This is a genomic window from Sphingobacterium sp. UBA5996 (assembly GCF_002429765.1).
In the GTDB taxonomy this organism is placed as follows: Bacteria; Bacteroidota; Bacteroidia; order Sphingobacteriales; family Sphingobacteriaceae; genus Sphingobacterium.
Genome location: NZ_DJAS01000021.1, coordinates 230686 through 288356, shown reverse-complemented (window position 1 = coordinate 288356; position 57671 = coordinate 230686). Strand labels below are relative to the sequence as shown.

Annotated in this window: 52 protein-coding genes and 1 tRNA gene (2 of these 53 only partly in view); 34 read left to right on the top strand and 19 right to left on the bottom strand. The window is 40.2% G+C overall.

All coding sequences use genetic code 11. The features are described from left to right. From nadE to B3E00_RS16170, 3 genes are all read left to right on the top strand, one after another. A protein-coding gene (gene nadE / locus B3E00_RS16180; protein WP_293881042.1) for an NAD(+) synthase crosses the window boundary here: on the top strand, positions 1–646 show its 3' portion. It extends 137 nt beyond the left edge of the window; only the last 646 of its 783 coding nucleotides appear in the window; the start codon falls outside the window, past its left edge; its stop codon occupies positions 644–646. Positions 647–752: 106 nt separating this feature from the next. Further along, positions 753–1667, top strand: coding sequence for a hypothetical protein (locus B3E00_RS16175; protein ID WP_293881040.1), 915 nt, complete (start codon positions 753–755; stop codon positions 1665–1667). Between the two features lie 3 nt (positions 1668–1670). After that, complete coding sequence (locus B3E00_RS16170; RefSeq protein WP_293939315.1) at positions 1671–2375, top strand: NUDIX hydrolase; 705 nt, start codon at positions 1671–1673, stop codon at positions 2373–2375. A gap of 144 nt (positions 2376–2519) precedes the next feature. Here the strand turns inward: B3E00_RS16170 and B3E00_RS16165 are convergent, their stop codons facing one another. Continuing rightward, complete coding sequence (locus B3E00_RS16165) at positions 2520–3080, bottom strand: hypothetical protein (protein WP_293881036.1); 561 nt, start codon at positions 3078–3080, stop codon at positions 2520–2522. 224 nt (positions 3081–3304) lie between these two features. Between B3E00_RS16165 and B3E00_RS16160 the strand changes: the two genes are divergently transcribed. After that, on the top strand, positions 3305–5779 hold the full coding sequence (locus B3E00_RS16160; RefSeq protein WP_293939313.1) for an SEL1-like repeat protein: 2475 nt from the start codon (positions 3305–3307) through the stop codon (positions 5777–5779). A gap of 106 nt (positions 5780–5885) precedes the next feature. Beyond that, a complete protein-coding gene (locus B3E00_RS16155; protein WP_209575743.1) occupies positions 5886–6113 on the top strand; it encodes a hypothetical protein in 228 nt (75 codons plus the stop codon). A 75-nt stretch (positions 6114–6188) separates the two neighbouring features. Here the strand turns inward: B3E00_RS16155 and B3E00_RS16150 are convergent, their stop codons facing one another. Next, positions 6189–6719 (bottom strand): YfiT family bacillithiol transferase, encoded by a 531-nt coding sequence (locus tag B3E00_RS16150; RefSeq protein ID WP_293881030.1) that lies wholly within the window; start codon positions 6717–6719, stop codon positions 6189–6191. 196 nt (positions 6720–6915) lie between these two features. On the opposite strand from B3E00_RS16150, the gene B3E00_RS16145 reads away from it, so the two are divergent. Next, on the top strand, positions 6916–7581 hold the full coding sequence (locus tag B3E00_RS16145) for a DUF2625 domain-containing protein (RefSeq protein WP_293881028.1): 666 nt from the start codon (positions 6916–6918) through the stop codon (positions 7579–7581). 185 nt (positions 7582–7766) lie between these two features. Here the strand turns inward: B3E00_RS16145 and B3E00_RS16140 are convergent, their stop codons facing one another. Continuing rightward, positions 7767–9077: an NYN domain-containing protein gene (locus B3E00_RS16140; RefSeq protein WP_293881026.1), complete on the bottom strand. Its 1311-nt coding sequence runs from the start codon at positions 9075–9077 to the stop codon at positions 7767–7769. A gap of 392 nt (positions 9078–9469) precedes the next feature. Then, positions 9470–11329, bottom strand: coding sequence for a CocE/NonD family hydrolase (locus B3E00_RS16135; protein WP_293939311.1), 1860 nt, complete (start codon positions 11327–11329; stop codon positions 9470–9472). Between the two features lie 507 nt (positions 11330–11836). On the opposite strand from B3E00_RS16135, the gene B3E00_RS16130 reads away from it, so the two are divergent. The 6 genes from B3E00_RS16130 to B3E00_RS16105 all read left to right on the top strand — a co-directional run bounded on the left by B3E00_RS16130 (position 11837) and on the right by B3E00_RS16105 (position 17578). Beyond that, on the top strand, positions 11837–13165 hold the full coding sequence (locus B3E00_RS16130; RefSeq protein WP_046675789.1) for an inositol-3-phosphate synthase: 1329 nt from the start codon (positions 11837–11839) through the stop codon (positions 13163–13165). A 167-nt stretch (positions 13166–13332) separates the two neighbouring features. Next, on the top strand, positions 13333–14058 hold the full coding sequence (locus B3E00_RS16125; protein WP_293881020.1) for a nucleotidyltransferase family protein: 726 nt from the start codon (positions 13333–13335) through the stop codon (positions 14056–14058). Between the two features lie 13 nt (positions 14059–14071). Next, a complete protein-coding gene (locus B3E00_RS16120) occupies positions 14072–14956 on the top strand; it encodes a hypothetical protein (protein WP_293939310.1) in 885 nt (294 codons plus the stop codon). Further along, complete coding sequence (locus B3E00_RS16115; RefSeq protein WP_293939308.1) at positions 14937–15890, top strand: CDP-alcohol phosphatidyltransferase family protein; 954 nt, start codon at positions 14937–14939, stop codon at positions 15888–15890. Before B3E00_RS16120 ends, B3E00_RS16115 begins: the two co-directional genes overlap by 20 nt. After that, the gene (locus B3E00_RS16110; protein WP_209575729.1) at positions 15880–16869 is read left to right on the top strand and encodes a lysylphosphatidylglycerol synthase transmembrane domain-containing protein; all 990 of its coding nucleotides are present in this window, start codon (positions 15880–15882) and stop codon (positions 16867–16869) included. The genes B3E00_RS16115 and B3E00_RS16110 overlap by 11 nt, the downstream gene beginning before the upstream one ends. A 1-nt stretch (position 16870) precedes the next feature. Beyond that, complete coding sequence (locus B3E00_RS16105; protein ID WP_293881012.1) at positions 16871–17578, top strand: HAD family hydrolase; 708 nt, start codon at positions 16871–16873, stop codon at positions 17576–17578. Here the strand turns inward: B3E00_RS16105 and B3E00_RS16100 are convergent. From B3E00_RS16100 to B3E00_RS16070, 7 genes are all read right to left on the bottom strand, one after another. Further along, positions 17561–18451: a helix-turn-helix domain-containing protein gene (locus tag B3E00_RS16100; RefSeq protein WP_293881010.1), complete on the bottom strand. Its 891-nt coding sequence runs from the start codon at positions 18449–18451 to the stop codon at positions 17561–17563. The genes B3E00_RS16105 and B3E00_RS16100 overlap by 18 nt on opposite strands. 2 nt (positions 18452–18453) lie before the next feature. Beyond that, on the bottom strand, positions 18454–19134 hold the full coding sequence (locus tag B3E00_RS16095) for a M15 family metallopeptidase (protein ID WP_293881008.1): 681 nt from the start codon (positions 19132–19134) through the stop codon (positions 18454–18456). 118 nt (positions 19135–19252) lie between these two features. After that, positions 19253–21322: a polyphosphate kinase 1 gene (gene ppk1 / locus B3E00_RS16090; RefSeq protein ID WP_209575721.1), complete on the bottom strand. Its 2070-nt coding sequence runs from the start codon at positions 21320–21322 to the stop codon at positions 19253–19255. A gap of 150 nt (positions 21323–21472) precedes the next feature. Further along, positions 21473–21850: a hypothetical protein gene (locus tag B3E00_RS16085; protein ID WP_209575719.1), complete on the bottom strand. Its 378-nt coding sequence runs from the start codon at positions 21848–21850 to the stop codon at positions 21473–21475. Between the two features lie 10 nt (positions 21851–21860). Beyond that, positions 21861–22439 (bottom strand): DJ-1/PfpI family protein, encoded by a 579-nt coding sequence (locus B3E00_RS16080; protein WP_293881002.1) that lies wholly within the window; start codon positions 22437–22439, stop codon positions 21861–21863. A 77-nt stretch (positions 22440–22516) separates the two neighbouring features. Further along, positions 22517–23080, bottom strand: coding sequence for an NADPH-dependent FMN reductase (locus B3E00_RS16075; RefSeq protein ID WP_209575714.1), 564 nt, complete (start codon positions 23078–23080; stop codon positions 22517–22519). Between the two features lie 129 nt (positions 23081–23209). Beyond that, positions 23210–24157 (bottom strand): 1-aminocyclopropane-1-carboxylate deaminase/D-cysteine desulfhydrase, encoded by a 948-nt coding sequence (locus B3E00_RS16070; RefSeq protein WP_293880999.1) that lies wholly within the window; start codon positions 24155–24157, stop codon positions 23210–23212. An 18-nt stretch (positions 24158–24175) separates the two neighbouring features. Between B3E00_RS16070 and B3E00_RS16065 the strand changes: the two genes are divergently transcribed. Beyond that, entirely contained in the window at positions 24176–25222 is a 1047-nt protein-coding gene (locus B3E00_RS16065; protein ID WP_293880997.1) for an RluA family pseudouridine synthase, read from the top strand. A gap of 19 nt (positions 25223–25241) precedes the next feature. Beyond that, entirely contained in the window at positions 25242–26108 is an 867-nt protein-coding gene (locus B3E00_RS16060) for an aminotransferase class IV (RefSeq protein WP_293880995.1), read from the top strand. A 51-nt stretch (positions 26109–26159) separates the two neighbouring features. On the opposite strand, the gene B3E00_RS16055 is transcribed toward B3E00_RS16060, so the two are convergent. Then, positions 26160–26735: an NADPH-dependent FMN reductase gene (locus B3E00_RS16055; protein WP_293888258.1), complete on the bottom strand. Its 576-nt coding sequence runs from the start codon at positions 26733–26735 to the stop codon at positions 26160–26162. 217 nt (positions 26736–26952) lie between these two features. Here B3E00_RS16055 and B3E00_RS16050 point away from each other — a divergent pair, with 217 nt between their 5' ends. Next, entirely contained in the window at positions 26953–27465 is a 513-nt protein-coding gene (locus B3E00_RS16050) for a hypothetical protein (protein WP_293880991.1), read from the top strand. A 212-nt stretch (positions 27466–27677) separates the two neighbouring features. Further along, a complete protein-coding gene (locus B3E00_RS16045) occupies positions 27678–28628 on the top strand; it encodes a polysaccharide deacetylase family protein (protein WP_293888259.1) in 951 nt (316 codons plus the stop codon). A 100-nt stretch (positions 28629–28728) separates the two neighbouring features. Here the strand turns inward: B3E00_RS16045 and B3E00_RS16040 are convergent, their stop codons facing one another. Next, positions 28729–29310, bottom strand: a complete 582-nt coding sequence (locus B3E00_RS16040) for a PhnA domain-containing protein (RefSeq protein WP_209575703.1) — start codon at positions 29308–29310, stop codon at positions 28729–28731. A 280-nt stretch (positions 29311–29590) separates the two neighbouring features. Here B3E00_RS16040 and ypfJ point away from each other — a divergent pair, with 280 nt between their 5' ends. Next, complete coding sequence (ypfJ, locus tag B3E00_RS16035; RefSeq protein WP_293939306.1) at positions 29591–30460, top strand: KPN_02809 family neutral zinc metallopeptidase; 870 nt, start codon at positions 29591–29593, stop codon at positions 30458–30460. Positions 30461–30572: 112 nt separating this feature from the next. Here the strand turns inward: ypfJ and B3E00_RS16030 are convergent, their stop codons facing one another. Continuing rightward, entirely contained in the window at positions 30573–31553 is a 981-nt protein-coding gene (locus tag B3E00_RS16030; RefSeq protein WP_293939304.1) for an acyl transferase, read from the bottom strand. A gap of 268 nt (positions 31554–31821) precedes the next feature. After that, the gene (gene fabG, locus B3E00_RS16025) at positions 31822–32565 is read right to left on the bottom strand and encodes a 3-oxoacyl-[acyl-carrier-protein] reductase (RefSeq protein ID WP_293888266.1); all 744 of its coding nucleotides are present in this window, start codon (positions 32563–32565) and stop codon (positions 31822–31824) included. 467 nt (positions 32566–33032) lie between these two features. Here fabG and B3E00_RS16020 point away from each other — a divergent pair, with 467 nt between their 5' ends. The 3 genes from B3E00_RS16020 (at position 33033) to B3E00_RS16010 (ending at position 36430) form a co-directional block, all read left to right on the top strand. Beyond that, complete coding sequence (locus B3E00_RS16020) at positions 33033–34532, top strand: malate:quinone oxidoreductase (RefSeq protein ID WP_209575696.1); 1500 nt, start codon at positions 33033–33035, stop codon at positions 34530–34532. A gap of 214 nt (positions 34533–34746) precedes the next feature. Then, entirely contained in the window at positions 34747–35364 is a 618-nt protein-coding gene (gene pnuC / locus B3E00_RS16015) for a nicotinamide riboside transporter PnuC (RefSeq protein WP_293880979.1), read from the top strand. After that, complete coding sequence (locus B3E00_RS16010; protein WP_293939302.1) at positions 35351–36430, top strand: acyl-CoA dehydrogenase; 1080 nt, start codon at positions 35351–35353, stop codon at positions 36428–36430. The genes pnuC and B3E00_RS16010 overlap by 14 nt, the downstream gene beginning before the upstream one ends. Before the next feature lie 424 nt (positions 36431–36854). On the opposite strand, the gene B3E00_RS16005 is transcribed toward B3E00_RS16010, so the two are convergent. Further along, positions 36855–36926, bottom strand: a tRNA-Arg gene (locus B3E00_RS16005). Between the two features lie 206 nt (positions 36927–37132). Further along, on the bottom strand, positions 37133–38035 hold the full coding sequence (xerD, locus tag B3E00_RS16000; protein WP_293939300.1) for a site-specific tyrosine recombinase XerD: 903 nt from the start codon (positions 38033–38035) through the stop codon (positions 37133–37135). 240 nt (positions 38036–38275) lie between these two features. Here xerD and B3E00_RS15995 point away from each other — a divergent pair, with 240 nt between their 5' ends. After that, positions 38276–41131 carry a M16 family metallopeptidase gene (locus B3E00_RS15995; RefSeq protein ID WP_293888270.1) on the top strand — a complete coding sequence of 952 codons (2856 nt, stop codon included), beginning with the start codon at positions 38276–38278 and terminating at the stop codon, positions 41129–41131. A 66-nt stretch (positions 41132–41197) separates the two neighbouring features. Here the strand turns inward: B3E00_RS15995 and B3E00_RS15990 are convergent, their stop codons facing one another. Next, positions 41198–42058, bottom strand: a complete 861-nt coding sequence (locus B3E00_RS15990) for a sigma-70 family RNA polymerase sigma factor (protein ID WP_293939299.1) — start codon at positions 42056–42058, stop codon at positions 41198–41200. A 389-nt stretch (positions 42059–42447) separates the two neighbouring features. On the opposite strand from B3E00_RS15990, the gene B3E00_RS15985 reads away from it, so the two are divergent. After that, on the top strand, positions 42448–42660 hold the full coding sequence (locus tag B3E00_RS15985) for a helix-turn-helix domain-containing protein (RefSeq protein ID WP_209575684.1): 213 nt from the start codon (positions 42448–42450) through the stop codon (positions 42658–42660). A 5-nt stretch (positions 42661–42665) separates the two neighbouring features. Here B3E00_RS15985 and fmt read toward each other — a convergent pair whose 3' ends face one another. Next, positions 42666–43583, bottom strand: coding sequence for a methionyl-tRNA formyltransferase (fmt, locus tag B3E00_RS15980; RefSeq protein ID WP_293939342.1), 918 nt, complete (start codon positions 43581–43583; stop codon positions 42666–42668). Positions 43584–43726: 143 nt separating this feature from the next. Between fmt and B3E00_RS15975 the strand changes: the two genes are divergently transcribed. The 12 genes from B3E00_RS15975 to B3E00_RS15920 all read left to right on the top strand — a co-directional run. After that, positions 43727–44944, top strand: coding sequence for an ABC transporter permease (locus B3E00_RS15975; protein WP_293880968.1), 1218 nt, complete (start codon positions 43727–43729; stop codon positions 44942–44944). A 115-nt stretch (positions 44945–45059) separates the two neighbouring features. Beyond that, positions 45060–47183 (top strand): cation:proton antiporter, encoded by a 2124-nt coding sequence (locus B3E00_RS15970; protein ID WP_293880966.1) that lies wholly within the window; start codon positions 45060–45062, stop codon positions 47181–47183. Between the two features lie 26 nt (positions 47184–47209). After that, positions 47210–48472 carry an NADP-dependent isocitrate dehydrogenase gene (icd, locus tag B3E00_RS15965; protein WP_293939297.1) on the top strand — a complete coding sequence of 421 codons (1263 nt, stop codon included), beginning with the start codon at positions 47210–47212 and terminating at the stop codon, positions 48470–48472. A gap of 55 nt (positions 48473–48527) precedes the next feature. Further along, the gene (locus B3E00_RS15960) at positions 48528–48785 is read left to right on the top strand and encodes a hypothetical protein (protein ID WP_209575674.1); all 258 of its coding nucleotides are present in this window, start codon (positions 48528–48530) and stop codon (positions 48783–48785) included. 187 nt (positions 48786–48972) lie between these two features. Beyond that, positions 48973–50043, top strand: a complete 1071-nt coding sequence (gene serC, locus B3E00_RS15955; RefSeq protein WP_293939295.1) for a 3-phosphoserine/phosphohydroxythreonine transaminase — start codon at positions 48973–48975, stop codon at positions 50041–50043. Between the two features lie 141 nt (positions 50044–50184). After that, positions 50185–51132, top strand: a complete 948-nt coding sequence (locus tag B3E00_RS15950) for a D-2-hydroxyacid dehydrogenase (RefSeq protein ID WP_293880958.1) — start codon at positions 50185–50187, stop codon at positions 51130–51132. Between the two features lie 124 nt (positions 51133–51256). Continuing rightward, entirely contained in the window at positions 51257–52570 is a 1314-nt protein-coding gene (locus tag B3E00_RS15945) for an aspartate kinase (RefSeq protein WP_209575668.1), read from the top strand. 13 nt (positions 52571–52583) lie between these two features. Beyond that, complete coding sequence (gene lysA / locus B3E00_RS15940) at positions 52584–53744, top strand: diaminopimelate decarboxylase (protein WP_293888276.1); 1161 nt, start codon at positions 52584–52586, stop codon at positions 53742–53744. A 140-nt stretch (positions 53745–53884) separates the two neighbouring features. Further along, entirely contained in the window at positions 53885–54637 is a 753-nt protein-coding gene (locus tag B3E00_RS15935; RefSeq protein WP_293939293.1) for a prolipoprotein diacylglyceryl transferase, read from the top strand. 5 nt (positions 54638–54642) lie between these two features. Further along, entirely contained in the window at positions 54643–54882 is a 240-nt protein-coding gene (locus B3E00_RS15930; protein WP_046675824.1) for a hypothetical protein, read from the top strand. Positions 54883–54893: 11 nt separating this feature from the next. Then, positions 54894–56297 carry a radical SAM protein gene (locus tag B3E00_RS15925; protein ID WP_293939292.1) on the top strand — a complete coding sequence of 468 codons (1404 nt, stop codon included), beginning with the start codon at positions 54894–54896 and terminating at the stop codon, positions 56295–56297. A gap of 120 nt (positions 56298–56417) precedes the next feature. Beyond that, positions 56418–57671, top strand: the 5' portion of a protein-coding gene (locus tag B3E00_RS15920) for a mechanosensitive ion channel domain-containing protein (RefSeq protein WP_293939290.1). 1080 nt of this gene lie beyond the right edge of the window; 1254 of the gene's 2334 nt are visible here — the first part of the coding sequence; it begins with the start codon at positions 56418–56420; the stop codon falls past the right edge of the window.

Sequence of the window (57671 nt, the reverse complement as noted above, 5' to 3'; positions counted from 1 at the left end):
TATCGACTGCAGTGTTGTGGCTTGTTTATGCCGCCTTGCTCAAGTGGATGTACACTTGGTTATGATGCCCTATGGCAGCGATATGAATACTAGTAAAAGCCATCAGCATGCGATGGAGCTTATTCAGAAGTTTGATTTTCCCTATCATGTATTTGATATTCAGCCCGCGGTTGATGCCCTGACGATTCAGCGCGAAGGGTTTATAACGGAAGCCTCAGCAGCAAACAGAGCCTTGAGTATAGCGAATATCCGTCCACGTGTGCGGATGACCTATTTGTATCAATTTGCGCAGCTAGGAAGTAGATTTGTCATCGGTACAGGTAATATGGCCGAAGCTACCGTGGGTTATTTTACAAAATGGGGCGATGGTGCCTACGATCTGAATCCGCTGGCAATGGTCACTAAACAGGAAGTGTATACATTAGCAAAATACTTGGGCGTACCGGAATCTATTCAGTATAAAAGTCCGTCTGCTGGTCTTTGGGAAGGGCAGACAGATGAAGAGGAATTGGGGATGACTTATGCGCAAATTGATGGGTTTATTCTTAGCGGCACATCGGGCGACCTTACGATAGACGAACGTATTCGTAAGCGTATTGAGCAATCTGCACATAAGTTTGCTGCGATACCTACTTTTAAGGGGTAGTTTTAAATGTTTAAGTAAACTAGCGCAAGCGCGCTCAGGTTGATCGGACCGCAAGGACGATTAGCGTTTTAACGCAATAAATACGGACTTAAAGAAAATGAATAGCATGAAAACACCATTTGATCAGATTGTCGATGTGCAGCATATTGCCAGCGGCAAAAGCGATAATGTACCGGCAATGCTGGCCTTGGCACATGAGGAAAAGGTCGAGCCTGCAGCTTTGGATGCGAAACGAACACTGCTTTTGGCAATAGATGTTCAGAACGATTTTATGGAATCTATTGGGAGCCTCGCCGTCAAGGGTTCCAAAGGAGATGTTCACCGTCTAACACAGTGGATGTACCGCAATTTGGGTTCCCTGACACAAGTGATGTGCAGCCTTGATTGTCATTCGATGATGCAGATTTTCCATGCCGACTGGTGGGTGGATGCGGAAGGAAATCATCCGGAGCCATTTACCATCATTCGCTATGCCGATGTCCGCTACGGTATCTGGCGCGCTACCGATGGCTGCCATACAGCATTAGCGCTCGATTATCTCCAGCAGCTGGAATCTGCGGGTAAAAAACAATTGTGTATCTGGCCATACCATTGTTTGGAGGGAACCTGGGGTGCACAGCTTGAGAGTCAATTTACGAATATGCTCTATTTCCATAGTGCTGTGCGCAAGGTAAAACCGATCTTGGTTTACAAAGGACAGGATCCGTATACGGAGATGTATGGTATTATCAAAGCCGAGTATGATGACAATAAATTCGTAAACCATGCTGTACTTGAAGCAATACGGGCATACGATGCTATTTATATTGCGGGGGAGGCATCAAGCCACTGCGTATTGGCTTCGGCGGTACAGATTTTGGAATATTTTGAACATGATCGGTCAATTACCTCCCGTATTACTTTATTAACAGACTGTATGTCGCCGATCGGCGGATTCGAAGAGCAAACGCTACTGCAGTTTGACGCACTTAAAGAAAAATATGGGATACAGCTCAAACTGTCAACCGAAGTAAATTTGTAGCTCATGGAAAGTTCAATAGAAAAATACACCTATGTATATCCCAGACCGGCTGTCACAGTGGATTGTGTCATCTTTGGCTTTGATAAAAGCCAGCTCAAGGTATTATTGATAAAACGGGCAATAGAACCTTTCTTGGGAAAATGGGCATTTCCTGGCGGTTTTATCCAGGAAGATGAAACAGCCGAAGACTGTGCGCTTCGTAAGCTGCGCGAGGAGGCGGGTCTCCAGGATATTTTCCTTGAACAGCTATATACGTTTTCAGACTTAGCTCGTGATCCGCGTGGAAGAGTGATCAGCATTGCTTATTATGCACTTGTCAAGCCTGAAGCATATATGTTGCAAGCGGGTGTAGATATTGAAGCGGTTAGGTGGTTCGGCATTGATGAAAATAAAGATCTCGCTTTTGATCATATGCAGATCTTGAATACCGCAATCCAAAGACTCAAGGGGAAAATACGTTATCAGCCGATCGGTTTTGAACTTTTGCCCGAGCAGTTTACGTTGCCCGATTTGCACAATTTGTATGAAACCGTTCTGCAGCGCTCAATCGACCGCGGTAATTTTCGGAAAAAAATCCTCAGTATGGGGTTATTAATCGACCACAGCGATAAGCAAAAAGATCGGCGTGCTAGGGCCGCGAAGATCTATAGTTTTGACAGGGTAAAATATAAACAACTTACTGAATCGGGTTTTTATTTTGAAATATAAGTTTAACCATTGGAGCCAGACAGGCGGTCGTCAATGAACGACTGCCTGTCTGTTTTAACCCAGGCTGAATCTTTTGATATCTTTAATAAAGGCTCCGTGCAGATTTCATATCATCCCGCAATTGTCAGGTGAAGTCGGGTTAGGCTAACCCTGAAAATCGCCACAATCATGGACTTCAAACTGATCGATCAAAGCTTTCTGTGTGTAGTGTTTTGCGATACGTTTATTCTTTAGCAAAAGAGCATCCCCCTTTATTTGCAATTCGAAAATAGGTTCTTTCTCTACTCGCTTGAAGATAAATTCATTGTGTTGAGTCTTTAGGATTAAGCCCGCCTCGCTGCTGGTATAGGTGAAGTCCTTAATCTGGTAGATTTCATTCGAATCACAGACGTTGACCAAATGAAGCTGCTCTTTACTGATCTTGATTTCTGCAAGATCACAGGCATAACATATTCCCGAGAATTCGATCCCATATTTTTTAAAACTATTTTTGCTTTCCGGCCGAAGAACGGTAATGGGATAGAGCTGCCTGAAAAGCGTAAGGTCATCAACGGATAGCGAGGTTTGGTCTTGTTGTTTGTGTATGGAGTCTATGCTGGGAGCCCTGCTAAATACAACAGTAGATTTTTTAACCTCATTCTTTTGTTGGCAGTTAAAAAGCAATGCCACGCAGGGCAGAAAAATAATCTTTCGTATTAATTTCATTGTCGTTTCTTTTAGTAATGATTGTCGTTGCTGATAAACATATGGATTGACATGTAGTTTTCATTGTTCAATCTCGATACATTTTTTTTAAATAGAGACCGAAAAAAATCCCTATTTTCCGCTATTCGAAAAAACTGATAAATGCGGTATTTTTATCACATTCGCACGAGTCATAGGATGATTTAAATCAATGCGACAAAGACGAAAAATAGAAAAATTAACGCATGGCACATCGCATTTATATTTATAATGTAAATCTCAAGACCAAAGAAACATATCCTTTTTATCTGGCCGAATGGAATTACGAAATTCCTATCCTCATGCGGCCGTTATTTTCCGCCAATATTCGGTCTAAAGGTAGCCAGCTTTTTGCAAATAAGGAAGATGGAATCGCTAGGCTTCGCTATTTTTATGCGTTGTTGGCCGATAGGTATCAACTGCATTATAAAAAAAAATATTATGAGCCTGTGAACCGAATGTTTGAATTTTTGGGAGGCTTACCTTTCGATACATTTCAGATCGATGGGCGGGATGTGTTTAGCATGAACGCGGAGAAAGATACCCTGCAGGCTAAAGCATGGGCCGAAGAAATCAGCATGCAAGCCTTATTGTATGAACAAGCTGTCGATGAACAATCCTTAGATCCGCTGGGCTCGCTGTTGGAAACTTCTGGCTATGCTTCTTTTTTGGATGCTCTTCAAACCGATTGGATTGATTACGGATTGGGATTATGGTCGGAAGAGCTTTTGCGGGACAAAGGAGCTGAGGTTTTTGAAGCAGAGGGAAAGCAAGGATTAAGAAATGCGAAAGGTGATCTCCTGATTCCGGCAATATATGATGAAATATTCGAATTTAATGAACAGGGGATCGCTGTAGTTGAAGCAAATGGACGATTTGGCTACATCCATGCGAGCGGCGCTGAACTGGTATCCTGTCAATATAGTGATGCTTTTGACGCCCGGTCTATCCATGGAAACAACTATGCAGAAGTGGAAGTGGCAGGAAAACGTGGCGTACTACATATTGATAGCAAACAGCTGAGCATACCTGCCTTATACGATGAGCTCGACTGGATCGCCTACGGTTTTTTAAATGCGAGACAAGGGGAGAGCAACATTCTCCTTTCAGTTGAAGGACGATTGATTATTTCAGATCCTGTGCCCGAGTCGTTTATGTATGACTATAACAAGCTGTTCTATAGCCGACAAAAAGGAACGATAAAAAAGAAGTATTATCTTATGGACGGTCAGTATTTGGGGACTTTTTTGGAAGGTAGCCTGGAGCCATTGGCCAATCGGTATTTTTGGATTAAACCCAATAAGCTACAGCCAAAAATTTCTGTCATTCAACCCAATGGTAATATGTTGGATGAGGGAATTGACCGGATTATTGTGTTAGAAGGCTACCGAAGTATCGCGTATCTCAAAAATAAGAAATGGCAGCTTTATTCGCTTGAACATGGGATATTCCGATTGATGGATAATCTGATAGAAAACGTCGCAGTAGATAGTATACAGCAGTACCGTAAAGATATTTTTGTCTTAAGCTGCTCCAAGACACAGGGGATTTATGATGCGCATCGCGGAAAATGGTTACTTGAACCTGCTGATGTCTATCAGAAAATCGAACATTGCTTTTTGGATTTTATGCGCATACACTGCCCACAGGGAATGCGCTATTTCGATACGAAGCTTAAATTTTGTAGTGAGCCTTATGATTATATCTGTTCGCCTTTTCACTATCCAGCGCCCGATGCAGTCTCAGGCGAACTTTTATTGCTTTTTAAGGGTGAGCGGATGTTTTATCTCGACCTAAACCGAAATGTGATAGAAATACCGGAGACAGCATTCGGATATTTATATACAGAGCGCTATCATCTACAGGGACGCGATCAAAACTATTTTGTACAGTTTTATCAAGCCTGGACGAAACGCAAGGGGGATGGGTATGAACAGTATTTCGATAATGACACATTAATGGAAAAGGGGAAGAGGCTTGATGCTGAAGGAAAATTCTCCGAAGCTATTCGCTTGCTCACAATCGGAGCCGGTCGCGGTAGTGCAGACTGTCAGTATTTACTTGGAAATATATATACAGATGCAGACTACGAGGGGATAGATATCGAAAAGGGAAAGTCCTTCTATGAACAGGCAATGGCGCAGGATCATGCTCAAGCATGGAATAACTGGGCGTTTCTTTATGCGACAGCACATGGGGTTGAACTCGATATTTCGAAAGCTTTAAAAGGATATAGGCAAGCTGTTGCACTTGGAGAAGCTCAAGCTATGAGCAACTTAGGGAATTGGTATTACGAGGGTGTCTACGTGGAGCAAGACCATAGCGTAGCCTTGGATTACTTTAAGCAAGCGGAAAAGGCGGGTATTTTCAATGATGCGCAAATGGCAGAAATCTATTATCAAAGACACGATTACACGAACTTATTGCGTTATTTGAAGAGAGATAAGGCAAATCAGTTTGCGGCTATTTATCATGGAATTTTGTATGAGGAAGGACTGGGCGTTAAACAAAGCTTACCCAAAGCCATCCGTTACTATGAGCAGGCCAATCAAGGGAGCGTGTATGTCTATGCTGTCAATCGTTTGCTGCAGCTGTATGCTGCGCATGGAGTTGCAGCAAATGCTGAAAAATATGAGTTTTGGTTACATTTTGCTAAAGAAAATGCTGTGGAAATTGAATAATAGCACGAGCATTATGATCGCATGGAAAACGACTCATTACAAATACCGCTATCGCACGGATAAGAGAAGTGTCTTTAATAAATTAGTTAAACATAATTAGTAAATCATGTTGTCATCAGCAAATATAGATTTCAGCGGCATTCTAATCGATTTGATCACGATTGTTTTTTTTGGATTTGGAACAGTTTACACGCTCGCGCTGGGGATTATTCACATTGTAAGGAAAAAGACGCGAACTGTAGGTTATTATTTGCTGTCGTTTCTGCTGTCGGGCCTTATTGGGCTGGCTATTGCAGGATTGATGGCCTTTCTGTGGGTATTGTCACTTCAATAAAGCGTGATGGCGTCGTTGGCTTTATTGCCATGATCTTTTATCGATGAAATGATCATTGCGATAAAGCCAACGCTATTAATAGTTTTTGGCATTGGCAATGTGCATAAGGTGATGGTTACAATGCCAGGCATATAAGCCAATGTTTACCTTTAAAGAGATCAACCTTTTGGTAGCCGGATGAATAAATCCTCTTTCTAGCTGTTCATCGGTTAGACTTTTGAGCAGAATCCCCCAACGTTCATGTAGGCCTTCAAGTAATTTTACCGAACTTTCTATGGGAATATTCTTAGCGTCTGGAAGTTCGGCCCACAATTTTTCTTCATATAATTTGATGGTGGGATCTTCTTCTGTCAAGGCCAATTTGAATCGAATAAAGCTGTTCATATGGCTGTCGGCACAGTGATGAACAACCTGACGAATGGTCCACCCTTCGGGCCGGTAGCGTTTCTCCAGCATATCGTCCGTTAGGTCCCCGACTTCGGACTTTAATCTAGCCGGAAAATCTGTAATTGTTTTAATCCAGTCATTCAATAGCGTATGGTCGATAACATCTGATATGGCGAAGCGACCGATAGGGTATCTGAGTTTTTCTAATTCATGTTGCATAGCCTAAAATTAATTAAAATAAACGCTAGATTCCTAATATTTATAGCTATGGCTTAGTAAATATTTTCTGGTATTTGCACTTATGCTCGTGTAATTTGGATGCGATAAAGAATTGTGGTAATTTCGGCAAAATTGATTAGGACATGGAAGTTCCATTCGGGTGGTGGGCGATTGACCATGCAATAAAAAGCAAAAAATGAAAAGTCTAAAAGAATTGATAGATACAGGTAATTCTGGATGGAAGCTCGTGCAGAGTTGGATGAACGAAGCGACAAATTCATATGAAGTGCTTACCCGCGATCCAAAGAGAGCTGATGAAGAACTTCTGCGGGCGCAGATCACCACGAAATCTCCCATGGGAGCCATTATCCACCAGACTGGTGGCATTTTAATCGATGGAGGCTGGCTACGAATTTTAGGTTCAGGTTCGCCAAAACTGAACCGCGGAATAATGGAATGGAATAAAGGGAAGAGCTTTGTTAAGGAAGGTGAAAAAGGTGGCTTTTTACTCATAGCTGACGACGTTTTGGGTGGTTACTTTGCGATCAACGCAGGGGCTCTAGGCGATAGTATTGGACAGGTTTACTATTTTGCGCAAGATACTTTACAATGGGAAAGCTTGGAGTGTGGCTATTCGGACTTTATCTTTTGGGCATTAAAAGGGGATGTCGCACAGTTCTATGAAACGTTCAAATGGAAAGACTGGAACGACGATGTGAAATCCCTCAATGGTAATCAGGTATTTTCGTTTTACCCGTTTTTATGGACGGATGAAGCGCGGGACTTTCGAAAAGTGGACCGTAAGCCTGTGGCTATTGACGAGAACTACCACTTTACCATGGAATTTGCGGGCGGACGTTAATCCGTTACGTTGTGAATAGCAGGGATTAAGCCGTTTAATGCCATTGCGCTATCAATTCGAAAGCAGTCGAAGATCGTATTCCAGAAGATCGTATTCCATTTGTTGGGGCCCACTACAATTTAATTAGTCGATAAAACAAACCGTATTGTCTTATCGACTAAAAAATCTGCTTGAGTAACACCAATCTATATAGATTTGTTTTGAAGGCTAAAGCTTACTTCGTTCAGCCTAACAATTTGTATTTGGATCCCCTCAGCGAGAGCAAGTTGGGTTGCAGCTTCCTTTCCTAATTTAAGGACGTGAAAGCCTCTGCCCCGATAGGTGAAATTACATTCATATTCACCAGCGTTGATCATAATCCTTAATTTTTGGGATTTGGTTGGAAACAAAGGTTTAAATTCCTTTGTGATCCGGATCTGTGTCTTTTTAACATCATCCGCCGTGATCTTATTGCCTTCCGAGGGGAATAGCATACTGCTGGACAAATCGCCCGATGTTGGAGTAGTGACTTCTTTTTTCTGTTCCGGCGCCGCAGGACTTTGCACAGTCTCTTTTGGCGTTATTTCAGCAGGTATTTTATCCTGCCGTTTCCCAGGCCTTCCTTTTTTTCTACCGTTTTGATTCGCTGGTTTGTCTGTATGTTCCGTTGTAGTCGTACTGTTCGAAACTATTTTAGGTTCACTATCCAGCGGCGGTGTAGGCGTCACAGCGGACAAAGGACGCTTAATGATGTTACGGATATAATAGTGTTTTATACGCGATTTGTCCGTGTTCCTTTCCTCAATTTCAAAATCTTCCTTATACGCTTTGAAAAGGTGGGACATCTTGTCGTAACCGTAATTGCGCGCATCAAAGTCAGGCTTTCTTTTATTAAAAAGACTTCCAATCTCTCCCAAGAATGCCCAGCCATTTTCATCCGCTGTATCATCCACAGTGTCTTTCAAAAGTTCTAGGGTTTCCTCATCCAGTACTGCTATGCTTGTTACATTTTCAACAGGATTTGGTTTAGGCTGATTTTGCTGCTTTTTCTTCGCTACCGTTTCTTTCTTTTGATTTTTTTCAAATATTTCGACGTAGATGAATTTGTCACAGGAGGCGATGAAAGGCTTAGGAGTCTTTTTTTCACCAATACCGATAACAAGTTTACCCGACTCCCGTAAACGTGTGGCTAAACGGGTGAAGTCACTATCGCTTGAAACGATACAAAATCCGTCCACTCTGTCCGAGTGCAGAATATCCATGGCGTCAATAATTAAAGCCGAATCGGTCGAATTTTTGCCTTGTGTATAACTGTATTGTTGGATTGGAGTAATAGCATGGGTAAGAAGTTTGTCCTTCCATTTTTCAACGTAAGGATTGGTCCAGTCTCCGTAGATGCGCTTGATGGTTGGAATTCCATACCTTTTAACTTCATTCAAAATCTCTTCGATCTTTCGATAAGATACATTGTCCGCATCGATTAGTATTGCGATTTGCAAATCCCCATGTTCTGCCATATATTTCGATTATATTTTCACTATTAAAATTTCTTATTTATACATCTGAGGGCTTTCATCCCAATATATCCGTTAAAAATACAGTATTGTTAAACAACTTCTCTAATTTTTTGAGAATTAATTTAAGCACTATTCTTTTAGAACAGGCGATCAGCAAATTTTGTTTTGTAATAAGCGTTGTTGAAAAAGGGTTGATAGAACATTAGAGTAATAAAAAAAAGGTTTTCAAACGGGGAGAATGAAAACCTTAAATAACCAATTATAAACCTAAATTATGATGATACAAAGATAGTGTAAATGTTACACCTCTGCAAATCTTATTTCATTTTTTTTTAATTACCCTTGATACTTGTAGCTAAAGAGCTACGGATAAGCAGTGTTATTCTGAGTCATTAATCCTTCAGCCTATCAAATTCAATGTATGTTGCATTATTCACATCATGAAAGATCCGTTGGGTAGCTTTCTGAAAATCAGCTTTGGTAGCGGTATATGGTGGTAAGAATACCTGTGGATTTCGTTCTGCTAGGGGAAACCAGGAGTTTTGTACCTGAACCATTATCCGATGCCCTTTTTTGAAGGTATGGGCCACATCTGGCATTTCAAAATTGACCTTTTCGACCATTCCTGGCGTTAGTGCCTCTGCTTTTTCAAAACCGTTGCGATATTTTCCCGCCATAATTTCTCCGCGAACCATCATTTGGTATCCGGCCATTGTTTTTCCTTGATAGCTCGGTGCATCATTCGGATAAACATCAATCAGTTTAACGACATAGTCTGCATCTGTGCTCGTTGAGGACACTTTAAGATGGTTTTTGATGGGACCTACAATTGTAATATCCTCAGTCAATGGATCTGTTTGATACACCATTACGTCCGGACGGCTGGCTGCAAAACGTTGGTCGTCAACCATATATTCCCGTGTTCGGTTTTGAATTAAGCCACCTTGATGTGGAACGGGTTTATTGGGGTCAGTTACATATTCATCCCACGAATCTGTACGTTGCACTTTGTCAAATGCAAGTTTTCCCTGAGGGTGGAAGTAGAGTTTTTTTGTCTCTACATTTTTCGGAGGCCATTGTTCAAAATGTTTCCATTCGTTGGTGCCCGATACAAAAATAGTAGCTTCGGAAGGAGTGAAACTCCCTTCATCTTTCAGGTAATATTTGAAAAATGGTTGCTCAAATTGTTCCTGATACGTAATGCTGGTTTTTTTATCAAATTGAATATCGCCCAGAAAGCTGCCGTCTGATCGTACCCAGCCGCCATGATACCAAGGGCCAGCCACCAAAATCGAATTGTTTTTTTTACTTTTATCTTCAATCGATTGATAGGTCTTAAATGTTCCATAGGCATCTTCAGCATCGAAGAAGCCCCCGACAACCATCACTGCTGGTTTCACCTCCTTTAAAGCGTTGGTAATTACACGCGATTTCCAAAAATCGTCGTAATCGGGATGTTTAAACAGGTCATTCCAGAATTGAACAGAATCGCCAAAATATTTTTCTTTGAGTTCTCGCGCTGTTCCAGCTTCTAAAAAGAAGTTGTATTTATCAGCTTCTTTGATCTGAATTTTGCTTTTAAACTGATCTGGGGTAATGGGCTTGGGCCGCGGGACGCCAAAGGTTGACATAAAGGTAAACGCATCCTGCAAAAACAGTACGCCGTTATGATGGAAGTCATCGCCGATGTACCAATCTGTTACCGGAGCCTGGGGCGAGACTGCTTTTAAGCTTGGATGTGTTTTGACAAGCCCTACAGTAGAATAGAAGCCCGGGTAGGAGATTCCGTAAAGCCCCGCGTTACCATTGTAGTTTTTAAGATTCTTCCGCAACCATTCCAGTGCATCGTAGGTGTCTGTACTTTCATCAATTGCTTTTTTATCTTTGCTGTATGTAGTTGGACGTATATCCTCAAAATCGCCTTCACTCATCCACTTACCGCGCACATCCTGATAGACGAAAATATAACCGTCACGCATCATTGCCGGAAAGTTTCCTAGACTTTTCTTATATTCATTTTGCCCATAGGGAGAAACAGTATAAGGCGTTCTGTTGAGCAAAACTGGATACTTCTTGGATTTATCTTTTGGACTATAGATCGCAGTAAACAATTTTTTTCCATCTCTCATTGGTATTGTTACTTCAGTTTTTTCATAAAAATCTCTAACGTAAGCAGAGTCGGCAGCTGTTTGAGCATGTAAATGGCTGGCACATAAAAACGTTAAGGTGAGGTACGAAATCGTATTTTTCATTCAGATAATTATTTGTTCGGTGCTTACTCGGTGTAACCGTATTTCACACTCCATTTGTTACTAATAATGTTGTGGAATTATTGCGGGTATTAGATTTTAAAACTAAAGGTAGTGCTAGTAACGCCATTTTCCAATTTTATTGTCATATTTGTGAGAAATAGAAAAGGAAAAATTGACCATTTTTTTAGAAATAAAAACTTTTTTTGTTTTGAATTTGGATTAGATTTCGAATGTTGATATATTGAGTAGGATTAGTGGAAGGTTATTTTTCGATTGACACGTATAGCTAAAATCATTAAATCTCAGCGAGATGGTGTGATTTAATACGAATAATAATTGTTTTTCAGGTTATTTATTTCGGTTTCAAATCGCATTATTATCGATACTTTTCACGATTTTTATAAATATAATGCCAAGTGGTATGAATTATGTTTTTTTAAGCTAATTTTAAGAATTATTTTATCATAATACATCAATTAAATAACAATTTAAGTATATAGAATTAATATGGGACAACAAGTGAAAGATGCCAATGGGAAATTGGGTATTCTTATTCCGGGATTAGGTGCTGTGGCTACAACATTGATCGCTGGTGTGGCATCTATAAACAAAGGTTTTTCAAAACCAATCGGATCTGTTTCTCAATTGAGCAGAATTCGTCTGGGTAAACGCACTGAGAACAGAAATCCATTAATTAAAGATTTCGTCCCTTTAGCAAAATTGGAAGATGTAGTTTTTGGCGGATGGGACGTATATGAAGATAACGTATACGAGGCTGCGTCAAAAGCACAGGTATTGGAGCAAGGTCAATTGGATGCTGTTAAAGCTGAATTGGAGGCTATCCAACCAATGAAGGCTGTGTTTGATCGTAATTTTGTTAAAAATTTAGATGGAACACACATCAAATCTGAAAAAACTCGTCGTGAATTGGCAGATGCCGTACAACGAGATATTCGTGAATTTAAAGAGAAAAATGGATTAGACCGCGTCGTATTGGTATGGTGTGGCTCTACAGAACGTTATATTGAAACGAACGAAGCTTTTTCAACATTAGCTAAATTGGAAGAGGCTTTGGATAATGACGATCAGCGCATTCCGCCAAGCATGATTTATTGTTATGCGGCTTTAAAAGAAGGTGCTCCTTATGTCAATGGTGCACCAAATTTAACGTGTGATGTTCCGGCAATCGTTGAGCTAGCTCACGAAAACGGGGTAGCTATTGCAGGTAAAGACTTTAAAACAGGTCAAACATTAATGAAAACAATCGTAGCACCAGGTCTTCAGGCAAGAGCTTTAGGTGTTGAAGGTTGGTTCTCGACCAACATCTTGGGCAACCGCGATGGATTGGTATTAGATGACCCTGAAAATTTCAAAACAAAAGAAGTCTCTAAATTATCGGTATTGGAAGAAATTTTAGATGCGAAAAAGAATCCGGAGTTGTACGGTGACCTTTATCACAAAGTGCGCATCAATTATTATCCTCCTCATGGTGATAATAAAGAGTCTTGGGACAACATTGATATCTTCGGTTGGTTGGGCTACAAAATGCAGATTAAGATCAATTTCTTGTGCCGTGATTCAATTTTAGCAGCTCCAGTTGCGTTGGATTTAGCACTTTTTATCGATTTGGCTCAACGTGCAGGTATGTCAGGTATTCAAGAGTGGTTGTCATTTTACTTGAAATCGCCTCAAACGGCTCCAGGTTTACCTCCAGAACATGATATCTTCAAACAATTGATGAAATTGCAAAATACCTTGCGTCACATTATGGGTGAAGATTTAATCACGCACTTGGGATTGGATTATTACCAAGAGCTCGTAGATAGCATTCAATAAGCGACCTTAATAAGATGGGGGAAACAATTGTTAAAGACAGTTTTTCCCCTTTTTCTTCAACACCATTGATGCGGTTGAAGACTTGATATAACCCTCTGTAGGCTTTTGTGTTTATCAACGCTGAGCGAGTGACGGGGGTTTTGCTTTTTTTAATAAATGATTTTATTTTGCAATTAGAAGAGATGGAATTTGCTATCATAGCAGCGGGAGAAGGTTCTCGATTGCGAAAGGAGGGATTCAATTTACCGAAACCCTTGCTACCATTACATGGAGTTCCATTAATTGAACGATTGATTCGCATATTTGCCAAAGAAGGAGCACAAAAGGTTCATGTCATCATCAATAAACAATCTCCGGAATTGAAATTGTTTTTGGAAAAAACGACTTTTGAGTTACCTATTGTGCTGCTAGAGGAAGATACTGAAAGTTCCTTGCACAGTTTTGCTTTGCTTGTTAAAAACAATCCTGATTGGTCTTCCTGTTGTCTTACGACAACCGATACGGTCTTTAAGCCACATGAATTTCATGCCTATTTAGATGATTTTCATCACCATAAAAATGCAGATGCTTTTATGGCTGTTACCCCTTTTATTGATGACGAGAGCCCTTTGTATGTCAATACCAACCAACAACTTGAGGTGGAAGCTTTCTTAGATAGAGCGACACCAGAAACGAGATATGTTTCTGGCGGAATTTATTGTTTTCGTAAAGCCGCCATGGATTGTGCATTAAGTTCCGTTGCTGCTGGAAATTCGAGAATGCGTAATTTTCAGCGTGCGTTACTGGAAAATAGTTTGAAAGTTGAAGCATTTGTGTTTGAAAAAGTCGTCGACATTGATCATCTAAAAGATCGAGAAGTCGCAGAACAATTTTTGAGTGAGGAAGTTAGTTAGAAAAATGAGCGAGATGATTTCTATTTTAGGCGTAACTCGAAAAAATCGCTTTTCACCCAATCATGTGGGGAATGACGCCGCTATATTCAATGAAGTAATTTTAAAACTGAACGAAAAAGGTGCTTCAGTCGAAATTTGTAATGAAGATGAATTTTTGTCTTTGGCAACCATAAAGCAAGATAATATCTTAACGATGGGGAGAACAAAGACTTTAGTCAAAAAGTTGCAATCGCTTCAAAGCAAAGGTACCTATGTTTTGAATTCGGGTTTTGGAATTGAAAATTGCTATCGTAAGAATATGACACTTAAACTTTTGGAAGGCGGAGTTCCTTATCCCAAAAGCATTGTGATATCTACTGTAGCAGACATTCAATCTATTTTTGAGAAATTGAAAGGGAAGGGGGTGTGGATTAAGCGTGGCGATTTTCATGCTATTCATAAAGAAGATGTTACGTTTGCCGGTAGCCTGAAAGAAGCTCAACATATCTTGAATGAATATGCGCTCCGTGGAATTAAAGAAGCTGTAATTTCTGAACATCTTGCCGGAGACTTATTGAAGTTTTATGCTGTACGCGGAACAGCGTTCTTTTATTATTTCTACCCCTATGAACACAATCATCATAAATATGATTTGTACGAGCAAATTAATGATGAGGTGGTACATTTTCCTTTTGACCTCGAAAATTTAAAAGAAGTCGCTAATCGTGCGGCTGAAGTCCTTGATGTACATATCTACGGCGGCGATGTGATTATTGATGCCAATGGAGATTTCCATATTATAGATTTAAATGACTGGCCAAGTTTTGCGCCATGCCGGGCCGAGGCCGCAGAGGCTATTGCTCAAATGGTTTACCATAAATTTACTGAAAAGAACCACAATGCAGAAAGAACAAGTTAATGTAATCGAAGAAGCAAATTTGAGTGCATTCGAACAATCTTTAAAATCTAATGATACAGAAGAGCGAATTGACATCTGGTTTTATCGACCTATTGGTTATCGTATCGCAAAAGTATGTGCTAAAATAGGCATTACACCTAATGCGGTGACGATTATTAGTATCTTCTTTGGTGTTGCTGCGGGTATTTTATTCTATTACCCAGCGCTGTGGATTAATGTAATTGGTATGCTTTTACTGGTTTTTGCCAATTCTTTAGACAGTGCCGATGGACAGCTGGCAAGAATGACAGACAACAAAAGTCGTTTTGGCCGTATCTTGGATGGTTTTGCCGGTGATTTTTGGTTTGCTTCGATTCATATAGCAATCTGTTTACGCAGTATCAATGAGGGATGGTCACAATGGTTATGGGTCTTTTGTGTGCTTGCAGGTGTATCGCATATGATTCAGTCAGCAATGGCCGATTATTACCGCAATGTTCACCTGTATTTTATAAAAGGTAAAGCCGGAAGTGAGCTGGACAATACCCGTGATTTGAAAGCGGACTATGAAGCCTTATCCTGGCGTAAGAATTTCTTTAGCAAATTTGTGCTGAATGGCTATATGGGCTATACGCGAAACCAAGAAAAGCTTTCTCCCAAATTGCAAAAACTATTGCATATTGTGAAGAGTCGCTATAAAGATGAACTGCCACAACAATTGATGGTAGATTTTAGAGCGCGGAACAAGCCATTGATGAAATATACCAATATTGTACAGTTCAACACCCGGGTGATTTTCCTATTTGTTTGGTTGTTTATCGGTCAGCCTTGGATTTATTTTTTCTTTGATATGTTTGTCTTAAATCCAATATTAATCTATATGTGTAACCGGCAGGAGAAAGTAAGTGGTTATTTTGTGGATAAATTAACAAATGATCCAACCTATGGGGAGTAAGATCTACAAAGTACTCTTTATGCTGATTGGTATAGGTACACTTGCCTATATGATTCAGGCAATGGGCATTGATGAGATTTGGAACAACCTCGAAAATATAGGATGGTGGTTTTTGCCTGTACTTGGCAGTTGGGCGGTACTCTATTGGATGAATGCAATGGCATTTAAGGCAATTATTGAAGAGCCCGAATTACCTCAGACGGACGTGCCTTTTTGGAAGGTGTTACAACTGACGATATCTGGTTATGCAATCAATTATATCACGCCATTTGTCGCCTTAGGGGGAGAACCCTATCGTATTATTGAACTCAAAAAATATGTGGGAGGCTCGAAGGCTGGTTCTTCGGTACTGTTGTATGGCGTCATGCACATCTTGTCCCATATTTTATTTTGGGTAGCTTCTGTTTTCCTCATCCTTTGGTTTGTACCGGCCAGTACGATGGTGAATGTGGCCTGTGCTGCGATTTTTGTAATGGCTATTATTTGTACTTGGCTATTTACAAAATTTTATAAGAAGGGAATTACAGTTTCGCTTTTGAAAGCATTGTCTAAATTACCTTTGGTCGGTAAAAAAGTCAATCATTTGTTGGAAACGAAGTATGAAACCTTAAATGATGTGGATCAGCAGGTGAAAAACCTTTTTCAAAATCGCCGCGACCGTTTCTACAAAGCTCTTTTCTGGGAGTTTGTAGCACGGGTAGTGGGGTGTTTTGAGATTTATTTCATTGGTTTAGCACTAGATATCAATATTGATTTTGTTGATGCCATGATCATTAGCTCAGGTTCTTCATTATTTGCCAATCTGGTGTTTTTCTTCCCCATGCAATTGGGGACTCGGGAGGGCGGATTAGCCATGGCTGTGATGAGTATAGGATTGCCCGCTAAAGTCGGTATTTTTATGGGCGTTGTCACGCGAATTAGAGAAATTGTATGGATTATGATCGGCTTGGGTTGGATGAGTTTAGTAAAAAAGAAATAAAATGAATAAGTTTAACGTTAAGGGAATTATTTTTGATTATGGTGGAACCTTGGATACGAATGGTGGTCATTGGGGAGCCGTTATCTGGTCGGGTTATGAGAAATACGAGGTTCCTGTAAATTTGAACGCTTTTCAGGAAGCCTATAGTTACGCAGAACGTCAAATGGCTTTACAGCCGATTATTAAGCCGGACTTTGATTTTTTAGCGGTACTGAAGGCAAAGCTTAATGTACAATTTGAATACCTTATTGCTGCGGGATACGAACTGGATAAAACATTAGCTGATAAAATTGCATTTGATGGCTACTCCCTCGCGAAGAATACAGTTAATCAGGTGAAGCCGCTTCTAATTTCACTGCGTGAAAAATATCCAATTGTCATGGTTTCCAACTTTTATGGCAATCTGAAATCTGTCCTCGCCGATTTTGGTATCTTACCTTATTTTCAGTCCGTTGTGGAATCTGCCGTTGTCGGTGTACGCAAACCTGATCCTGCAATCTATGCATTAGGTGTCGACAAATTAGGACTTCCTGCCCAAGAAATTGTTGTCGTAGGTGATTCGTATAGCAAAGATATGGTTCCGGCTAAAGCCGTTGGATGTCAAACCTTATGGTTGAGAGGACAGACTTGGGGCGAAGATAAACTGCAGGATACTTCTGCTGCAGATCAGCAGTTTACAAGTATCTTCGATTTAATCGACTTTGTTTAAATAGAGGTTCTGACGAAATTCTTTAGGCGAGATACCAACATTTCGCTTAAAGAATTTACCGAAAAAAGACTGATCCGAGAAGTGTAATTTCATTGCAATTTCGCGCATCGGAAGCCCTTGGCAAAGTAAAGACTTTGCTTCTTCCACCAAGACATTCTGAATAAGTTCTATTGCTGATTTTCCAGTAAGCTCCTTGGTAATTACCGAAAGATGCTTCGCCGTGATACCGAGTTCCACGGCATAAAACTGAACCATGTGTTCTTTGTGAAATGACTTTTTGAGCAGCAGGTAAAAATTTGCCAGTATTTCTCGTTTCCGCGAAGGAATAGCAGGAGTATTTCGAAGGTTTTGGCTTCCTAATCGAGCGATTTCACAAAATAGTATTTCTGTTAAAGACTTTACAATCTGATTTTTGAATAGGTAGGTAGATGCTTGCCGATCATAATGAATAAACTGCTTGAATAAGTTAGACAGGTTGATCGCATCTTGATTCGATAGCGACCAGATATAACTATCGTTGATGGCCAGCGATTTTTTCGTTACCTCAAAAAAATCCTCCTGAAAGTCCAATTTGAAGCTGAAATCCAATGTAAAGAAAAGCAAATACACTTCACAGTCCCAAGATTTGGCGACCGAAGAGCTATTGACTCTCGATGATGGACTGGTTAACAATAGGTGATTTTGGGCCACCTGTATGCGTTCATTATTAATGATAAAAGAAGTTTCACCCTTTTTTATTAAACAGAGCGAATAGAGTTCACCCTTTTTTAGGATGTGCTGCTGCTCAGAGCTGAACACAGGCTTTGATTTGTTGCCTTTAAAATGAAAAACATAAAAGCCCTTATTTTCGAATGGTATTTCCTTCACAGACATGTTTACTTCACGATAAAATCAAAATAAGTTTTACGATAAGGTTCATTTTGCAACGTATAATGCCACCATTCTTTATCGTAAGCTTTAAACCCAAATTTAGCCATAGCTTCTTTTAGAATTTTTCTATTTTTTTTCTGTTGTGCCGTTAGATTTGCATATTGATGGTGTGACACGGCTCCGAAAAAATCGAACGGCCCGCCCATATCAATCTCTTTTTTATCTTTCAGGCGAATGATCGTAAGATCTACTGTACTGCCACGGCTATGGCCTGATTTGGAGGCAATAAACCCGAGCTTAAACAAATTCTTCTTATCAAGATGTGGATAAAACTCTCTTTTTGCAATGGTGTCGTCAGTTTTTAATGACCATGACTTGAAGTTGTCAACAGCGCGCTGTGGACGGTAGGCATCAAATATTTTCAAGCCCAAACCTTTTTTATTTAAATGGTTTTCGACCTGCTGCAGTGCGAAGGCTGCCCGCTTAGTTAAAATCGCAACAGGCTTCTCATAACCCCGTATTGGTCTTCCTGTAAAGTTGTGACTGCCGAAATAACGCATTTCCAAGCTAACATTAGGAATAATGTCCTTGACGTATACAAAATCTAATGGTATGCTTTTTTCCTGTGCACAGATGAATGAACTGAAAAAGCTTAAACCAAGGGCAAGACACAAGTTGATTTTCATGGAATGAAGATACAACTTGTGCCTGAATTAATATAATAAAACATTGATTCTCGTCCGTATGGAAAGCATCCGCCAATTTCAGTGTATTGATCCGTTTGCTGTTAGATAGAAAGCCCGCTTAATGATCAGCTAATTTTTTTTTCAGGTAATTGTATATTTCAATTTGTGACCGGCATGGCGCCTTGTTATTCTCGACATAATGATTACTCAGCGAATTGTTTAGTATCCGTGCTTTGACATTATCATTAAGCTGAATTTGAAGCATTTCTTTTAAATCCTCCTTTATTTTTTTGCTTGTTATTTTTACGGCTGCTTCAATACGATGATCCAGGTTTCTTGTCATCCAGTCTGCTGACGAAATAAATAGCTGCTCCCGGCCAGCGTTGTAAAAATACATCACACGTGCATGTTCTAGATATTCGTCTACTATTGAAATGGCATTCATCTGCAGTTTAAAATTCTTCTGGTTTGTTGCGCAGTAGATTCCCCTGATAATTAGGTCTATTTTAACACCAGCCGTTGCCGCATCGTAGAGCTTTTTAATCATTTCCTTGTCGCTCAATGAATTTACCTTCACAATGAGGTATGCTTTTCGGCCTGCTTTGGCTTCTGTAATTTCTTGGTCGATGTAATGGAGCAGCTCTTTGCGCATATCCGTTGGGCATACCAAAAGGCTTTTACAATTTTTGATAATTTCAGCGGGGTTTGATTTAGGACGTCGAAGGTAATTGAAAATCTTATTGATATCGGCAATCACATCTCTGTTACTTGTTAAGAGGCAATAGTCTCCATATAATTTTGCTGTTTTTTCATTGATATTTCCTGTACTGACAAAACCATATTGGATTGTTTTCATGCCAGCACGTTTTTTTATCACACATAGTTTTGCATGTACTTTTTTATTTGGGATACCAGTCAATACTTTAATGCCCTCCAATTCGAGTTTTTCCTTCCAGTCCAAGTTATTTTCCTCATCAAATCTTGCACGGAGTTCGAGCATCACGGTGACTTCTTTTCCATTGCGGGCGGCATTGATCAAGGCATTTGCAATTTTTGAATTTGAAGCTAAGCGGTATGCTGTAATCTGGATGGTCTTCACATCCGGATCCATTGCTGCCTCACGAAGAAGGTCAATAATCGGTCTAAACTCATGATATGGAAAGGAGAGAAGCACATCCTTTTTTAATACAGTATCCGTTACCCGCTCGTAATTTTGAAAATTAGGATGCGGAAACGACGTTCTTTCCAGTGGTTGATTGTAGGATTTAAATACATTTGGAAAGTCCATAAAGTGTTTAAAGTTGTGTATTTTCTGCCCTGGAATGATGCTGTCTTTTTTGGATAGGTTAAGTTTTTTGATCAAGAATTCCACCAACTTGGTGTTCATTTCCTGGTCGAATATAAAGCGTGTGGGTTTACCTTTTCGCCTATTTTTTACCCCTTTGCTAATTTTTTCAACAAGGCTTGTATTGATGTCGTTGTCAATGTCAAATTCGGCGTCTTTCGTCACTTTAAAGACATGAGCATGGAATACATCGAAACCAAAATAGGAAAATATTAATGGGAGATTAAACTTGATCACATCCTCCAAAAGTATAATGTGCTTTTCATCCTTTGGCGACGGTAACTGTACGAAGCGCCCATTTGAACTTGTAGGAATCTCAATGAGGGCAAATTTCGTTTCATATTGCCATTCCTTTTTGCCCATCGCAATACCTAAATAAAGACTCTTGTCGCGAATATAGGGCATTGGTCGTACGTCATCTAATATTAAGGGGATAACGTTCGATTCGACATCATCCTGGTAATAGTCACTGACAAATTTTTGCTGTTCGACATTCAGTTCTTCGCTGGTTTTAATATAGACATGCTGTTTGGCCATATCTTTTTGAATACGATTCCAGGTACTGTCAAATTTCTTTTGCTGTTTGATTACCCTGATATTGAGTTCTTCGAGGATGAGCTGTGGGTCTTCATAAAATGACTGGTTGGCACTTTTGTCTTTCAGGTCAATAGCTCGCTTTAGTCCAGCGACACGTACACGGAAAAATTCATCAAGGTTATTTGAAAAAATACCTAAAAATTTGATTCTTAAGGGTAAAGGAACCGTCTCGTCCGCAGCTTCTTGGAGCACTCTTCCATTAAAGCTCAACCAACTAACATCTCTAGGAATAAATTTCTTCGCCATAACTAAATATACGTAAATTTAAAAAGCAAAACTATAGCTCTAGCGCGGATAATCGAACTTTTTTGTGTTAACGAATTATTAAGTTATTCCAAAAAAAATCCCCAAAGTTTTATACAAACTTTGGGGATGTGTCTTTCCGTTTGGCAAGGTCTAGTCCTTTTTTCCGTATTTCTTTGAGATTTGAATTGCTTTGAATTTTGTGGTGTCGAAATGCGGTGTATCGATCGATAGACTTGTTGGATAAGGAGCCGTTCGATCGAAGAAGTACACGGTTGTGATACTTCCATAATCATTAACAGGCATGAGCTCAAGACAACCTGTATAGTCTGCATTTAAAACGTCACCCACGGTCACGGCATAGATACGGATAATACCACCTTTATTTTGTTCATTTCTGACAAACGCAACTTCCTTAAAACCTCCCGGTAAGTCTTCAATACTTTTTTGATTGAAGCTATCTTTTAAAATAAATCCCAACAGCACCAAAATTGGTATGACCAAAAGCCATAACCTTTTATTCTTCTTCATTAAAATACCCTTAAATTGTAATTGTTATGCCTAATAATTTGTAAAACTCTTTCAAAATTGCCTGATGTCCTGGCCAGGCGGGAGAAGTGACCAAATTTCCATCCACGACTGCCTGATCCGCAGGAATATTTTTCCATGTGCCGCCAGCCAATTCGATATCCGGACCTACAGCAACATAGGCGGTAAGCGTACGTCCTTCAAGAACCTTTGCTGCCGTTAACACTTGAATGCCATGACATATTGCCGCGACAGGTTTATTGTGCTCAAAGAAGTGTCTTGTAATCTCCAAAACACGTTTGTTGAGTCGGATATATTCTGCCGATCGGCCACCAGCAATATATAGACCATCATAATCTTCAACATTTACCTCATCAAAATCCTTATTGATAGCGAAATTATGTCCGCGCAATTCTTTGTAGGTCTGGTCACCCGTAAAATCATGGACCGCTGTTGGCACCACATCACCGCTTTTTCGGTCTGGTGCAATTGCATCTACAGTTATTCCTATGGAACCCATTGCCTGAAATGGAACCATCGCTTCGTAATCTTCTACAAAGTCTCCTACCAGTAATAATATTTTTTTTGCCATATCAAAAACCTCTTTTAATAGGTTATCAATTTACATATTAAAAGAGGTTTTCACAATGATTATTTGTTAATCTTTTGTCAACCTTGTATCGCTAATTTTTCCGCAAGGATACGTTTTGTCTTTCTTACTTTAGCCTCTAATTGACTTCTTAAGGTTGGATCTATAATCCCTTTACCTTCTTCAAAATTTTTGTGAAATTCAGGAAGAGAGAAAGAATCTAAGATATCCGCACCATCCCAGGTAATTCGGTTGACAGCAGTGTTCAATACCGTTGCACCACCCATTGGACCAGGGGCCGTAGCCAACAAGAAAACAGGTTTGCCGTTGAATAATTTACGATTAGGAATACGCGAAACCCAGTCAACGATATTTTTGTAGGCTGAAGTATACGACCCATTGTGTTCTGCCAAAGAAATCAAAAGAAAATCTGCCGCATCCATTTTAGCAGCAAAGTCATAGGCCAATTGCGGAATGCCTAGCTCGGCTTCTTTATCGTAAGAATAGATAGGCATTTCAAAATGGTTTAGGTCCAGCAGCTCGATGGTGTCTTCTGCTTCTTTGTAGTATTTGGACGTACTTGTAACGAACATTTTGTTGATAGAATTTTTATTGCTTGTGCCTGCAAATGCTAATATTTTCATCGTTATATCATTAATTTAATCTTTATTCCTTTTATTTTCGATCTCTCTTATTTTAAAAGATGGTCAAACTTACAATATAATCGCTAAAAAAAAGTCAATCAAATGTCCTTGTGCGCTATGGAAGTGTATTTATTGATGTAGATCAATAAAATTGAACCGTTCATACATCCCAAGAATCCCTGTTAATCCGCCGGTATGAACCACAAGTATTTTGTCTGCTGGAGTGAAGTAATCATTTTTAATCAGATCATCTAGGGCATAGAGCAATTTGCCGGTATATGTAGGTTCGATCATTATCCCGGTATTTGTTACAAAATTTTGAACAAAAGATAGTAAGTCGGCAGTTGTTTTTGCATATCCTCCAAAATGATAATTGAGATGTAAAATAGGGGGAGCTATGTTGGGGTAAAGTTGATCAACTTCCTCTTGAATAAAGCCACCATTCTTTAAAACAGGTATACCATGCACACGTGTAAGAGCATCTCGTTTATCTATGGCGTTGGCTATTCCGGCCAATGTTGTTCCGGTGCCACAAGCAGTAAAGATATGCTGGTATTCTTGTCGGAGTTCATCGACCAGTTCGGCGCATCCCTTAGCGCCTAAAATACCATAGCCCCCTTCATGAATATAGAAAGTGGTTGGATCCTGACCGAAATATGTTTTGTACAGATTCTCTTTATTTCGGTAAGATTCGCGTTCGACATAAATCAGCTGCATGCCAAAGAGTCGACACATGGCTAAAACAGGGTTGTTGACTCCTTCTTCCCCTCTGACAAAAGCGGTTGTTCTAAACTTAAAGGTCGCTCCGGCGCAGGCTGTAGCTAAAAGATGATTGCTCCAGGCACCACCAAATGTAACAAGATGACTCTTCTGAAGCCGTATTGCTTCCGCTAGATTGTATTTTAATTTGCGCCATTTATTGCCTGAAATAAAAGGATGTATGAGGTCATCCCGCTTAAGCGTTACTTTTACATGCTTCTTCTCCCAAGCGGGGAGATACAATTCAGTTTCGGGACTGTGGATTTTGAACGGCAACATAACATTAAATGAAAACAAATTTAACGAAAATTGTTTCATTTGGTTTATTTTTGTAGCATGACAGAACAAATTGGATTGCAAGATCAGGAAGAACAAGAATTATTTGAACATCTACGGATAGAGGTGGACAAGGGGCAGGCCTTACTCCGCATTGATAAATATCTGATGAACAGAGTCGAAAATGCGACACGGAGTAAAATTCAGCATGCGATAGAAGCAGGTTCTGTCATGGTCAACGGTAAGGAAATCAAGGCGAGCTATAAAGTTAGACCCGATGATGTGATTACATTGGTGTTGCCTGATCCCCCGCGTGATAACGAAGTCTATCCAGAAAATATTCCTTTGGATATCAAATATGAAGATGATGACGTTCTGATTGTGAACAAAGAAGCTGGAATGGTTGTACACCCAGGATATAATAATTATACAGGAACTTTGGTGAATGCGCTCACTTATCATATTCAGCAGTTGCCACAGCTACCAGGAAATTCTGATCGTCCGGGATTAGTACACCGAATTGATAAAGATACTTCTGGGCTATTGGTTATCGCCAAAAATGAAAAGTCCATGGCCTTTTTGGCGAAACAGTTTTTCGACCACAGTATTACACGCAAGTATATCGCCATGGTATGGGGTGATTTAAAAGAAGATGGAACGATAACAGGTTATATTGGACGTCACCTAAAAGACAGACGCATCATGGCGATGTATGATAGTGAAGACAAGGGGCGTTGGTCGGTAACACACTATAAGGTTTTGGAACGCTTAGGTTATGTAACTTTAATCGAATGCCAGCTAGAAACGGGAAGAACACATCAGATCCGTACGCATATGCAGTCTATCGGGCATCCGCTGTTTAACGATGCAATGTATGGTGGAGACAAGATTTTAAAAGGTACCGTGTTTTCAAAGTATAAGCAGTTTGTCGATAACTGTTTTTCTTTGCTGCCTCGTCAAGCTCTTCATGCGCAAGTACTGGGATTTATTCATCCTGCTACAAAAGAAAATATGTACTTTGAAGTACCATACCCTGAAGATTTTCGTTTAGCTTTAGAAAAATGGCGTGGATACGCAGCAAATTCAATGGCTGTAGAAAATGGTTAAAATTTAGAACAGAATTAAGATGCCAACAAACTATATTAATTTCAATGGCAATGTAGTGCCGGAAAATCAGGAAATATTTAGCATTGAGAATAGAGGTTTTCGTTACGGGGATGGATTGTTCGAAACCATGCTCTATAAGGATGGTGATATCCGTTTTCTAAATTTTCATGTCGAACGCTTACAGAAAGGCATGGAATTGATTCATCTGGACGATGCAAATCTTTTCGACGAATTTTTTATTCGTTCGCGTTCCGAAGAATTAATCCGTAAAAATAATATGTTGGGGCAACAGGTCCGTATCCGATTGATCGTATTTAGATCAGGGGGCGGGCTGTATAGTCCGACAAGTAATAAGCCCGGCTTTGTTTTGCAGGTACAACGTCTAGAACCCAATCTGCGTGATAAGAAGGTGGGGCTGATCGTAGGCTTGTACAATGAATTTAAAAAACCGTATAGCGATCTGTCAAAAATTAAGTCTTTAAATGCGCAGATTTATGTTTTGGCCGGTATTTATAAAAAGAAAATGGCCTTTGACGATGTATTGATCCTAAATCAGGAGGGCTACTTATGTGAATCACTGACATCCAATATTTTTGTCTTTTATGAGAAAGTACTTTACACCCCTGCGCTGTCCGAAGGATGTATCGAGGGAGTTATGCGTAGGGTAGTGATGGACATGGCACAAGATGAGGGTATCGAGGTCGTTGAAGCCCAAATAAGCCCCGAAATTATGAAGCGGGCCGACGAGATTTTCTGTACCAATGCTGTACAGGGTGTGCAATGGGTGATGGGATATAAGCAAAAGCGTTATTTCAATAAAATATCCCGTATTCTGCAGGAAAAACTGCTAAACTGGAACTATGATATCAGTGATGAACAAGACTAGTACGATAGCGTCGTGGTGCCAAGAGCAGCGAAAATTAACAAAGGGCGGGAATTAATCCTGCCCTTTGTTAGTTATAAACTGCTCAGCCCATTGCTCAAATGCTTGTTTAAAGCTGTGTAGAAAATCCTTGGTTTCTCCGGATTCAATTTTGCCGTCAGATCCGATACTTGACTCAATATCACCAATATATGCTTCGGGTTGTTGCATTGTCAAGAGATTGACGAATACAAGGGATTGCCGGAGATGGTGATTGGCACCAAAACCGCCTAACGCCCCAATTGAAGAAGATATTACTGCAGCAGGTTTGCCATCCCAATTGTTCTTACCATAAGGTCTTGATCCTACATCAATTGCATTTTTCAACACAGCAGGAACTGAACGGTTATATTCTGCCGTGATAAAGAGCACTGCGTCCAATGCATTAATCTCCTCACGAAATCTTGTATAGCTAGCCGGCGGAGTGCCTTCATCATCGAAATCCTGATTATACAAAGGGAGATCGCCAATATCGATCAGGCTATAGCGAAATTTAGATTCCTCCTGATCAACGATATACTCTGCAATCTTTTTGTTAAACGAGTTTTTTCTTAAGCTACCAACCAATATACCTACGTTATATATGCTCATCGTATTTATTATTAAAGTTTCTATTATCTATTTATTTGAACAACATAGTATCCAATAATGTTTTTACTTTATTGCGAATAATACAGGTGTTCAACCTGTTAATAATGAGTTTTTTATCGATTGGTTAACAAAAATTAACATTTCGATATTAATCTTTTGCATACAGTTTGTTGTCGTATTGTAAAGAAGAAATTACAAACTAAGGGAGGAGTTACTTATGAAAAAATTGCTTTATGCAGCTGCTATCATTGCAGGCCTTTTTACGGCAAATGCTGCCCAGGCGCAAGTCAGTATTCGCGTCAACATCGGAAGTCAGCCTAATTGGGGCCCAGTAGGCTATGATTATGCCCGCTATTATTATATTCCAGAATATAATATGTATTACGATGTGCCCGCGAGATGTTATGTTTATTACGACAATGGCGGCTGGGTAAGGAGAGCTAACCTTCCTAGAAGATATAGACACTATGATTTTTATCGAGTACACAAGGTAGTTATCAACGACCGTACACCGTGGCATCATCACGACCGATATAGAAGTCGTTACGGGGGCTACCGCGGAAGACAGGTAGCCATTCGCGACAGCCATCATGGCGGTGGGTATTCATTTGCGAGCGAGCGCCGCAAAGTGAGCCGCGGACATTCATGGAATGAAGGCCATCGACACGATAGAGGACCTGGTCATCATGGACGCGGTAAGGGGCATGGACCTGGAAAGCACAGGCACTAATTTGTTACATTGAAATACAATCGTTCAATTGAAATACAAGGTCAATTGAAGTACAAAGAAGAATCTATAAGGCCATAGATTCTTCTTTTTTTACGCCCAAATAAATTAAGAAACATAATACCTTGATTCATAAAAATTATCTTAATTTTGCGCTACAATAAACCTACATGAGGCGCATGTAGTCTTCACGATAGGTTTTTGAAACAATAGTAATGCGTAAGTTAATTTTTGTAATGAGAAAAGGGATTCGTTTAGGTGCTGTATGGATAGGTTTGGGGATAGTTAGTTTAGGATTATATGCCTGTGATCAAGGAGGGAAGAGCAAGGTTCAAAATGGTGATACTACGGATGATTCCATCCCGGCCGTAAAAGATAGTTTAGTTACAGTGCAGGACTCGATCAGTAACGTGGATTCCTTACAAAAAGATACCATTGCTAAAACGGAAGAAGATAAGCCCTTTAAAAGCGCTAAAGATACAACCGTATTATTGACCGATACTGTTTCTCCGCGCTATATATATCTTACTTTTGACGATGGCCCTCTGAATGGAAGTCAGTATCTTGATTCCATTGCAACTGCAAAGGGTATTAAAATCAATACTTTTCTGATTGGACATCATGATAAAATGAGTAAAAAGCTGCACAGCTATACCGAACGTTACAAGAATAATCCTTTAGTTGATTGTTATAACCATAGTTTTTGGCATGCGCACGACAAGTATACTGTATTTTATTCCAATCCGCAGGCTGCTTTTGAGGATTTTGAACATGCTGAGCAATCCTTGGGGCTCGAGCATAAAATCGTGCGATTGCCGGGAAGAAATATTTGGTATATCGGAGACCGTAAGAAAGTTGATTTGAAAACAGGGGGATCAACGGCCGAGTTACTGCATCAAAATGGTTATAAGGTCATTGGTTGGGATTGTGAATGGAAAATTAATGGTGTGACGGGAAAACCAGACTTGTCGGTAAATCAGTTATATACCCAAATGAAGAATCTACTTCGTAAAGGAACGTCGTATACGAAAAACAATGTGGTACTGTTGACACATGATAATATGTACCAGACTAAAAAAGGACAGCGACTTTTATCAGATTTAATCGATAGCCTAAAACAACATCCAAACTATCACTTTGAGTTTGTGCGGAATTATCCCAGATAGTGAGAATAGTTAAAACAAATAAAAAGGTATAAAAGCGAAAGGCTTAAAAAGAGTGGAATGACCGTGTCTTTTTAAGCCTTTAGCTTTTAAAGAGCAATACTTAGTTTTGTTTACGGAGATATTTGGTTAAAATAACGATCGTCTGACCTTCAATCTTTCCTTCAATCTGCTCAATGTTGTTAGCTACCAATCTGATATTCTTTACAACTGTACCTAACGTGGCTTTAAGAGAAGAGCCCTTTACGTCGAGTGTTTTTGTTAATACAACCGTGTCACCTTCAAAGAGTCTTTGACCAATGCTATCTTCATGAAAAGAAACATAGCCATCATTTTCGTGGTCGCCGGTTTTTTTGGCTTCAGCCAACGTTTCATCGTCCAAATATAAAATATCCAATGCTTCCGATGCCCAGCCTTCATTTTTTAACCGGCTTAACATCCGCCAGCATACAATTTGTACAGCCGGATTTTCAGACCACATCGCATTTGGAAGAAACTTCCAGTCTTCGGGATTTAATTGTTCTGTCTTATTAAGCTGGTTGACTAATTTTTCTGAAATCAGTAAGGTATTGTCCAAATTTGCCGTTATTTCTGGAGGTAGTGTATAGGCAACTAAAGTCAATTCATTGCCCGTTAATTCACATTTTCCGCCAGCTCTCGCCTGTAATTGTTCTTCTAACTTCATATCTTTTTTTTGAAAGTCCAAACTTAGCCAAATTTGTTTTGACACGCAATGACCAATATCACAACTTTACTAATTTAGCCGCTTCTATTGCTATTTTAATGCACTGCTTTGGATGATGAACATCTTTCAATACCCGTGAATTTATGGCGTTAAAAAATGTTGGACTGCAAATGCGCTACAATTTTTTTCTTAAAATAAAGCCTTTGTATGTAGAACATTGGTATTGATTTTGTATTAGTCCAGCTTTGGAAACGATTATTAACTATAATTTAGCGATACTATGAAATGGCAAGGAGGAAAACAAAGTGGTAATTTTGAAGACCGCAGGGGGATGTCGGGTGGTGGAAAAATAGCATTAGGTGGAATAGGGGGGATTATTGTTTTAGTCATAGGATTTCTGATGGGAGGAGATCCGACGCAACTTTTACAACAAGCCCAGAATATGGGGGCGCAGACCGAACAGTCGGGGCAGCCACGTGAGCTAAATCCTGAAGAGAAAAGACTAACAGAGTTTTCATTGACTGTGCTCCAAAGTACCGAAGACGTTTGGACAAAGCTATTTAAAGAGCAAATGCAGAAAAACTATACACCAACAACACTTGTGTTTTACGATGGTGGCACGCAAACAGACGGTTGTGGTATGGGGCAGGCGTCTTATGGCCCTTTCTATTGTCCTGGTGATCAAAAAATTTATCTCGATTTAAGCTTCAGTAAAGAGTTGTCAGATAAATTTGGAGCAAAAGGGGAATTTGCGATGGCTTATGTGATAGCACATGAGGTTGGACATCATATTCAGCAACTGGTTGGACTATTACCCCAAACCAATGCAGCACGCGGTAAGCTCAGTGAGCGGGAAAATAATAAAATCTCTGTCATGACCGAACTACAGGCGGATTTTTATGCGGGCGTATGGGCACATTATCTCAACGAGTATACCGATATAAAAATTGATTATAACGATATTATGGATGGCATGAAAGCGGCTGAAGCGGTCGGCGATGATAAGCTGCAAACAGAAGCACAGGGTTATGCTGTACCAGAATCATTCACCCATGGAACATCCGCACAGCGTATGGCCTGGTTTAAAAAAGGATATGATTCTGGGGATATGCGATCGGGTAACACCTTTGAGGATCCAGGCCTGAAATAAGCGTCGATTTTAATGAAATAAAAAAACACTTGAGCACACCATGATCAAGTGTTTTTTTTAGTTCAGTATCGGCAATTCGCTACAATGCTATCTCATACTGTTTTTCAAACCCTTATTGAACCAGCAAGTTGCAACCCCGTATATCACTTTGGTCAAACCGGCCCAATATTTCAAAGGATCCATCCGCGTGTACTTTTCCTAGATCCTGTGTTGCGATAAACGAACAGGAATAGCGATTCGCTAGATCGATAACATTAATTCCTCCAGATTTATTCGAAGGAATCAAACTCAATGGATCATTGGTATCCCGGATCAGTATTTTCATCCATTTGGGTAGCTGAAAAATTCCTTGACCAGAGGAATAACCCTGAGATAGTAGTTCCGTCATCCCATATTCAGAATGAATTCCGACCACACCGAACGCTTTTTCAAGAAGCTGATGGATTTCTTGTTTGACCATTTCCCTGCGCTTTCCTTTCATTCCTCCTGTTTCCATAATGATTAATTCTGGAAAATCGAAGGCATAGTGTTCAATAAAATCGAGAAGGGCATACGTCACTCCGAAGAGTATCGTTTTCGTTCCTTTATTTTTGAGCCGGACAAGTGTTTCGTATAGTTCTTGATGGTTATACAGAAAGTAATTGCTTTCAGGCTGATCACTTTGTTTCATAAGATCGTCAACCATATATATCAAAGAAGATCCACTTCTCTCGAGGTAAGAAGGGAGAAGTGCGAGTACGGCAATATTGCTCAAAGGGCCATAGCAATCTTCGAAGATCCGACGAAAGGTATGTTCATAAATATTCAGGTCGGCCACAAAATGTTTCGAGGTCAGCATTCCCGTCGTACCGGAGCTGGAAAAGACCATTTCAGCCTCCATTCCTTCGGTGATAACCTGTTGGGTTTTGAAAAATTCAATAGGTAGGAAAGGAATCTCGGTATAGTGTTCAATAACGGCTTTTTCCTTTCCCAAGATGCGGATATAGTCCCGATAAATTTTGCAATGCTGGCTTTGGAATTGGTAGGTCTCTAAACACTGCTGATTAAAATCATACTCGGTTTTAATCTCAAAAAAATCCTTCCAATTCGTCATAGCATTTAAAAATTTGATAGACAAAATTAACTAAAATTTGGAAACATTAACAGGTCTTATTGTTTCAGTTTTATCGGATGCGTAGTGAAGTTGAACGATAGCATAGCCGATAAGCAGGTGCAGGCAAGAATTCTTGGGGCTAAGCTGCAGCGCGCGTGTTCACTTGTGTACGATAGGTATGTACTGGAGCTGCTAGGAAAGCGCATGCCATACATATCGTGTAACAAGCTCAGATCCAATGTAAAAAAGCATCTGAGCTTGTTTATGTTTATAGCATACCGCCGTCAACAGGAAGAACCTGGCCGGTTACGTACGCCGATAAGTCGGATGCTAAATAAAGACAGGCATGAGCAACATCTTCCGGCTGTCCCGCGCGTTTCAACGGAATTCCTGCTTCCCATCCGGCAACAACTTTCGGATCCAATACATCCGTCATTTCCGTCCGTATAAAACCTGGAGCAACAACGTTAGCACGGATATTACGCGAACCTAATTCTTTTGCGACAGATTTTGTGAACCCGATAATACCTGCTTTTGAGGCAGCGTAATTCGCCTGACCAGCATTGCCCTGAACACCCACTACCGAAGACATATTAATAAATGAACCCTTGCGGTTTTTCATCATAATTTTTGAAGCTGCCTTGGTGACGTTAAACACCGACTTGAGGTTGACATTTAAGACATCGTCCCAATTTTCTTCAGTCATACGCATCAATAAGCCGTCTTTTGTGATACCCGCATTGTTTACAACAATATCCAGTCCACCGAAATCGGCAACAATGGAATTGATTAGTTGTTCCGATTCTTCAAATTTTGAAGCATCAGAACGATAGCCGATTACTTTCGTACCGAAAGCCTGAAGCTCCTGCTCTAACGCCTGTCCTTTTTCGACAGAAGAAAGATATGTGAAAGCGACGTTAGCACCATGTTGTGCAAAAACTTCTGCAATTTTCCTTCCGATTCCTTTCGATGCTCCTGTTATTAAAGCAATTTTTCCTTCGAGTATTTTCATCTGTATAAGTTATTTATCTTTAATTATTTACGATACGACATAGATCCATCGTTCCGACTTCCTCCCGCGTTGCTCTTCCTACACATTATGGAGATCAATACGACACGGGCGCTTTCCTTCGGTCGCTATCCAGCTATGCCACAGCGATTCTTTTTTTTTATTTTTTATCCCTGTCGCTTCTAGACATTTTGCAAAAATGTTAAAACTATATTATAACACAAAATCTTTCGATAAATAACGGTCTAAATTAGCAGAACATTATGCCTTCAGCTGATGTTTACAAAAGCGTTGCTTGCTATTTTTTTAGCGAACGGATTTAGTGGTTAACAGTAAGCGTTTACTCACTTTATATAATTTTAATAAATCCATGGTATTTTTGAATAAGTGCTTCTAAAAAGTACAGTTTTTTGACAAAAGACTTGGACGTTTATCAAAAACTATATTAAATTTGCATCAATCACAAAAACATGAGCAAAAAATCAAATAAAGAAGTTGACGTTGTTCTAATCGGCGCCGGTATTATGAGTGCTACTTTGGGTACTCTAATCAATGAATTAAGCCCAGACGTTAATATTGAAATTCTTGAGCGTTTGGATGTTGTGGCTGCTGAAAGTTCAGACGCTTGGAATAATGCTGGCACGGGTCACTCTGCCTTATGCGAGTTAAATTATACGCCCGAACAGAAAGATGGTTCTGTAAAGATTGATAAAGCAGTGAAAATTGCTGAGCAATTTGAGGTATCTAAGCAGTTTTGGTCCTACCTTGTTGATAAAGGCATCATTACCCAGCCTGAAAATTTTATCCGTAGTATTCCACACCTGAGTGCGGTTTTTGGTGAAAAAGATGCTAAATTTCTAAAAACAAGATGGGAAACGTTAACGACCCAAAACTTGTTTAAGGGGATGGAGTATACCGAAGATGCTGAATTGCTGAAATCATGGATTCCATTGATGATGGAGGGGCGTGATAAAAACGAAAAGATTGCTGCAACGAAAATGGATCTTGGTACAGATGTCAATTTTGGCTCATTGACACGTGATTTGATCGCTAATCTTGCAAATAAAGAAAATATATCCATTTCGCTAAACCATGAAGTCATTGACATCGAACGTGAAGATGATGGCCGTTGGGAAGTGGAGGTCAAAGATTTAAAAACAGGAGTAAAGAGAGAAATCAAAGCGAAATTTGTATTTATTGGTGCTGGTGGACACTCCTTGCTGTTGTTGGAAAAATCTGGAATACCAGAAGCAAAAGGGTATGGTGGCTTTCCGGTAGGAGGCCAATGGCTGCGTTGCGTGAATGAGGAGATTATTAATGCCCACCACGCCAAAGTGTACGGCAAAGCCTCTGTAGGTGCTCCACCGATGTCTGTGCCGCATTTAGATACGCGTTATATCGATGGCAAACAAGCTTTGTTATTTGGGCCTTATGCGGGTTTTTCAACAAAATTCCTCAAACAGGGGTCTTATTTCGATCTACCGGCTTCTATCAAGTTGTCGAATATCCGACCGATGCTATCTGCCGGACTTGATAATTTGCCCTTGACCAAGTATTTGATCACAGAAGTCATGAAATCTCCGAAAGATAAACTGGAATCATTGAAACAATTTATGCCCACAGCAAAATTGGAGGACTGGGTGATTGAGAAGGCGGGACAACGGGTTCAGGTGATCAAGAAAGATGAGAAGAGAGGTGGAATTTTGGAATTTGGAACAGAGGTCGTTTCTAGTTCAGATGGCTCTATTGCCGCGTTATTGGGCGCTTCTCCTGGCGCTTCTACCTCTGTTGCTATCATGATCAGTTTGCTGAAGAAATGTTTTCCTGAGCGTGCTAAATCAGATGAATACCGCAAGAAGTTACGTGAGATGATACCATCACACGGTAAATCATTGAACGATGATGCACAGCTTTGTAAAGAAACACGTATACGCACACATAAGGCGCTGAAATTAATCGATATCGATTAATCAATTCGACCGCCAATATACTTGAGGGGTGCTTCGAATGGCTTTGGCCGTTCTGGGCTGAGATTATACCCAATAAAAGCGATTGTTCCTCTTTGTACAATCGCTTTTATATACCTGATCCAGGTAATGCTGGCGTAGGGATTTAATTTCAATAAAAACAGCTTTTTTCCCCGAAGGTTTATTATAAGATCACAAGCAATAATAAACAATTCGAATGACTCCCGAATCCATTATCGACGCTTTTATAAAACAGATGCAGCAGGCCACAGTAGCGGAATGGCTAGGGGTTTCTTTCGGCATTCTGCAAGTCTGGTTTTCACGGCAAAATAAATCAATCCATTATATTTTTGGAATTATAGGCATACTGATATCCGTATATGTATTATTTCATGCAAAACTGTATGCTGAAATATTGTTGCACCTGTATTATTTAGTCATGAGCATCTACGGCTGGATGTATTGGAAATATAGCAGTGACGTCGCTACGCCGATAACGCATTGTGAAAAGAAAGATTGGTGGATAGTAAGCTTTATCTGCACCGCTGGTTTTCTGTTGTTCTATTTTGGATTGGTGCACTTAACAGACTCGGATGTTCCACTATGGGATTCTGCCGTTTCTTGTACCGCTTGGGCAGGAATGTGGTTGTTGGCAAAACGTAAAATAGAAAATTGGATACTGTTGAACATTAGCAATCTAATGGCTATTCCGTTATTGATCCATAAAGGATTGTTCCTTTATTCCGGACTGACTTTGTTTTTATTTGTGATGGCATTTAGTGGATATTTAAATTGGAGGAAAATCATACGTGAAGAGAGATATGCAACTCAATAGTGCGGATATTGCAATTCTGAAAGACAGTCAGGCAAAAGGTATTCAGCAGAAATCCTTGTCGGATGAACAGTTGGAGCTAATCTATCGCAGAAAATGGTTCAAAATCTGGATTCCCGTTGAATTGGGGGGATTAGGTTTAACGGTGCCCGAAGGTCTCAATGTATTGGCTGATTTAGCGTATTGGGACGGCGGGCTGGCCTGGACAGTTACATTATGTTCGGGAGCAAATCTTTTTGTGAGTTTTATTGACCCCGTTTTAGGTGATCAAATTTTTAAAACGGAACGCGTTTGTTTCGGTGGTAGCGGTCAGGCATCTGGCACAGCAACGCGCGATGGTGAACATTATCGACTCACAGGATTTTGGAAATACGCCACTGGAGCTCCCCATTTAACCCATTTTACGTTGAATGCAACGATTCAGGAAGAGGGCAAACCCGTATTGGATGACAAGGGAGATCCCCTTGTAAAATCATTTTTTGTCGATAGGGAACATGCGCTGGTTCATTATGACTGGGATACATTCGGATTAGAAGTGACAGCCTCGCACTCTTTTTCGCTGCAGGACGTTCCTGTTGATGGTAAACGGTGTTTCGAAATCAATGCGGCAAAAAGCACACGCAGTGATCTACGCTATCAATATCCCTTTATGCCTTTTGCTGAGTTGACCCTGCTGGCCAATTTTATCGGGATGTATAAGCGATTTCTGGATTTGATTGAAAAACTGTTTGTGTTAAAAAGTAAAGCGTCCAAATGGGAGCATGCAGCGAGTAAAGCTGCTTTCGACATGCTCGATGAACTTCAACAGGATTTCATAATACAAAAGGATGCTATCCTGAATTTGGCTGATCATTCTTGGGATAACCTCAGCAATGGAATCGATAATGCCTTAATTTATGCGCAAATAGCGACGCAAAGCCGTGATTTTGTGTCTTCCATCTTAATGAATACCGCTAAACTCTATCCTCATGCAGGGATTTTGGGGGCGGCCGTTGACCAAGAGATCAATATCATCTTCCGAAATATTTTTACTGCTTCACAGCATAAGTTGTTGCAAAAAAGTATATAAATAAAAGCTTAGTTTAAAGAATTTTTTGTTACAAATGCTGGGTTATCTACAGATTTTCCGCTGCTAATTTTTGATGTGCCAAAAGAAGACCAACTTGTAACCAACTCGACCCTTTTTGCAGTGCTTGCTCAGTGCTCGTTCAGTGCTTACTCAGTGGTGATTCAGTGACGAGTGAACAAGCACTGAATCACCACTGGTTAATAATTGTTCTAAAGCTGTGTTTAGGGGTAAATTGGTGTTAGGATATCTTCTTTCTAATTGGTATCTTAGCTATTTTTTGCCATGACATAGCCAACCGATTCGCACGCATTGCGGAATTTTTGCCGTTAAGGAATGCTGAGGAATATTAAAATGGCGAAGTCAACATGGCGCTGGATTAGGTATATAAAAAAAGGAGACAATTTCTTTGAAATGTCTCCTTTTGTGTTCCCGGCGGGGGTCGAACCCACATCGTCAGAACCGGAATCTGAAATTCTATCCATTGAACTACGGGAACGTCCCGCAAAGATATACTATTTTCTAGATCTAACAAATATCTTTACGATAAAATTGAAACTTTTAGCAGGCAATTTTTAGCGATAATTAGCGCCGTTTTTTTTGCTTCTAGATTTCAGCAGTTCCTCATTTTTTTAAGTCGGTGCTAATGATTTGTTTAGGCATACTTCGGATCGGAAAAAAAGGTGACAGTTGACAGCAGGTTGGTTATGACCGTGGGTGGTATTGCGTGATTACGGAATGCAGGTAATCCTTGTCAATATGCGTATATATTTCGGTAGTTGTGATACTTTCGTGTCCGAGCATATCCTGTACAGCGCGCAAATCGGCACCGCCTTCCACCAAATGAGAGGCAAAACTATGGCGAAAGGTATGTGGGCTAATGTTTTTCTGTAAGCCTATTTTTAGGGCAAGTTCTTTGATTATCAAAAATATCATGACCCGGGATAATGCAGCTCCTCGTCTGTTGAGAAATACAATATCTTCATTTCCCGGTTTAATCTTGATGTGAGGCCTGATGGTTTCCAGGTAGATGCGGAGGTGTTTAATGGCGTGTTGACCAATTGGTATGAGGCGTTCTTTGCTTCCCTTGCCTTCAACTTTGATAAATTCTACATCTAAAAATAGATTGGATAGTTTGAGTGTGGTAAGTTCCGAAACACGGAGGCCACATCCATATAAGATTTCGATGATAGTCTTATTTCGTTGGCCCTCGGATGAAGAGAGATCGATTGCAGAAATCAATTGATCGACCTCCTGTATACTTAAAACACTGGGCAGCTTGCGCGCCAAGCGCGGTGCCTGAATAAGGTCTGTAGGATTGTTGCTGAATGCATGCTCAATGATCAAAAAGCTAAAAAAGGTTTTAAGTCCAGATATCAATCTCGACTGCGTGAACGGTGAAATATTGAATTGCTGCAGCCAAACCAAAAATTCCTGGATATTTTTTCTCGCTATGCTGTTTAAAACCAAATGATTGTCTTCACAATATATCTGAAATTTGGATACGTCATTTAAGTAAGCGTCAATAGAATTTGCACTTAAGCCTCTTTCGAACTTTAAGAATTGTTCGAATTCTTTTTTGATGACGTTCCAGTTTTTAAAATCCATTTGCAGCAAAATTACAATTAACTGTCGTTCTTTTTGAAAGATATTCAGTATTTTTAGAATGATTTCTACCGGTCCGAACCAAATGCAGTAAAAGCAGCAGCAGTATGCTGTTCGATAAGGTGTTGGAGAATAATCGTAGTGATCTGTATTTTATGATTTATCGGAACATTCATCTCCAGTTCCGTTTACCCTAATAGCAAACAATTGATAAAAATAACTGAAAAAAAAGAAATTTTTTCTATGAAATTCATTAAACCATTAGCATTAGCTTTTCTGTTACCAGCTACCTTTTATGTAGCGGAAGCAACAATGCCAACCACGTTAACTGCGGAAGCGCGAGCGATTCTATCACAAGATAGTGTGGCTCTGAATCAGAAATTACCCTTCGACAATGAAGTGGTTACAGGTAAACTCAAAAATGGATTTACATACTTTATTCGTAAAAATAGCGAGCCGAAAGGTCGTGTTACGATGTATTTGGGTATGAAAGCAGGCTCTATTCTGGAAAATGAAAAGCAACTGGGCTTAGCCCATTTTTTGGAGCACATGAATTTCAATGGTCTGAAGCATTTTCCGAAAAACGAATTGGTCAATTATCTGCAAAAGGCCGGGGTTCGCTTCGGTTCGGATCTGAATGCCTACACCAGCTTTGACCAGACCGTTTACCAATTGCCAATTCCTTCTGATGACCCTGAACTTTTAAAGAATGGTTTGCAAGTCATGCGCGACTGGGCCCAAGATGCACTATTGGATGCTGAGGAGATCGATAAAGAACGCGGAGTTATCTTAGAAGAGAAGCGTGGCGGGAGAGGAGTGCAACAACGTCTCCAAGATCAATATTTTCCAATGTTGCTGAATGGTTCGCTTTATTCCAAACGCTTACCAATCGGTACGGAGGAGATACTTAAAACGTTTCCTTATTCGGAAATACGCCAGTTTCACCAAGACTGGTATCGGCCCGATTTGCAAGCTTTAATTATCGTAGGAGACATTGATCCTAAGGAAATGGAAGAACGGGTGAAGGTGTTGTTTGCCGATATGAAAATGCCCAAGAAAGCATTGGAGCGTAAAAAATACCGGGTAGACCTGCTAAACAAAAACCAGTTCTTAGCAATTTCAGATCCAGAGTTACCTTATACGGTGGCTCAGATTCTCATCAAAAGCGAAAAGGATAAAGTGGAAACCGTAGGAGATTACAGAAACGAACTTTTGAAAAGTGTTTTCAACAAGATGATCGCTGGTCGTTTTTCTGAATTGATGCAACAGCCGAATCCTCCTTTTATGCAAGCCGGTGGAAGTATTAGCGATTTTGTGGCCAACCTCAATACCTTTTCATTGTTGGTTGTGCCTAAGCCCGGGGAGCTCGAGTCGGGATTTAAAGCTATGTTAACCGAATTTGAGCGCATCCAAAAGTATGGTTTCACGCAAACGGAGCTGAACCGTGCTATTGCAGATATGAAAAAAGGTAATGAGATGTCTTTTATCGAACGCGATAAAAAGAAATCGGATAGCTATGTCAATCGTTATCTCAATTATTTTATCGATGGCGAACCTGCTTTAAGCAATGAAGATGCCTACCGTCTGACTAAGCAGCTGCTACCGACTTTAAAACTAACTGAGGTCAACGGCTTGGTAAAAAAATATTATACCGATCTGAACCGCGATGTATTGGTGATGGCGCCCGAGAAAGATAAAGCAACCTTGCCGACTGAATCTGCGGTAATGGGCTGGGTAAAAGCAGTTGAAGAGAGCCCCGTCACTGCTTATGATGATAAAGTTTCTGATCTTCCGCTACTCTCAAAAGAACCCGTGAAAGGCAAGGTTGTATCGTCTAAAAATATTGATGCCGTTCAAGCAAAAGAATTGACACTAAGTAACGGCGTAAAAGTGATCCTTAAGCCTACGGATTTTAAAAACGATGAGATCCAGATCATGGCGTATAGCCCGGGGGGAACCTCGCTCTATAACGACGCAGATTACTTTTCGGCCGCCAATGCATCTTCTTTAATTGATGCCAGTGGTGTAGGACAAATGAGCAACATTGAGCTCACAAAGTACCTTTCAGGAAAGGATGTTTCCATCTCTCCATACATCTCCGAACGTTATGAGGGTATTTCAGGTCGTACAGATAAAGAAGGTTTAAAGAACGCTTTTGAATTGATTTATGGTTATTTTACTGAACCTCGTTTAGATCAGGATATTTTCCAGAGTACAATGACCAGAGCGAAAGGATCTTTGGAAAATAGATTAAGCAACCCCAATAATGTGTTTTCCGACAAAGTGAAAGAAGTATTGTACGGTAATAATGTCCGCCGTCAAAATCCGACGGTCGAAATGATCAGCAAAATCGATAGGGACCGTGCGTTGGCAATTTATAAAGAACGCTTTGCGGATGCCTCTGATTTTGTGTTTACCATCGTAGGGTCGTTTGACGAGAATCAGATTAAGCCTTATTTAGAAACGTATCTCGCTTCGCTACCGATTCAAAAAAGAGGCGAAAGTTATAGAGATCTAAATATTGTGGAGCCAAGCAAAGGCGAACGCGTAGTTGTTCACAAAGGCAAGGAAGAAAAGGCGAGCACACAATTGGCGTATTATGGAGACTATAGCTTTGGAGAGGCTGAAAATGTCAATATGGAAGCTTTAGAAAGTGTGTTGACGATCAAATTACTTGAACGACTTCGTGAAAAAGAAGGTGGTGTCTATGGTGTAGGGGCTCAGGCAAATTTCAATAAACTACCAAGACCCCGCTATGCTTTTTCTATTGGCTTTGGTTCAGCAGTTGATAAGACTGATGCCTTAATCGCTTCGGCATTGGATGAGGTAAAAAAGATTCAGGAACAAGGACCCGACAAAGTGGATCTGGAGAAATTTCTGGCAGAGCAACAGCGACAAAACGAGTTAAATCTTCGTGAAAATAGCTATTGGTTGAACTACATATCCAGTTCTTATCAGAATGATCTCGATCTTATGCGCTATACACGCAGGTTGGATAATTTGAAAAAGGTGACACCAAAGTCCGTACAGGATGTTGCAGGAAAATATTTGAAAAAAGATCGACTTTTTGAATTTATTTTGATGCCGGATTCAAAATAAGAGGTACATAAAAAATCCCAATCATTTCTGATTGGGATTGCCAAAATTTTTAATAAGTATCTCTTATTAACCCAAGTAGGATTTTAAGATTTTGCTTCTTGAAGTGTGTCTCAAACGTTGAAGAGCTTTGTCTTTGATCTGACGAACGCGCTCACGTGTCAAACTGAATTTCTCTCCGATTTCCTCTAACGACAGTTGGTGGTTGGAACCTAATCCAAAGAAAAGTACGATAATTTCACGTTCTCTTTCTGTTAATGTTGCCAATGATCGTTTGATTTCTTCGGATAGTGATTCATCGATCAAAGAACTGTCTGTTTCTGGATCATGGTTTTCCAGTACGTCCAAAAGTGTGTTTTCTTCACCTTGAACAAAGGGAGCATCCATAGATACGTGACGCCCAGAGTTACTTAGGGTATCCGAAACTTTGTCTACCGTAGTTTCAAGAATATCCGCTAATTCTTCTGGAGACGGCTCTCGTTCGTATTCTTGTTCTAGTTTTGAGAAAGCCTTACTGATTTTGCTCAATGAACCAACTTGATTCAATGGCAGACGTACGATACGTGATTGTTCAGCAATTGCTTGAAGAATAGATTGGCGAATCCACCAAACCGCATAAGAAATAAATTTAAAACCCTTTGTTTCGTCAAAACGTTTAGCTGCTTTAATTAAGCCCAAGTTACCTTCGTTGATTAAATCACCTAAGGTTAAACCTTGATTTTGATATTGTTTTGCTACTGATACGACGAAACGAAGGTTGGTTTTAGTCAATTTTTCCAAGGCAACTTGGTCACCTTCACGGATGCGCTGTGCTAATTCAACTTCTTCTTCTGCTGTAATTAAGTCTACTTTACCAATTTCGTGTAAGTATTTGTCCAAAGACTGCGACTCACGATTGGTAATAGATTGTGTAATTTTGAGCTGTCTCATTAATTTTTATTAATTCTCCTCTCTAAGAAATGTTTGCGAAAATACGAAAAATTTTTGAATTATTAATGGAAAATTGATTAACTAACCACTCATATCTAATGAGTTAGGTTTTTTTGACATGGAATTTAAAGCTATCAAAAACTATTCCATTTTAATGTTTTTTTTCTTATATTTACCACTAATCGTATTCAACTATTTGACTGCTAAAGCGCTAAAGGGTTTAATTTTTTTTCTTATTATTCGCAATCTAACGGTCTGATAGTTGATTCATGTTCCAATTCACATTTTCGAAATTTATTTTAAAATGATAATTTTATGATAAAACAAAACTGTGTGTGTTTTTGTTTTACTAATGACATTAATAAATTTTAAAGAATAAAAATTATATTATGCCAATCTTAATTCACTTGGATAGAATAATGAAAGAGAAAAAGATGTCACTCAATCAATTGAGTGACAAAGTCGGAATTACCTTGTCTAATCTTTCAATCATTAAGAACCAAAAAGCAAAGGCATTGCGATTAGACACCCTTGAAGCGATATGCAAAGCATTAGACTGTCAGCCTGGTGATCTGCTGCAATACGATGATGGTGGGGACTAGAAAGGCTAAAATCGATAGCCTTTTAGAAAATCCACTACATTCATTCTTTTTTTGCCTTCCAGCTGAAGGTCAGAGATAATAAGGTAGCCGTCCTGAGTCGCAATTTTTAAGAAACTTTTTTTATCGGTGGCAATTGTGCCCGGCACTGTACCAGTATGGACAGTTTCTTTTTTCGCATCATAGATTTTTAATACCTTTTCATTTAGCAGCGTAAATGCAGCAGGATAAGGGCTTAAGCCTCGGATAAAGTTGTAGACAGTTTCTGTTGGTTGATCCCAATTTATTTTACAGTCTTCTTTAAAAATTTTTGGCGCATGTTTTAAAGGCCCTTCTGTTACAACGACCTCTTGCGGCTGAGGATGTAAAGTTCCTGCTTTTAATTGTTGGATCGTTTGAAGAAGCGTTTCTGCCCCCGCAACCATAAGCTTGTCATGAAGATCGCCCGCATTATCGGTATCTTTGATCGTCACTTTTTTTGACAATAATATATTGCCGGTATCGATTTCGTGTTGTAGCAAGAAGGTAGTTACTCCGGATTCTTTCTCCCCATTTATAATTGCATGGTTAATGGGCGCAGCTCCTCTATACTGGGGTAGCAGAGAGGCGTGAACATTGATTGTTCCAAATTTAGGCATATTCCACACCACCTCAGGAAGCATGCGAAAAGCAACTACAACCTGTAGGTCAGCTTGGTAGCTCCTCAGTTCGTTTAAAAAAGATTCCTCGCGCAGCTTGACCGGCTGGAGAACTGGAATGTGATGTTGTTTAGCAAATATTTTTACGGCCGACTCGTGTATTTTTTGTCCACGTCCAGCAGGTTTGTCCAGAACCGTTACTACAGCTACGACTTGTTCGCCAGATTGAATAAGTGCCTCAAGTGAAGCGACAGCAAAATCGGGAGTACCCATGAAAATAATACGCATCATATTTTTTTTTAAACTCTTTAAACAGGTGTCGTAATGGATCGTGGAATGACCTGCTACAAAACACCTAATTATTTGTCATTTCAGTTTTGAGACTAACAAATTTTTATAACTTTGCGAAGTTACATAAATATATTTAAAGCTTGAATTTTCCTTATTTTTTAGCAAATCGGATTGCATTTTCTGGCAAAAGAACGTTTTCAAAATTGATCGTTCGGGTAACAATTGGTGCTATTGCTCTTGCCATTGCAGCGATAATTATCTCCATTGCAGTATTGCGCGGATTCAAAGACGAAATTATAAGTAAGCAAAGAAGCTTTTTTGCAGATGTATTGGTCCTACGTTACGACCTCAATAAATCGTACGAGAATGCCGCGATTTCGCTTACGCCAAAGCTTCAAAAGTCAATACTGGCTATTCCTGAAGTAAGTTCGATCAGTTCTTTTGCAACCAAGGCAGGGATTATTAATGTAAACAATGAGGTTGAAGGCGTAGTGCTTAAAGGTATCGATTCATTGTATAATCAACAGCCCTTTCAGCGTATGTTGATTGAAGGGAATATGATAGACTTTAAATCGGACGATGCTGACAATCAGATTTTGGTATCCAAGTATCTTGCAGATCGATTATTGTTGAACGTTGGTGATGATTTTATCATGTATTTCGTCCAAGACCCAATCCGTAAACGTAAATTTGTCATAAAAGGAATTTTTAATACGGGTTCTGAAGAGTTAGATAAGGTTTATGTGATCGGATCGCTCCATGTTATTCGCAAACTAAGTAACCTCGACGATCATGAAGTGGGCGGTTATGAGATTAGAATTAAAGATTTTAGTCAGCTTGCTCAGACAACCAGTAAGGTGGAAGATCTATTGCCTATCGATATGCAGGCGATCAATATTAAGGATCAGGTGCCGGATATTTTTCAGTGGCTGGAATTGTTGGATATGAATACCAAGATCATTTTTATATTGATGACTGTGGTCGCTATCATTAATATGATCTCTGCACTGTTGATCACAATCCTTGAGCGCACATCGATGATCGGTATTTTAAAAGCACTGGGCTATCACAATGCTGGAATTCGTCGGGTCTTCATGTATAGTGCACTTTACCTGATCGGTCTTGGATTATTAATTGGTAATCTGATCGGTTTGGGCTTTTACTTTTTCCAGGACTTTACCCACTTTTTTAAATTGGACGAGAAAACCTATTACATCTCCTATGTCGCTGTTAAGCTGCAGTGGTCTGATGTGATTTTAGTCAATTTTGCCGTTGTATTTATTGGGATGATTTCATTGTTCATTCCTTCGATGTTAATTACCAAGATTAATCCAATTAAGGCAATTTCTTTTAAGTAGCACTGTTTTTAGACATCGCATTCTAAAAAAAATCGTATTTTTAGTGCTGTTAACTATTTTTCGAGCTGTATAGAAAAATAAGTAGTTATGTTTTACGGTTAGTATACAAGCACTTATGAATAAAACTTTTGAGCATATTTCCCACGCTTTCGAAGCGCCTTTACAAAATCCTGTACTTATATTTTCTCTGGTACTTTTTATTATACTTTTATCACCTATTGTACTACGTCCAATTAAGGTTCCGGGTATTATAGGATTGATTATATCGGGTGTGATTATTGGTCCGCATGGGTTAAATTGGCTGGAGAAAAATTCGGCTATTACACTATTTTCAACAATAGGTCTTCTCTATATCATGTTTATCGCCGGCCTCGAGTTAGATATGAATGAATTTAAAAAGACCAAGAACAAAAGTCTGCTTTTTGGCTTCCTGACATTCATTGTTCCGATCAGCATTGGCTATCCGGTTTGTCACTTATTACTCGGATATGGTGTATTGCCAAGCTTATTGATTTCGAGTATGTTCGCTACCCACACATTGGTTTCCTATCCCATTGTAAACAGTTATGGTATTTCGAAAATGGAAGCTGTTGCCATTACGATCGGTGGAACAATCCTGACGGATACGGCTGTGTTAATTATACTTGCTGTTATTACGGGAGTGTCTCAGGGCAATATTGGAAATGAGTTTTGGATAACGCTGGCAATTTCTTTCGCCATCTTCCTTTTTATCATGTTTGGTGTTATTCCGCGAATTGCAAAATGGTTTTTTGAACGTCTGGGGAGTGAAAAGACCTCCAATTATATTTTTGTTCTTTCTGTGGTGTTTTTTGCTGCTTTTTTAGCTGAAATTGCTGGTTTAGAGCCTATTATTGGAGCATTCGTGGCAGGTTTGGCCCTGAACAAACTGATTCCTCATTCCTCCGCTTTGATGAATCGGATTGAGTTTATTGGGAATGCAATTTTCATTCCGTTTTTCTTGATATCGGTAGGGATGATTGTCGATGTGAGTGTGATTCTGAAAGGTCCACAAGCGCTTATAATCGCGGGGACGCTCACCGTTGTGGCGATCGTCGGAAAATATGTGGCGGCCTGGTTGACACAGATTGTTTTCAAGTATAGCCGTGGTCAGCGCAATCTAATATTTGGGTTGAGTAGTGCGCATGCTGCGGCAACACTGGCTGTAATCATGGTTGGCCATAAGAATGGAATTATCGATGAAAACGTACTTAATGGAACGATCTTGTTGATTTTGGTTACCTGCATTGTCGCAACTGTGGTTACGGGGAATGCTTCACGTAAAGTGGTGATGGACGGAGAACAGGATGAAGAACATACGGATGTAGTGAAGGAAAAAGACGAAAACATTCTCATATCAATCGCTAATATGGATAATATGGAACCTATTCTTGATTTTTCAACCTACATTAAGAGTAAGAAGTGTTCGTATCCCGTCAGTATTGTTTCTGTTGTGAAAGATAACGAACAGGCACAATTGAACATGTCAAAGGCACGGAAAAATCTGGATAACATGGTGCGTTATGCCTCTGGCAGTGAGACAAGTGTTAATATCAGTGCAACAATAGACTTGAATATTGCCAGCGGAGTGGCGAGGTCTGCAAAAGAAGTTTCTGCCAATTGTATTGTTTTGGGCTGGCCGAGTGTAGCCAATTTTATGGATAAGTTTGTGGGGGAGAAAACGGAAAGTATTTTAAATCGAACGTCAGCGAATGTGATGTTATGTCATTTTAAAAAACCCTTTATCTCCAACAAGTCCATTATCGTTTTTGCTCCGCCCATGTGTGAGGCCGAATTTGGTTTTGAGTACTGGCTGGAAAAGGTTGTCAAGCTTGCTCAGGAGTTATCCATTCCGATCACGTTTGTTGTCGATGAGCGCTCTGCTGCCGCGATTGAAGAATATCTTGTTGAGTTGAAAAATTCTGTCCCCGTTACTTTTAAACATTATAATGCCTGGGACAATTTGCAGGGGCTTAAAGCGTTTAAAGAAGAAGGGGCGATGTTCATTTTCGTTTCTGCCAGAAATGGTGAAGTTTCCTATCGCGATTCATTGGATGGTGTAGCAAAGAAATTAGATCGGATTTATGCAAACGAAAATCTTGTTTTAGTGTTCCCTAGTAGGATTGAAAATGCACACATCGATGAGTATGAAGATGTAGAAGCTGCTCCAATCTTTAGAAAGATTAGCAAAGAAATCGGAAATATGTTTAATAAGGGATAGTAATTTGTCCGTTAAAATTGAAGGTTATGTCAAATAAGATTACAATGTCAAGCGAAGGCGTCTTACAGGTGCCAGATTTCCCAACAATTCCTTTTATTATCGGTGACGGTATAGGTCCTGACCTTTGGCATGCGGCCGTTCGTGTGTTTGATAAGGCGGTAGAAAAAGGGTATGGTGGACAGCGTAAAATAACATGGAAAGAGGTGTTGGCAGGCGAGAAGGCCTTCAAAGAAACGGGTGAATGGCTGCCAAGAGAAACGTTGAATATATTGAAAGAATATCTGGTTGGCATCAAAGGGCCGCTAACAACACCTGTTGGGGGAGGTATTCGTTCGTTAAATGTCGCATTGCGTAAGGATCTGGATCTGTATGTTTGTCAGCGTCCTACCAAATGGTTTAAAGGAGTTCCTTCGCCTGTTAAACATCCGGAATATGTGGATATGGTTATCTTTCGGGAAAATACGGAGGATATTTATGCGGGAATAGAATTTCAGGCGGGTACAGCTGAAGCCAATAAACTTCAAGATTTTTTGCGCGATGAGCTTGATATCGACTATGGCTTTTCGGCGACTACAGGAGTCGGCGTTAAATTAGTCTCTGAGGAAGGTTCTAAGCGATTGGTTCGCGCTGCTATAGCACACGCTATTGATCACAGTTTACCTTCCGTGACGATCGTTCACAAAGGAAACATCATGAAATTTACAGAAGGGGCGTTTAAGTTATGGGGCTATGAGGTTGCTGAGAAGGAATTTGCCGATCATACGTATACCTGGGGGCAATGGGAGCGCACAAAAGCTGATAAGGGTGAGGAGGCTGCCAATCAAGAGCAGAAAGATGCGCTGGGATCGGGGAAAATTTTAATTAAAGATATCATCGCAGATAATTTTTTACAGCAAATTCTGCTCAATCCACGTGATTTTTCGGTGGTCGCTACATTAAATCTGAATGGTGATTATATTTCAGATGCTTTGGCGGCAATGGTTGGGGGGATAGGTATAGCACCCGGGGCGAATATTAATTTTAAAACTGGGCATGCCGTTTTTGAAGCAACCCATGGTACTGCGCCAAGATTTGCCAATACCGATACCATGAACCCCTCTTCTGTGATTTTGAGCGGTGTCATGTTATTTCAATACCTGGGCTGGAACGAGGCAGCGGACGCAATTGTAAAGGCTTTGGGTGAGACAATAATAGCCAAGACGGTGACGATAGATTTTTATAATTTGATGGACGATGCTACGTTAGTCAAAACAAGTGAATTTGCGGATCGGATGATTGAAAAAATGTAAGCATTTTATTTTTCGAGATATTAAGCAGAAATTAGAATAAAATTTCTGCTTTTTTATGGATTATAATCAACTGCCGGTTTTTGTAAGGGAATCGAATATTTTTACTGAAAGTGATAAAATTAAGTTAGCTCAGATCGAACGTTTACCGACGCCTCAGGAGGTAGATGAGATTACGAGCCTCCCCGAAATTTACGAATTGTTAAATGCCTTTATTGGCGATCAATCCGCCCGTAATACTCATCTGCAGTTAAAAGCAAAGGAGTATTTGCAAGAGAATCAGTTAGATATGGCCTGGCGTGTACTGCTTATCTGATGTTTTTCGCATTAAATTTGGTATTTTTTGTGCGATCTTTTTATTGAAATCATTTGTAATTTTTTAAATTTTCAATAAAAAAACAGATTAGTTGAAAAATATATAATTTTATTTTAACTTTGGTTTTTAAAACAACAGATTGCTTAGCTAGGGTTAAACAAAAGCAATCAAACAAACTATAACATCAATGAAACATAATTTTGGAGCAGGTCCATGTATTCTGCCAAAGGAAGTATTTCAACAAGCCTCAGAAGCTGTAATTGATTTTAACAACACCGGTTTGTCAATTTTAGAGATCTCTCACCGTTCCAAAGAGTTTGAAGCAGTGATAGATGAAGCGACACAATTAGTAAGAGAGTTATTGGCAGTACCGCAGGGATATTCGATTCTTTTCCTTCAAGGCGGAGCTAGTTTGCAATTTGCGATGGTACCTTTGAATCTTTTACCTGAAGGAGGTAAAGCCGCATATTTGGATACTGGTGTGTGGGCGACAAAAGCATTAAAAGAAGCCAAAAAATTTGGTACAGTAGATGTTGTCGCTTCGTCCATCGATAAAAATTATTCCTACATTCCTAAAGGATATGTTATTCCTTCGGATGCAGCATATTTCCACTATACGGCCAATAATACTATTTATGGGACGGAAGTCTTTGAAAAGCCCGCCACGACTTTACCCGTGGTTGTGGATATGTCTTCAGATATTTTCTCACGGGAAATCAACGTTGCAGACTACGATTTGATCTATGCAGGAGCGCAAAAAAATATGGGGCCTGCTGGCGTTACGCTTGTTATTGTCAAAGATGATATTCTAGGTAAGTCAGGACGCGTTCTTCCATCGATGTTGGATTATCAATTGCAGATAGCTGGTGGTTCAATGTATAATACACCGCCTGTATACTCCATCTTTGTTTCGATGTTGAACCTACGCTGGTTAAAAGCAAAAGGTGGTGTTCCTGTATTGGAACAAGAAAATATTATAAAGGCACGTGCTTTATACGATGAAATTGATCGTAATCCATTATTTAAAGGCACTGCTGCTGTAGAAGACCGCTCTCGTATGAATGTGACGTTTGTAATGGATACACCAGAGCTGGAAGCTGAATTTTTGGCTTTGGCAAAAGAACGCAATTTGATTGGAATCAAAGGTCACCGTTCGGTCGGTGGATTTAGAGCTTCCATCTACAATGCGTTACCACTAAGTAGTGTAAACGCACTGATTGATGCGATGAAGGAATTTGAAGACACCCATACTGCCTAAAGCTGTATGCATGTTGCTGAAGTTTAAATAGTGGCAAATAAACCATTAGTTTAGATGAAGAATTAACGAGGTCAAATCTTTTCACATGATAGGTCTTCGGATAAGTTGAATGTTACTGATACTTTTAAAAACGATATAAAGATGAAAATATTAGCAAATGACGGTATCGATCCACTAGGAAAAAAAATGTTGGAGGATGCTGGTCATACGGTAGATACCAATCATATCCCACAGGAGGAGCTTGCAGCAAGGCTACCTGCCTATGATGCAATCACGGTGCGTAGCGCAACCAAAGTTCGCAAAGCCCTGATTGATGGCTGCCCCAATTTGAAAGTGATTGGTCGTGGTGGGGTAGGTATGGATAATATTGATGTAGACTATGCCCGTTCAAAAGGGATTGCGGTTGTCAATACACCGGCGGCATCTTCATTATCGGTTGCTGAGCTGGTTTTTGCCCACTTATTGAATGGTGTACGTTTTTTATACGATGCCAACAGGAAAATGCCTGTTGAAGGCAATACAAAATTTGGTGCACTCAAAAAGGCGTACGGTGCTGGAACGGAGCTACGTGGCAAGACGATCGGTATTGTTGGTTTTGGCCGTATCGGTCGCGAAGTGGCTAAAATCGCTATTGGTTTGGGTATGGATGTTGTTTACACGGATTTATTCGAGGGACCAAAAGCGTTGACGGTAACACTTTCAGGTGGTATACACGTGGAGGTTCCGATTAAACAGGTTGACATGGAAAGCCTGTTGAAAGTTTCTGACTTCATCTCTTTGCATGTTCCATTCTTGGATAAACCGGCTATCGGAGCTGCTGAGTTCCCATTGTTGAAAGATGGTGTTGGGTTGGTCAATGCCTCAAGAGGTGGTGTTATTGATGAGTTGGAATTGGTCAAAGCATTGGATTCGGGTAAAGTTGCCTTTGCAGGTTTAGACGTGTTCGACAATGAGCCGACTCCACGCGAGGAAATCTTAACGCACCCAAAAATTTCATTGACGCCACATATCGGGGCGGCAACCAACGAAGCGCAAGAACGGATCGGCGAAGAATTGGCTGGCCTGTTGATCGAAAACTTGAAGAAGTAATTCTTCCGCATAACACAAAGATATGCGGCACAAAACTTTCATGATTTTGTGCCGCATTTTTTTTAATATAAATTCATGAATTGCCTATATTGGCACACAGAAATTTAATAATTGTAACTTCAGTATGAAAGTTTTAAAATTTGGTGGTACTTCCGTGGGGAGTGCAGCACGTATCAAAGGGTTGTTGGATATTGTAAACCCTGCTGAACGTCAGATCGTCGTGTTGTCCGCAGTTGCTGGAACGACAAATGCTTTGGTCGAAATAAGTCAAGCTTACACAGCAGGTAAGAAGGACGAAGCTAAAGATTTGGTCAAGAAGCATAAGGACAAGTACGAAGACCTTATTAAAGAACTTTTCAGCACTGAACAAGGATATAAAAATGGTAAAGAATTGATCGATTACCATTTTAATCTGATTTCTACCCTAGCCAATGAATTATTTACATCAATCGAAGAGAAAGTGATCTTGGCTCAAGGCGAGTTGATGTCTACTGCCTTATGGCATTTCTACCTCAATGAAATCGGTATTAAATCCGTGTTGCTGCCGGCCTTGGATTTTATGAAAATCGACGAGGACAATGAGCCTATGGTCGAGTATATTGGTGAAAAGCTGAGCCACATCCTGGCGCAAAGCCCAGCGAATACGTTATTTATCACACAGGGTTTTATTTGTAGAAACTCGTTCGGCGAAATCGATAATTTGCGCCGTGGTGGGTCGGATTATACCGCATCTTTGATCGGCGCTGCAATCCGTGCTGATGAGGTTCAGATCTGGACAGATATCGATGGTATGCACAACAATGATCCACGTGTCGTGAAAGGTACAACACCGATTGCACACCTGAGCTTTGATGAAGCTGCCGAGCTGGCTTATTTCGGTGCTAAGATTTTACATCCCCAATCGGTATTTCCTGCACAGAAATATAATGTTCCTGTCCGGTTGTTGAATACCATGGAACCGAATGCTAAGGGTACATTGATCAGTAAAGACGGTGCTCAAAAAGGGTGTATCCGTGCCATTGCCGCGAAGGATGGTATCACGGCAATCCATATCCATTCCTCGAGAATGCTCCTTGCTTATGGCTTTTTACGTCGCGTATTTGAAATATTCGAGCGTTACAAAACGCCAATCGATATGATTACGACTTCGGAAGTAGCCGTATCGTTGACCATAGACGATACCACAAACTTGACTGATATTATTAAAGAGGTGGAAGATTTTGGCTCTGTCACCGTGGATGGCGATCAGACCATTGTTTGTGTTGTCGGAGATTTTGGATTGAATAGCCACGGATATGCTGCTCGTGTACTGGATGCTGTTAAACACCTGCCTGTCCGTATGATTTCCTATGGGGGTTCAGACTTTAACGTGTCGATTCTATTGAATTCAGATCATAAAACTGAAGCATTACGTTCACTGCACAATCGTTTATTTTAAGTTTAGGTTTTATATGATAAATACAGATATCGCGGCGAAATTTGCGGAGAACGAAACGCCGTTTTATTATTATGATCTGAATGTGTTGAACAAGACTTTGGAAGCTGCACATGTTGCATCCCACAAACGGGGATTTCACGTTCACTATGCATTAAAAGCCAATTTTAATGATCAGTTATTGAAAGCCATCCAATCGGTCGGCTTTGGAGCGGATTGTGTGAGTGGCAACGAGGTAAAGAAAGCCATTGAATGTGGCTTTGATTCTAAAAAAATTACCTTTGCCGGCGTTGGTAAATCCGATAAGGAAATCAATTATGCACTCGATCAAAATATCTTTGCATTTAATGTGGAATCTATCCAGGAGCTTGAAGTAATCAATGAACTTGCCTCCAACAAAGGTGTGAAGGCCAATGTTGCGTTGCGGATTAATCCTAACGTGGATGCGCACACCCATCATTATATTACCACGGGGCTTGATGAAAACAAATTTGGCGTACCCAATGCGGATTTGGAAAAATGTGCCGCAGTGCTTAAAAGATGCGAATTCATTGAATTGGTAGGCCTGCATTTCCATGTAGGTTCGCAGATTACGGATATGACGGTATTCAAAAGTCTATGTGTGAAGGTCAATGAATGGAAAAACTGGTTTGAGGAACGTGGTACACAAATTCGTGTGTTGAATGTTGGCGGTGGACTGGGGATTGATTATAAAAATCCTGACGGAAATGCAATTCCTGATTTTGAAGCTTATTTTGATATTTTCGATCGCTTCCTGGAGCGTACGCCACAGCAGGAAGTGCATTTTGAGTTGGGGAGAGCTTTGGTCGCGCAGTGTGGAAGCCTCGTTAGCCGCGTGCTATATGTCAAAAACGGTGTAAAGAAAAACTTTTTGGTATTGGATGCGGGAATGACGGAATTAATGCGTCCGGCTTTGTATCAGGCTTATCATAAAATAGAGAATATCAGTGCCGCAAATACGGCTGAGCCTGTGAACTATGACGTTGTTGGACCGATCTGTGAATCGTCCGATTGCTTTGGTAAGGAAGTTCCACTTCCTATTTCAAAACGTGGTGACTTGATCGCCATTCGATCGGCTGGAGCGTATGGAGAGGTGATGGCTTCGCGGTATAACTTACGGGAAGAAATTCGTTTTGTATATAACACGCAGTTATAAACTGCGGTAACAGAAAATTCATTTTAAAGCCAGTCCAAAATAAGGACTGGCTTTTTGGTGTCCATACTGTCGTGTGTGTGTGCAGCGTGCTATTTTGTTCATCATTTTATTGATTGTCTTTTGTATACTTGTTTATGCTAATGACCATCGAATTTCCAGTAACGATTGATCTGTTTGGAAAAACATTTCTCCTACATCCTTTTATGGAAGGGCTGGGCATGTTTATTGGCATGCGCTATTATCAGTTGCTCAAATGGAAGGATCAAGAAAGCCTGGGGCATAGCAATTCACTTCTTATTGTCATCGCAGCAGGAGTAGGGGCGCTCATCGGATCACATCTTATCGGCTCCCTGGAGCGTCCTGACGAATTGCTTAGCGCGAGCAATATATGGGCCTATATCTGGGTAAATAATACCATTATAGGTGGCTTAGCTGGCGGTTTGATTGCAGTTGAAGGGATGAAAAAGCTCATGGGGAAAAAAGAGAGCACGGGCGATCTGATGGTTTTCCCCCTGATTTTGGCCATCGCCATTGGTAGAGTTGGTTGCTTTTATACAGGAGTCTTCGAACAAACCTATGGTCTGCCTACCGAATGCCCATTTGGGATGTATCTCGGTGACGCTTATAAACGTCATCCGGTGGCGCTGTATGAAATTGCATTTCTCCTTCTTTTATTTACAGCGCTCCAATGCTTTAAAACACGCTACAATTATCATAAAGGGGTATTATTTCAGCTTTTTATGCTCAGTTATTTTAGCTTTCGTTTTGTGTTGGATTTTATAAAACCGCGGGCGATTATTCTTTTTGGCCTCAGTACCATACAAATTACGTGCATCGTGGTGATAATTTATTATATTTATTTATTAAAAAGTGAACGTTTCATCAAAAAATAGGAACTATGTATTTGCTTGAAGGATCATTTGGGTCGGAAAGTACCGCAATGTTGGGACTGTTTCTACTTACCATAGGGGCTATTGTGATCGGTATTGCGCTCTTGGTGATTATTATCGGTTCGATTATCAAAGCAGGCAATAAGGAGTCAAAATTCAATGTTAACCCCTGGCTGAAAGTACTTTTGGGTGGAATTGGTGCGATGTTGGCAGGAGGACTTGCCTGTGGTCTGACTTTTATGAACTAGAAATTGTCTTTATGCCCGTTAGAAACTACACCTATTACGACTATACCATCAGTCTCTGTCCAACATGTCTTTCGCGTGTTGGCGCAAAAATCATTATTGAAAATGAGCAGGTGTTCATGACAAAAACCTGTCCCGAGCACGGATTTTTCAAAACGCTGATTGCTACCGATGTGGACTATTATAAAAACATTCGAAATTATAATAAGGCTTCGGAGACTCCTTTAAAATTCGATCATCAGGTTCACTATGGTTGTCCCTATGATTGTGGTCTATGCATCGATCATGAACAGCACAGTTGTCTCTCGATCATCGAGGTGACCGACCGGTGTAATTTGACCTGTCCAACCTGTTATGCAATGTCTTCGCCCCACTATGGGCGGCATCGGTCACTGCAAGAGATTGAGCTGATGTTGGATAAAATCGTCGAAAGTGAAGGTGAACCCGATGTCGTTCAGATCAGCGGCGGCGAACCAACCATTCACCCTGATTTTTTTAAGATTTTAGATATCGCAAAAACGAAACCCATCAAGCATCTGATGCTCAATACGAATGGGATCCGGATTGCCAATGATCCTGGTTTTGCGGAGCAACTCGCCACTTATGCGCCCGAATTTGAAATCTATCTCCAGTTTGATTCTTTTCGCCCATCGGTGCTCGAAAAGTTTCGGGGCAAGGATTTGACAGCTATTCGAAAAAAGGCTATTGACAAATTAAATGCTTTGAATTTGAGTACAACACTGGTGGTGGTGCTGGAGAGAGGGGCTAATGACGATGAAATTGGCGATATATTGGACTTTGCATTGAAGCAGCAATGCGTTAGGGGGGTAACTTTCCAGCCGGTGGAAATTGCGGGTAGAAATGCGACCGATGCGCACCATCATAAAATGACGCTTACTGAAGTACGCCAAGAAATACTGAATCAGTGTTCATTGTTGGATCCTCATGATATTATCCCTGTACCCTGTAATCCAGATGCGTTGGCTATGGGCTATATCTTGAAGATAGGAGATGAACGGATACCGTTAACCCGACATATTGATCCCGCTTTGCTGTTGAATAATCAATCCCGCAACACCATTGTCTATGAGCAGGACAAGGGGGTACAGATGCAGTTGCTGGATATTTTCAGTACGGGAATTTCCGTAGACAGCGTCAAACCAAAAGTTAATCAGCTGCTTTGCTGTCTGCCGGAGGTTTGTGCTCCCGACCTCGACTACGACAACCTTTTTCGCATCATCATCATGAATTTTATGGATGCTTACGACTTTGACGTTCGCGCTGCCAAAAAGTCCTGTGTGCATATTGTCAATAAAGATTTGAAGATAATTCCATTTGAAACAATGAATTTATTTTATCGTGATGATAAATTGAAGCGTCTGGAAGAACTTAAATTATCGGACGCTATTCGATTTTAGTGTTATATAAGCTATTTTTGTCGAAAAAAGGAGCGCCGGTCCTTTTCTGGATTTTTTAGCTGGTTGGGGGGCTCTCGGCTTGTAGATCGGAGCGGAAAAAAGGGTAATAAAATAAGCAGTATGAAATTGGGGATTTTTAAGCATTTAGTTTTTGTTTTCAGCCTTTTGGCTTGCCAGTTGCAGGTCTCTGCGCAAGATTCAGTTCAAGTAAGGAGAATTTTGAGCATTGATCGGACGTCGCATGCCAACCTGAATAGACGGGCCAGTTCCGATTCAACCCGTGTCGGAAACGATTCTTTGCGGAATGACCTGAAGAAGGTTAATCTGACTTTTTTATCCAACATCCGCACATCGTCGCTAGCCGAATTTGTTGCGCAATTGAATGAAAAGTCCAACGCTTATTTGGGCACGAATGCGGGATCAGCGAAAGATAGTATTGCTGCAATAAAAAATAGTATTCAGGAAGAGATCCGACAGCTTAAGTCCATTAAAGGGAGTATCAGTAATTATTCAAACAGCCTCAACGCTACGCAAGATCAAATCAGAAACCTGATCAGCCAATACGATATCAATGCCAACAACCATAGCCGTGCATACCAGTACCTCGATAACGCGCAGGTTAAACTTGAGGCTAAGATGGACTCCCTAGAGCTGATCAATCGGACCATCGATGAACTGATCGTCAAGAATCAGCGGCATTTGGTTCGGTTAGACGACGTACATGCGTTAAAAAGCGATAGTAAGAAGGTAGATACCGTAGCAGGTAAGCGTTCAATCTGGAAAGCCAATACGACAGCAATTTCAAAGGATGTGCTACTGAATAATATCCGTACAAATTACAGTAACAATAAATCGATCGACAAATACGTCAATCGGACGGACTGGGCAAGCCGTATCCTGCTCATTATACTGGGCTTGGGATATTGCTATTGGATAGCACGGGTGTCCTATATTCTAAGACAACATGATCCTGAACATCAACTTGCTATTGACGCTATTGTCGGGAAGACAATCATTTTTCTACTGACTTTATTGCCTTTTGTAAACTTCTTTACGCCGAGTTTTATTTTGCAGGCTTCCCAGTTGATCATCATGTTGATCTTTATGTTTTTACTAAGACATCGTATGACGGGGGTGCAGCGTAAAATAGCCATTATTCTCATTGTATTCTATGTACTTGATATTTTTGTCAATATAATCGTAAGTGACGATCTCTTCCCGAGGATCATTTGCATTGTTTTTAATCTGATTGCCCTTGGGCTCGTCAGTTATACAAAACGACGCATAAAAAATGCGCAAAGTCCGGGATACATCAGCAATTTTATCTATGTCATTTTCGCTATTTTAAATATTACGGCAATAACATTGAATGTC

Bases quoted from the DNA above. Each gene is read 5' to 3' on its own strand.
- B3E00_RS16175 (WP_293881040.1), top strand. From the start codon at position 753: ATGAAAACACCATTTGATCAGATTGTCGATGTGCAGCATATTGCCAGC.
- B3E00_RS16170 (WP_293939315.1), top strand. From the start codon at position 1,671: ATGGAAAGTTCAATAGAAAAATACACCTATGTATATCCCAGACCGGCT.
- B3E00_RS16165 (WP_293881036.1), bottom strand. From the start codon at position 3,080: ATGAAATTAATACGAAAGATTATTTTTCTGCCCTGCGTGGCATTGCTT.
- B3E00_RS16160 (WP_293939313.1), top strand. From the start codon at position 3,305: ATGGCACATCGCATTTATATTTATAATGTAAATCTCAAGACCAAAGAA.
- B3E00_RS16155 (WP_209575743.1), top strand. From the start codon at position 5,886: ATGTTGTCATCAGCAAATATAGATTTCAGCGGCATTCTAATCGATTTG.
- B3E00_RS16150 (WP_293881030.1), bottom strand. From the start codon at position 6,719: ATGCAACATGAATTAGAAAAACTCAGATACCCTATCGGTCGCTTCGCC.
- B3E00_RS16145 (WP_293881028.1), top strand. From the start codon at position 6,916: ATGAAAAGTCTAAAAGAATTGATAGATACAGGTAATTCTGGATGGAAG.
- B3E00_RS16140 (WP_293881026.1), bottom strand. From the start codon at position 9,077: ATGGCAGAACATGGGGATTTGCAAATCGCAATACTAATCGATGCGGAC.
- B3E00_RS16135 (WP_293939311.1), bottom strand. From the start codon at position 11,329: ATGAAAAATACGATTTCGTACCTCACCTTAACGTTTTTATGTGCCAGC.
- B3E00_RS16130 (WP_046675789.1), top strand. From the start codon at position 11,837: ATGGGACAACAAGTGAAAGATGCCAATGGGAAATTGGGTATTCTTATT.
- B3E00_RS16120 (WP_293939310.1), top strand. From the start codon at position 14,072: ATGATTTCTATTTTAGGCGTAACTCGAAAAAATCGCTTTTCACCCAAT.
- B3E00_RS16115 (WP_293939308.1), top strand. From the start codon at position 14,937: ATGCAGAAAGAACAAGTTAATGTAATCGAAGAAGCAAATTTGAGTGCA.
- B3E00_RS16110 (WP_209575729.1), top strand. From the start codon at position 15,880: ATGGGGAGTAAGATCTACAAAGTACTCTTTATGCTGATTGGTATAGGT.
- B3E00_RS16105 (WP_293881012.1), top strand. From the start codon at position 16,871: ATGAATAAGTTTAACGTTAAGGGAATTATTTTTGATTATGGTGGAACC.
- B3E00_RS16100 (WP_293881010.1), bottom strand. From the start codon at position 18,451: ATGTCTGTGAAGGAAATACCATTCGAAAATAAGGGCTTTTATGTTTTT.
- B3E00_RS16095 (WP_293881008.1), bottom strand. From the start codon at position 19,134: ATGAAAATCAACTTGTGTCTTGCCCTTGGTTTAAGCTTTTTCAGTTCA.
- ppk1 (WP_209575721.1), bottom strand. From the start codon at position 21,322: ATGGCGAAGAAATTTATTCCTAGAGATGTTAGTTGGTTGAGCTTTAAT.
- B3E00_RS16085 (WP_209575719.1), bottom strand. From the start codon at position 21,850: ATGAAGAAGAATAAAAGGTTATGGCTTTTGGTCATACCAATTTTGGTG.
- B3E00_RS16080 (WP_293881002.1), bottom strand. From the start codon at position 22,439: ATGGCAAAAAAAATATTATTACTGGTAGGAGACTTTGTAGAAGATTAC.
- B3E00_RS16075 (WP_209575714.1), bottom strand. From the start codon at position 23,080: ATGAAAATATTAGCATTTGCAGGCACAAGCAATAAAAATTCTATCAAC.
- B3E00_RS16070 (WP_293880999.1), bottom strand. From the start codon at position 24,157: ATGAAACAATTTTCGTTAAATTTGTTTTCATTTAATGTTATGTTGCCG.
- B3E00_RS16065 (WP_293880997.1), top strand. From the start codon at position 24,176: ATGACAGAACAAATTGGATTGCAAGATCAGGAAGAACAAGAATTATTT.
- B3E00_RS16060 (WP_293880995.1), top strand. From the start codon at position 25,242: ATGCCAACAAACTATATTAATTTCAATGGCAATGTAGTGCCGGAAAAT.
- B3E00_RS16055 (WP_293888258.1), bottom strand. From the start codon at position 26,735: ATGAGCATATATAACGTAGGTATATTGGTTGGTAGCTTAAGAAAAAAC.
- B3E00_RS16050 (WP_293880991.1), top strand. From the start codon at position 26,953: ATGAAAAAATTGCTTTATGCAGCTGCTATCATTGCAGGCCTTTTTACG.
- B3E00_RS16045 (WP_293888259.1), top strand. From the start codon at position 27,678: ATGCGTAAGTTAATTTTTGTAATGAGAAAAGGGATTCGTTTAGGTGCT.
- B3E00_RS16040 (WP_209575703.1), bottom strand. From the start codon at position 29,310: ATGAAGTTAGAAGAACAATTACAGGCGAGAGCTGGCGGAAAATGTGAA.
- ypfJ (WP_293939306.1), top strand. From the start codon at position 29,591: ATGAAATGGCAAGGAGGAAAACAAAGTGGTAATTTTGAAGACCGCAGG.
- B3E00_RS16030 (WP_293939304.1), bottom strand. From the start codon at position 31,553: ATGACGAATTGGAAGGATTTTTTTGAGATTAAAACCGAGTATGATTTT.
- fabG (WP_293888266.1), bottom strand. From the start codon at position 32,565: ATGAAAATACTCGAAGGAAAAATTGCTTTAATAACAGGAGCATCGAAA.
- B3E00_RS16020 (WP_209575696.1), top strand. From the start codon at position 33,033: ATGAGCAAAAAATCAAATAAAGAAGTTGACGTTGTTCTAATCGGCGCC.
- pnuC (WP_293880979.1), top strand. From the start codon at position 34,747: ATGACTCCCGAATCCATTATCGACGCTTTTATAAAACAGATGCAGCAG.
- B3E00_RS16010 (WP_293939302.1), top strand. From the start codon at position 35,351: ATGCAACTCAATAGTGCGGATATTGCAATTCTGAAAGACAGTCAGGCA.
- xerD (WP_293939300.1), bottom strand. From the start codon at position 38,035: ATGGATTTTAAAAACTGGAACGTCATCAAAAAAGAATTCGAACAATTC.
- B3E00_RS15995 (WP_293888270.1), top strand. From the start codon at position 38,276: ATGAAATTCATTAAACCATTAGCATTAGCTTTTCTGTTACCAGCTACC.
- B3E00_RS15990 (WP_293939299.1), bottom strand. From the start codon at position 42,058: ATGAGACAGCTCAAAATTACACAATCTATTACCAATCGTGAGTCGCAG.
- B3E00_RS15985 (WP_209575684.1), top strand. From the start codon at position 42,448: ATGCCAATCTTAATTCACTTGGATAGAATAATGAAAGAGAAAAAGATG.
- fmt (WP_293939342.1), bottom strand. From the start codon at position 43,583: ATGCGTATTATTTTCATGGGTACTCCCGATTTTGCTGTCGCTTCACTT.
- B3E00_RS15970 (WP_293880966.1), top strand. From the start codon at position 45,060: ATGAATAAAACTTTTGAGCATATTTCCCACGCTTTCGAAGCGCCTTTA.
- icd (WP_293939297.1), top strand. From the start codon at position 47,210: ATGTCAAATAAGATTACAATGTCAAGCGAAGGCGTCTTACAGGTGCCA.
- B3E00_RS15960 (WP_209575674.1), top strand. From the start codon at position 48,528: ATGGATTATAATCAACTGCCGGTTTTTGTAAGGGAATCGAATATTTTT.
- serC (WP_293939295.1), top strand. From the start codon at position 48,973: ATGAAACATAATTTTGGAGCAGGTCCATGTATTCTGCCAAAGGAAGTA.
- B3E00_RS15950 (WP_293880958.1), top strand. From the start codon at position 50,185: ATGAAAATATTAGCAAATGACGGTATCGATCCACTAGGAAAAAAAATG.
- B3E00_RS15945 (WP_209575668.1), top strand. From the start codon at position 51,257: ATGAAAGTTTTAAAATTTGGTGGTACTTCCGTGGGGAGTGCAGCACGT.
- lysA (WP_293888276.1), top strand. From the start codon at position 52,584: ATGATAAATACAGATATCGCGGCGAAATTTGCGGAGAACGAAACGCCG.
- B3E00_RS15935 (WP_293939293.1), top strand. From the start codon at position 53,885: ATGACCATCGAATTTCCAGTAACGATTGATCTGTTTGGAAAAACATTT.
- B3E00_RS15930 (WP_046675824.1), top strand. From the start codon at position 54,643: ATGTATTTGCTTGAAGGATCATTTGGGTCGGAAAGTACCGCAATGTTG.
- B3E00_RS15925 (WP_293939292.1), top strand. From the start codon at position 54,894: ATGCCCGTTAGAAACTACACCTATTACGACTATACCATCAGTCTCTGT.